The organism is Candidatus Soleaferrea massiliensis AP7 (assembly GCF_000820765.1).
Classification (GTDB): Bacteria; Bacillota; Clostridia; order Oscillospirales; family Ruminococcaceae; genus Soleaferrea; species Soleaferrea massiliensis.
In genome coordinates, this window is sequence record NZ_CCYH01000043.1 from 1 (window position 1) to 57671 (window position 57671).

The following is a 57671-nucleotide window of genomic DNA, read 5'->3' on the forward strand; positions in this document are numbered from 1 at the left end:
AGAGTAACCAGAAAAGGCCGTTCAAGGGGACTGCCGCCCCCTTGAAAATCCCCCAATCACGCAGCTTTTCCGGATAGGGCAATTCCTGCTTCCAGATGACGGCAGGACCCACGCAATGGAATCGTGCAGAGGCACCCCATAGCACAATGCCTTTTATAAATCCGGCGCTGTCGCTGTCTGTATACAGCCTTACCGGATGAACTGTTCTCGTCTAGCCTCATTGTTTCTGCCACGCCATGGTAGGATGTGTGCTTTCTCTTTAGAACAGCTTTGAACAAAGATCTCTTTTAAACTGCTTTGCTGTAATAAAATTGTATTTTTATGCCATCCAATCAGAGATTGGATTCAGGCTGTCAAAAAACGATGCATAACAATCGCCTACGGCGTTCTACGGCCGAGGAATGATTTATACAGCAACTATGGGAATTGGGGTACCTGTGAAGACAACCTTAGAGAGCGTAAGCGTCTGCTGCTAGCCATTCAACCACCCGGACCAAAGCCAAACGCCGTCCGCAGACGGCCGAAGCAGATAAAGAGATATCATAGGGGGATTTTCAAGGGGGGGGCCATCTGACTCGCGGTGGCACTGTGCATGGCCCCTCTTGAACGGCCTTTCTTGGTTACTTCTTTGGCCGGCAAAGAAGTAACTGCCACACAGCCAAGGCGTCTTGGCAAACCAAGTGAAACCGCTGCGCAACGGCGATACAAAAGCCACACAGCCAAGTGCCACTTGGCAAACATCGTGAAGCCGCTGAGAGACAGCTTTCACTTTTTTGACAGCCTACATCCAATCGGAGATTGGTTTATTACAGATATATGGAACAGGCTTATTTTCGCCGTTTTCTTCTGTTTTGCTGGCTGGCATTTTCGGTCTGTTCCGATGAAGCCGATCGATCCCGCTCAGAAGAATCCGCGATAGAGTCCGAAGGGGCGGCAGCGCGGTGGTGTCTGCCTTCCGGATGAAGCGTGTCCGTTTCCACAATGTACTTTGGACGCGCTTTGACCTCCTTATAAATCTTGCCGATGTATTCCCCGATAATGCCCAGGCACAGCAGGTTGATGCCGCCGATCAGCCAGATGGAGCCGATTGTGGCTGTCCAGCCGGGAACCGTAAAGCCGAAGATTTTGACAAACAGGGTATAGACCAGCACGATAATGCTGACGGCTGCAATCAGGATGCCTAAGCCCGTGATGAATTTGATCGGCCTTACGCTGAACGACGTGATGCCGTCGAACGCAAAGGACATCATCTTCTTAAACGGGTATTTGGATGTTCCCGCAAAGCGTTCCTGCCGCTCATAATAGACGATATCCGTCTTGAATCCAAGCAGCGGGATGATGCCGCGCAGGAATAGGTTGACCTCCTGAAAGTTTGCCAGCTCGTCCAGTGCGCGTTTGCTCATCAGGCGGTAATCCGCATGGTTGTCGATGATGTCGACACCCAGAAAACGCATAAACTTATAGAACATCGACGCCGAGGTGCGCTTGAAAAAGGTGTCGGTGTCACGGCGGTTGCGCACGCCGTAAACGATCTCACAGCCGTTGTAATACCGGTCGATAAACGCATCGATCGCGCCGATGTCGTCCTGCAGGTCGGCGTCCATGCTGATGACCATATCCGCATGCTCCTTGGCCAGCATCAGGCCCGCCAGCAGCGCGTTCTGATGCCCCTTGTTGCGCGAAAGCTTGAGTCCCTGGAACATCGGGTTTTCCCGATGCTGCCGCAGGATGATCTCCCAGGTTCCGTCGCGGCTTCCGTCGTCCACGTACAGGACCCTGCTTTGAGGGGATATCTTTTCGGCTGCAAGCAGTGCCTGAAACTTATCTGTCAGCCGCCGGGAGGTCTCGCCGAGGACCTCCTCTTCGTTGTAGCAGGGGATGACCATATATAAAATATCCATATTATTTACCTCATTCAGGATGGGTTTTCCGGCTGCTGCGGCTTCTCGCGGTCCGGCCGCGGGATTTCAGGTTCCTGTTCAGCCGGAACCTCGTCTCCGCTTTCCGGCTCCGCTTTGTTTTCAAGCTCCGCCGGCTGCGGCAGGCCGAACTGGTCGTTCTGGACCCTCAGCACATCGGTGTCTTCCAGGATATCGTCAAATTCCATCTGGCCGGACTGACCTGCACAGGCCGGTACAAGCTCCCGGTTCTTTTTGTTGATCCGGTGGAAAACGATCATGTATGCAAGCAGAATGACCAGCGACAGACCCGAAATGAGAAGTCCCGCGTCGAGGCCCGGCGTCTTGTAGTTGAACCGGATGGTGTTGTTCTCTCCGGCCGGAACCTTGACCGCCATGAAACCGATGTTGACCTTCTCGATATCCACCGGCTCGCCGTTGACGGTAGCGCTCCAGCCCTCCTCGTAAGGGACGCTGAAGAAGACAAGGTTGTCCTTGTCAAGGTCGATGGCTGCGGTAAAGCCGTTGTTGTCTGTTTCAAAGCTTGAGCAGGTGTATTTCTGCCGGTCTTTGACATCTTCGTAATAGTTATCCTCACTTAAAATGGGGAATTGGGAGGACTGCAGCTGTTTGATGGTGCCGCGGTATTTCTCAATCTGGTCGTCGTCCAGCACCATCGCGTGCAGCAGCATCTTGTGACGGTCGATTTCATTGACGTTCTCATAGTCCTGCCGACTGATGCACGCATCGTAGGTGAAGCCCATCGGCAGGAAATACTCGTTCTTATAGACCGTAAAGGCGCCCTGCTCGTCGTAGTATTCGAAGCCGGTGATGGAAGTGCCGGCCGGTTTGCTGTCCGGTACAAACAGGTATTTGACCGACAGGAGGGAACGGAGCCCGTAAAGCGACGGGCTAGGCTTTGAAGAAACGTCGCGGTCCACGCCGACTGTCGGGTAGAATTCCATGATGGACGCGGGAACCACGCTGTGGAAGGTCTGGATGGTCGGCATTCCCCAGAACATCGCCTGGTTCTCAATGCCGTCGTAGACATCGACGCGGTAGAACCCTTCATCCTGCGGCAGGCTGATCTTGTCCGCCCCTTCAATGCAGTTCTCAATAAACCACTGGTTGTCGTTGGAATGCTGTTTTCCGGTGCCGATATATACCCAGGAATAGATGATGCTGATGACGCATATCAGGATGATCGAACGCTGGATCAGCTTTGCGCGGTCCTGCCGGTATTTTTTGATCAGCAGGTACACAAGCGCCAGCGAAAGCACGACAATCGCCGCATAAATCCAGAAGCGCAGCGGATACTTTTCCAGGCCGATGCCGCTGCCGTCATCATTGCTGTATGGCATAAAGCCGATGACCAGGATGAAGATCGCCGAGATAATCGCGGTGATCTTGAACCCGGCCTTCAAATCCACGGTATGGTCTTCCAGGCTCTTGACGGTTGCCAGCGCCATGATCAGCACCGGCATATAGAACCAGCGCGCATAGTAACTGCCGTTCATCGCGATAAAGATGCTGTTGAGACCCGGGATCAACGCCATCACGAAACAGACGATCAGGATGCGCTTAATCCAGTGCCCCTTCTTCTGTTTGATAAAGGACAGCACGCCGACCATGCCGAACATCGGGAGCCAGGCGGCCATCGAGGACCACTTCGCGCCCATGTCCGGGAAGAAATTCGGTCTGGACGGCAGATCCGGCGGGAAGAACATGCTTTCCAAAATGGCCGGAATCCGCTGGTTGTTGTTGTAGAGCAGGAAATCCCAGCCGAGCAGCGAGCTGTCCAGCCTTGGATTCCCCAGCACCGTCAAGGCTGACGGTATCAGGACAAAGGCCGCCAGCGCGACGCCGATGACCGCCTCAAACACCAGCCAAAGGAATTTTTTGATGGTGATGACCCAATCATCCGACAGCAGCCGGATGAAATAGTAGATGACCAGGAACACACATTCCCCAACAAAGAAGAAGTAGTTGATCATGGCCGAAAGGCAGATCATCAGCGCGAACAGGCCGCGCCGGTTGTACTGGATGAACTCCTCCAGCGCCAGCAGCACCAGCGGGAAGAAGGCCAGCACATCGAGGAAATGGTTGAAGAAGACGTTGTAGACCGTATAGCTGGAGAAGGCATACAGCAGTCCGCCGATGACCGCATAGCCGGGATTTTTGACAAAGCGGCGTATGTAGGCGTAAGCGGTCAGCGATGCCGTCGCGAACTTCAGCATCAGCAGCGGCGCCATCAAAAACGGCACAATATCGCTGGGGAACGGCAGCGTCAGCCAGAAAAACGGGCTGAACAGCAGATAGAAGCTGTAGGAGCCGATGAAATTGGCGCCCAAATCGGTGTTCCAGCTCCAGAATACATTGCCGGAATGCACCGCTTCATTGGCCAGCTTGTTAAATGGGATCTGCTGGACATTGAAATCTCCAAAGAACATAAAATAGCCATGATCATAAATGATAAACGGCAGGAAGATGATAAATGCCACAGCCAGCGCCACAAAAAACGCGAACTTATAGCTGTAGAGCTTCTTGTCGTGGGGGAGAGATATTTTGTTCAACATGCGCCACCTCATCCGTTTTGTATTTCTTGATTTTATAACTTCCCAAGCAGGAAATTCTATATATTGGTATGAAAAACTATATTCTATAAAAGTATATCATAATATTTCCACCAAAAAGATAAAATTCTCTGTTGGTTCTATGGTCTTTTTGTTAAGAATCCTCAAAGCAAGACGGCACTTGCTCCCCTCCCTTGGAAACATGATCTCCGAATGTTTTCCGGACAAATTCCCCTTTCAGCTTCACACATGTTCATAAGTTCTCTAAATGTATCCTTTCGTCCGCCGATGTACCGATACGAAATCCCGCTTCATGCCCTGCCAGACAGGCCATGAAAACCGCAGCGGAAGCCCCGTGACACGGCGGAAAACAGCCTTTCCTATTGGAAACATCATCGTTTAAGCGGCAATTCATTCACAAAAAGGGCAATCTCTTCGTCCCGTTCGTTCAATGTCGGTTCGTACCGCCCATGTAAAACGTACCGCGCCCCCCCAAAAAGGGAATAACCGCTTGTATTAAGTATGGTTTGAGCAAGATGCTGTCCCTTCTGCCGGGCCTCGGCTTCCATATCACGAACCTGTATGAAAAGAATCTCTCCAAGAACCGAATCCCTATCCCCAAACTGTGCAATTAAAACCAGCAGTAAACCGGTGGTATGCACAGCCCCTCTAGGGGAATCGCTATCATTACAGCATCACACGCACGGCAACCCGTAAACGGGTTGAATTCATTTGCTATAAGGACGGATATATCATCAAATGCTGTTATTAAGCTTTTGCTTTAAAGAACTCACTTTCCTTCGGAATGCCTTCTCTAAAGCTTTTTCTATCTATGCCCCGGCAGAACCGGGGGTTTTACCAAACGAAAGCGTACAAAAAGGAACGGGCGGCCAACTGGCCGCCCGTTCCTTTTATAGCAACTGCATACTCATCTTCGCATATACAGTTTTTGTATTACATAAACCAATACCGCATACCGACTGCCGGCAGGCCGTTTGGCTGCTTCGGCTGTCCAAGAAGATCGACATCCTTCGAGAGGAGGTCGCGTTTTCTCGAGTAAGCGATCACGATGCCGTTCGTCAGGTTGTTCGGGGCCGAAGCTCCGGCGTTTGCACCGGTCTGCGGGTTGCCCTTCGAGGTGACGGTGACAACGCATTTGGCGGTGAAGTTTCCATCCGCGGTCTTGACTGTGATGGTCGCTGTACCCTTCGCAATACCGGTTACCTTTCCGTCCTTCGAGACGGTGGCAACCTTCGGATTGCTGCTGGTCCAGCTGACATTCTTGTTGCTCGCGTTTTCAGGCAGGATGGAAGCGCTCAGCTGCAGGGTTTCCTTGACGCCGATGGTTGCTCTCTCTTTGTTGAGCTTGACGCCGGTTACAGAAACGGTCTGCGGGGATTTCTTCTCAATATGGATGGTGCATTCCGCTGTGAAGCCGCCGTCCACGGTGGTTGCGGTGACAACGACATCGCCGGCTACCTTTGCGGTTACCATACCGTCTTCCGAAACCTCTGCCTTTTCCTCATCGTCGACAGACCAGGTGACCTTCTTCTCGGTTGCGTCCGCCGGCAGAACGCTTGCGTTCAGCTGCAGGGTATCGCCAATCTGGATGGTTTCCTCGGTCTTGTCCAGCTCAACGCCGGTCGCATCGACAATGACGGCGACCTTGCATCTTGCCTGGAAGTTTCCGTCCACGGTTGCGACGTTGACATAGGCTTCGCCGCCCTTGAGCGCGGTGACCAGTCCATCTTCAACCGACAGGATAGAGGAGTCGCTGACCGACCATCTGATTTCCTTATTGTCGGCGTCTGCTGGCAGGACATTGGCTGTCAGCTGTACGGTTTCACCGACACGCAGCTCCTCTTCGCTCTTATCCAGCTCCACACCGGAAACCGGAGTCGTCACGGTGACATTGCAGGTTGCGGTGAGCGCGCCTTCGCTGTCCTCAGCGGTTGCGGTGATGACCGCATTGCCCGCTTTGAGCGCGGTGATGGTGCCGTCCGCAGCCACAGATGCGACGGTGTCGTCGCTGCTGCTCCAGAGGACATTCTTGTTGGTGGTATTGTTCGGCAAGATGGTTGCATTCAGCTTGGCACTCTGGCCGATCGGGAGAGAAAGCTCTGCCTGATCAAGCGCAATGCTCTCTGCGCGGACATTTTCAATGGTAAGCGTACAGGAAGCTTCGAAGTTTCCGTCTTCGCTCTTCACGGTGACGATGACTTCGCCGGCTGCGAGCGCTTTGACAAGGCCGTTTTCCACAGTCGCCTTGCCCGGCTCATTGACCGACCAGGACACGTTCTGGTTGGTGGCGTCTTCCGGGATGACGCTGGCATTCAGCTGCAGGGAATCGCCGACATAGATGGTGACATCTGTGATATCCAATTCAATTCCGGTGACCGGAACGATGACGGTTACGGTGCAGGAGGCTTCAAAGTCTCCGTCGACGGTCGTCGCGGTGACAACGACTTCGCCGCCGCCGATCGCGGTGACAAGTCCGTTTTCCACAGTCGCCTTGCTGTCGTCGCTGACCGACCAGATAACTTCTTGATTATCAGCGTCCGCCGGCTGGACCTTTGCATTCAGCTTCAGGGTTTCGCCCAGATTGATGCTTGCGCTGGTCTTATCCAACTCCACGCCGGTGACCGGCACGGTGATGTTGATGACGCATTCCGCTTCAAACGAGCCGTCGGCAGTCGTCGCCGTGACGGTGACTTCGCCGCCGCCGATCGCGGTGACAAGTCCGTTTTCCACAGTCGCCTTGCTGTCGTCGCTGACCGACCATATAACTTCCTGGTTGGTCGCATCCGCCGGCAGGACGCTTGCGTTCAGCTGCAACTTTTCGCCGCGCTTCATGTCGGCGGTCGTTTTATCCAGCTCAACGCCGGTTACCGGAACCACAACAACAATTTTGCACTGCGCGGTGATGTTGCCGTCCACAGAGGTGGCGCTTATCGTGACCTCGCCGCCCTTCAGCGCGGTGACCAGTCCGTTCTCGACCGTCGCGACTGCGGAGTTGCTGGTGTTCCATCTGATTTCTTTGTTTGTCGCATCTTCCGGCAGAACCGTTGCAAGAAGCTGCAGGGTTTCGCCGACCTTCAGTTCGCCGCTCGTATGATCAAGTGTGACCTCGGTGACCGGAACCACGATGGTCAGCGTACAGGTATCCTCAAAGGATCCGTCGACCGTCCTGACGGTGACGACAACCTCGCCGCCCTTCAGCGCGGTGACCAGTCCGTTCTCAACCGTCGCCTTGCTCTCGTCGTTAACCGACCAGATCACTTCTTTGTTGCTGGCGTTGCTCGGGAGCACCGATGCATTCAGCTGCAGGGTTCCGCCAACCTTGACTTCCCCTGTCTGCTTGTCCAGCTCCACGCCGGTGACGGCAACAGGATCAATCTGGATGGTGCAGGTCTCTGTAAAGCCGCCCTCTTCGGTCGTTACGGTGACAACCACCTGTCCCGGCGCCTTCGCGGTGACAAGGCCGTTCTCCACGCTTGCCTTGGACTCATCATCGACCGACCAGGTGACATTCTGGTTATTTGCGTCTTCCGGCAGGACAGTCGCATTCAGCTTCAGAGTCTTGCCGTCCTCGATGGTCGCGGTATTTTTGTCCAGCCTGACGCCGGTGACCGGGACAGGCGCTTTTTCAATATTGACGGTACAGGTAGCCTTAAAGCCGCCCTCTTCGGTGGTCACGGTGACAACCACCTGTCCGACCGCCTTTGCGGTGACCAGTCCGTTTTCCACACTCGCCTTGGAAGGATCATCAACCGACCAGGTGACGTTTTTATTCGCGGCATCCTCCGGAAGAACCGTTGCGGTCAGCTGCAGGGTAGCGCCTGTATAGATCGTCTCTTCAGTCTTATCCAGTCTGACGCCGGAAACCGGCACATCGATATGAATGCTGCACTGCGCCTGGATGTTGCCGTCCACAGAGGTTGCGTTGATGGTGACGTCGCCGGCCTTCAGCGCGGTGACGCGTCCATTCTCAACCGACGCAATTTCAGAATTGCTGCTGGTCCAGCGGATCTCCTTGTTGGTCGCATCAGCCGGCAGAATCGTTGCTTCCAGCTCAAGCGAATCGCCCACAAACATGTCTGCCGTTTCCTTATTTAAGGTGACATCGGTAACCGGCACAACCACAGTGACCGCACAGGTCTTCTCAAAACTGCCGTCCTCGGAGGTGACGGTGATGTCCGCGGAACCGGCCACGACAGCCGTGATATTGCCCTGCTGGTCGACGGTGACCTTGCTGTCATCGCTCGATTTCCAGCTGATGTTCTGATTGTCCGCATCCGCCGGGATGACCGATGCGTTCAGCTTCATCGAATCGCCGCGATTGAGCGTCGCCGCGGTCTTGTCCAGCTGGATGCCGGTAACCCTGACAGGCGCTTTTTCAATCGTCAGCTTACAGGTATCGGTAAACGAGCCGTCCAGCGTGGTGACCGTGATGTCAACCTTGCCGGGAGCTACAGCCGTAACCAAGCCGTTTTTAACGGTTGCGATCGCGTTGTCGCTGGATTTCCAGCTGACGCCTTTGTTGGTCGCATCCGACGGAGAAACCGTCGCGGTCAGCTGCAGGGTCTCGCCTTCAGTCAGCGTGTCGCTGTTTTTGTTCAGCTTGACGCCGGTGACGTTGACCGGGGCCATCTCCAAATTGAAGATGGTGGTGGTTTGGTTGCCGGCCGCATCGGTCGCGACAACCGTATGTTTGCCGTCGGTGCCGATCGAGGTTCCGGAGGTGATGGTCTTGCCGTCCAGCGTGATGTTCCGGAGGTTCAGATCCTCCACATCGATCTTCACCGAACCGGTAAAGGCATTGGAAACCGTACCGGAATAGGATGTTCCGTTCAGCTTGACGGTCGGCGCCTTCTGGTCGACGCGGATGATGGTCTGATTCTCTTCTTTTGCGTTAAATGTGACATATTGTACTTCTGACGGATTTTTGTCATATATAAACGAACCGCTGTCCATGTTGATCGGAATGTTCGCTTCCTGGCCCGCCATGCTGTCCGCAATCTGGAATTTGATCTTTAAGAAAGGATCTCCTTTCAGACTATTGGTGGCAATCAAGCTGTCAGCTATAAACATCAAATAAGAAATGCCCTTGTTGGGGTCATTTTTATCGACCCTTGCTATCGTGGATAAATTATCTCTGCCGCTGCAGTTCAGCGATTCAGCTTCCTGTGTGCCGTTCAGCTTTGCAGGGATGATCTGATCCAGCTGATATTTCAGGTACATTTCATAGGAATCCATACCTATTCCGTTTGTCTTTTCCTTGATGGGGGCGGAGTATGTCAGCTCCACCGTATCGCCGGGGTTGTAGAACTTATCGTTGTAACTGCTTGAGATCATGAGATCCCCGCCCGACTCAAAATCCACTGCGGAAACAGTCGGTATCGTCAGGGAAGACAGCAGCACGCAGCCTGCCATGGTTGACGCCAGAATCTTTCTGGAATTCTTCATTTTTTTAGCCTCCTTGAACTTATTGAATAGCATTTCACTATCAAACCTTGTGTAACAGGGTCCCTTTTCTCTGTCCAGCCCGCCGTTTTCCGGCAGACCGATTCGACGAAACCGGAATTCTGTTTGTTTCATTCCTTTTCCGCCGACAGGTTGTCCGTCTTAATCGTCGCAAGCTAAAACGTCTATGGAGTCCTTTGCATGATTTTCTTGAGGGTGCCTTTCATTCCAAAAGTCTCCTGTTGAACTTCGATAAAAAGTCGTGCACAACTCCTATCAATAATATAATATATTCCCAAGCGAATGTAAATAGGATTTCTGTTTCTTTACAAAATAACCGACACAATTCACAACTTCGTCTCAAATGTTGGGATTTTACAGCTTCCCCTGGCGCTGTCATGGAAAAACGCGGCCTTCTTTGGACATAACTCATAAAAATATGAAGAATTCTGTCATTCAGAAGCCAAATATGCATAAAAACCGATGGAAATCAGCTCCAATTTATGTGGTTTCATCGAAGAATCCAGCATGTTGCATAAGATATCCATTTCTCCATTGATCAAACTGCCAGTGTCCCCATTTTTATCGTCATGAAATGGTTGTTTCCCGTTAAAGATTTTATAACCCGCTGTCCGATTATGCACAATTTTTCAGCTTGTTGGTGTCATGCGCCTCTTTCAGCTCAAACAGATTGTAGACGTCGCTGCGCAGCAGATTCCTGCAGTGATGGCTGCTGCGCCGTTCGTTGTCGGTGTAGACAATCACATCGCAGCGATTGTCCTGTTTCTGCAGAATGCTCTGGCGGATGGTCACCTGCGCGATCTTCTGCTTTGGAATCACAATGGTGTGCAGCGAAAATCCCTTCGAATAGCGCAGTGTAAAATTGTCCCCATCCCGTGCAATCCCCGATGTAAAGAAATCCACCAGCCGCACCGCCATCCACCAATAGGCCGGGATGCAGGCACAGATACCGGCAAACACCGTCAGGCTCCTCCAATTCGGCAGCACATAATATAAAACCCAGATGCCGGCCGGAAGCAGCAGACACGGCCAGAGCGGATCGATAATGAACTTGAAGATCGACCCGGCATTCGGTTTCAGCTGGCGCTTTACCGGCTGAAGATGCGGCACCAGCATGTGGATATAGGTCTTCATATTTCTTCTGCGGCAGATCGGTATCACGGCGGATACATCCCCGCGGCGCTTCCCAAGCCCCACGCAGTCCAGATAAACCGGATTCAGTTTGAACAGCCTGGTCACAATGCTCTGCCGGATATCCAGATAATTGACCGCGCCAATCGACACAGAGTAATATCTATTTGTAAAAATACCAGATGTTATTGTTAAGTAGTCTCCGCTCCGGCTTGCTGTGAAGTTTTTATACCGGATGATGTTGGATACAAAGGTGATCAGCCATCCGGCCAGCAGCACGCACGCAATCAGCAGCGCCGCCGGCGGGATGCCGAACGCAACCTTGCGCACAATGGCAGTCAGCGTGCCGTAGATATTCGCCGCCAGCTGTTCGCCCAATATTTTACCGGCATTGGTGATAAAGGTGGACAACAGGATGATGCCCGCAAACGAGTTGGACAGCAGCACCGCCAGCACCACCACATAGCTGCTTTTTGTGCGGTAGGTGTGGGTCTTGCGCGCGTCCACAGTCATATCCTCCGCTAAAATACAATCGGCATCTTTTTTATGAATCAGGATTGAGATGTCAAAGTCATTTGCCGTCAGGGTGTAAGTGTCCACATTCAGCAGCACCGCCCGGAAAGGCTTAAACCAGAAATAATCATCCACCGAAAGGGTTGTGATGTTGTTTTTGGGGATGCACCAGCGTTTCTTGACAAAGACCCCGCGCTTCAAAATAAAATGATCCGGCCTGACGGTGTACCGCACGAAGTACCAGTTGATGACGCCCAGAGAAACAATGGCGAACACCACCAGCAGGTCAATCCAGGAACCGGACAGCCATTCGTAAAATCCGCCGCGGAATACGGCAAATATGCCGCGGACCAATGGGATCAGCAGCAGGTACAGAAAATGAGACAGCAGGCTTACAATGCTGATCGGATGCAGCCTTTTTTCCGCTTGGACGGTCTGTACGTCTTTCACGCTTCCCGCCCCTTTCCATCAGCTTCATCCCCCTTGGGTTCAAGGATGTCGCCGGTCAGTCTCTCATACAGCGGCTTGGCGTCTTCCCGTGCCAGACATGGGATGTGGATTGAGATTCCCGCGCCGTTTACAATCAGTGTGCGCAGCCGCAGCAGTGCCAGCAGCGGGCTGCTGATTAACTGGACGGTCTGGATGTTGGCAAGCTCTATGCTTCGGATACGCCAATAGATCACGCCGCCGTATACCGACAGCCGGCCGCTGTTCAGCCGCAGGTACAGCCGATGCCGCTTGATCGGATAATAGCCGAGAAAAAACAGAAGATAGCACAGCAGCCACAAACCGGTCAGAATGATCCAGACCAGGCTGCGATAGAATCCGATAAACACGCCGGACAAAAACGCCGGTATCAAAAAATAGAGGGTCAGCCGCAGCCGCCAGTAAACCAGCGCGCTTTTTCCAGCCCACAGGATTTCTTCCATCTCTCCGGGACACTGTCCCGTCTGTGCTTGCTCCTCCATCAAAGCTCTCCCGCATCCTTCAGAAGACGCACCTTCATGATCGCAGCCTGCGTCTTCGCGTCCTTGATTTCTCCGTGCAGGACCATACCCAGCGCTTCATCGAACGGAACCTTCACAACTTCGAGGAATTCGTCTTCATCCAGATGCTGCTGCTTCTGTCTCAGCCCCTGGGCCAAGTACATATAGAGAATCTCTCCAACATAGCCGGGTGTGGGATACAGCTGGCCCAGGCTCACCAGTTCGTTTGCCGAAAGCCCGGTTTCCTCTTCCAGCTCGCGCTTTCCGCAGTCCGTGGGCTTCTCTCCGGGCGTCAGCTTCCCGGCCGGGATCTCCAGCAGCACTTCCTTATAGGGATAGCGGTACTGGCGCACCATATAGATGCGGTTCTCGTCGTCGATGGCCACAACGCAGACGCCGCCCGAGTGCTCGATCACCTCTCTGCTCGCCGTGCTGCCATTTTCGAGACGCACGGTATCGTTGCGCAGATTGATGATCCGTCCATGATAAATGTATGCTTCCTGCAGGGTCTCTTCATATAATGGTTTCATGACACGCTCCTGTCCGACGCAGCCTCTGGTATATAAAATGGGGCTGCTCAATCGAGTATCATTAGGATTTGTACAGATAGTTAGATTATACCATTATCCTTCCCACAACACAATACAATAGAAGGATAAAAAATATCGCCCCATATTCATTGTACAATATGCACAATAGTCAAGGTAAATACTTTATGCTATGCCTGATGCTTCCTTATTGACTTTGTATATTAAAAATATTATAATATAAATTATGAAAATATTGTCTTCCAGTTAAATTTCTCCTTGCCATTTACAGAGCTGGAGGATGCTGTTTTTATGTCAAGCCACGTTATATAGCGTGGACAAATTGATTTTAAAAGAGGTAAAAAGACATGAAGAAAAAGATTTTAGCTGTCCTGTGCGCTGTCGGACTGATGAGCTCTATGTGCTTCTCTCCTGTATCTGCGCAAACCATTGAAGACCCCACGGAGATTTTAAACGAAGCGATCTCTGATCTGCCAGAAGTTCCGGATATCCCGGAGTTGGATGAAGAATTTCAGGAAATATTGGACCAGATTATACAGTATGCTGAACAGATTGCCGATACTTTCAGCGGCTTCTATGTTGATGAAGCAAATGAAATGATTTATCTGTATATTACCAACGACAGCTTCCTTACGCAGTCGCCGGAACTTGCAACATTAAAACAGCAGCTGATCGACTCAGGTCACGTTCAGATTGAATACGGCAATTATTCCTATACGCAGCTCTTCAATGTTCTCGTTGCATTGGAAGATAAAATGGAAGACTACCAGATTACCGACATGACTTTAGCGGATTTGGCAGGTCTTTGGAATCCTGCTGAAGGAGATAATTATGCGGCTTTGCTTTTTGAATCCGAAGCGTCTGCAATAGAGAACGCTGAGGCCATTGCCGCTTACTTAGATGAAACCGTTGAGGGCTTCGAGCAGAACATGATCGGTCTTTATGTGTATGACAACGATGTGCTGACGCCCATTCCCTTCCCGGAACCAACCCCCGATCCAGAGCCAACACCGGATCCGAAACCGGAAGACCCGAAACCCACAACGCCGGTTGTCAAAGTTCCTGAAAAACAGAATCCAAGCACCGGTGCATAAAGTCTCATCGATCATTTGATTTAAGATACAGACTCCCAATTCATATTGGAAGTCTGTATCTTAAAGAAATTTAATCTAAATCACTTAAATAATGGTGTAATAGAAGACTTTACACAACTATACAACCATTTTCTAAATTAAAGAAGGAATATAACATGCTGAAAAAGAAGATTCTTGCCGTATTATGTGCAACATGTATCATTACAAATCTATGCGTCACTTCCATATCCGCCTATGATGGAGGCATTCCTGGCCCCAATATTCTACAGTCGACACACTATCATGAAGACAATTTGGAATATTTTCGCGCACTGAGTCTTGAAGTTATGAGAGCAACTAACTCACACCAGATTGACGGCTTTATCGAATATTCCTATGACGAATCCATTCCTGTTGGTTATATCTATATTACTCGTGAAGATTTTCTGACCGAAACACCTGAAAGAGCTGCTTTGAAACAGGAGCTCTTAGAATCCGGCTTTTTTCATTTTGAACTGATCGACTATCCCTATGAAGAATTTGCCGATATTGGCCGTACTATGATAGAGTATATGGATAAAACTGATTTTCGCAAGTTGTCAATGATTCCAAATGAGAACGGCAAATTGGAACTCCAATTTAAAAATTCAGGTAATTTGCAGGAATCCTACCAGGAAATCCTCGACTATCTTGCCGCTAATGTTTCTAATTTCTCTGATGACATGATATATTTTACATATTATGACGAAATAACGGAAAATATTAAATATTTTAATTGGAAGGTTTATCAAGTCTATAAAAGTTATCGAGATCGTCTTTATGAGTTTTTGAAAGAAACGTCCAGCGATTACCCCTATGAATTTAACACAGATTATTATTACAGAATGGGATCTGGCTCTGATGACTGGAGCACAATCATTTATATTTCAGATGATCGATTTATGACCGATACACCTGAACATAAAGCTCTTAAACAAGAACTCATCGATTCTGGTTTTTTTTCATTTGTTAAAGTAAAATATTCCTATAATGATTTGGTTCATGGCGTAGGAGATGTCTTAAAACAATATCCTAATGTTGAAAACATGATTTCATTGGTATGGCTATACATGAATGATGAAAACAAATTGGATATTCTCTTCTATTCTAAAGATCTTGCTGATCAAAACTGTCTTTCTGTTGTAAATTTCCTTCGTAAAAATGTTCCTCATTTCTCTGATGATATGATTCGTCTTTTATATATTGACGAAGAGGTAGGAGCTGTTGAATTTGAAATACCTGAATCTGAATCAAAATCAGATACAGAACAGAAAGCCGATAAGCCATCGTCTACAGAAAAAATCAAAAAGAATCCTAGTATGGGGACTTTATCTTAATATTTACCTTATATCGCCTTCCATGGCTCCACTTTTAAAATCTCAGACTAAATTGTCTTCTTCTCACACCCAAAAAAGCCTGCAATCCAAATGGATCGCAGGCTTTTTTTCTTTACATTATACCAACTCGATAATCGCCATCTCTGCAGCGTCGCCGCGGCGCGGGCCGATTTTAATGATGCGGGTGTATCCGCCGTTCCGATCGTTGTACTTCGGAGCGATATCATCAAACAGCTTCTTCGCAACCTCTTCCTTCGTGATGAAGGCAAATATCTGACGCTTGGAGTGCAGGTCATTGGTCTTAGCGGTCGTAATGGCTTTCTCTGCAACGGCACGGACTTCTTTGGCCCTGGTCACAGTGGTTTCGATCTTGCCGTTTTCCAACAAGTACGTTACCATCGCCCTGAGCATAGCTTTTCTATGGTCAGACGCTCTGCCGAGTTTTCTTGTACCTGGCATCGAAATTCACTCCTTTATCCGGTTTACGCGCACAAAATTCTTACTCTTCCTCTTTGCTCAGAGAATATCCCAGCGAATACAGCTTGTGGATAACCTCCTCCAGAGATTTCTTTCCGAGGTTTCTGACTTTCATCATATCATCCTCGGACTTGTTGATCAAATCCTGTACCGTATTGATACCGGCACGTTTTAAACAGTTAAATGAACGGACAGACAGGTCAAGCTCTTCAATGGTCATCTCAAGTACTTTTTCTTTGTTGTCCTCGTCTGTTTCCACCATAAAGTCCCCGTGCGCCAAGTCGCCGGAGAGATCCACAAACAGGTTGAGATGTTCGTTGAGGACCTTGGCAGCTAACGATACCGCTTCCTTCGCGGTGACTGTCCCATCCGTCCAGACTTCCAGTGTTAATTTATCGTAATCGACAATCTGTCCAACGCGGGTGTTTTCCACCGTATAATTTACCTTTAAAACAGGCGTATAAATACTGTCAACCGGAATCACCCCGATGGTGGACTGCAAATTCTGCTTATTGCGTTCCGCAGCAACATAGCCGCGGCCTTTGTCCAGCACAAGCTCCATGTTCAGGGTCGCGCCTTCCGCCAGATACGCAATATGCATGTTCGGATCGAGTATTTCAACTTCAGAATCAGCTTTAATTGAACCCGCAGTCACTTCACATTCGCCTTCGGCCTCAATGTAAACGATCTTCGGTTCCTCGCTGTAAAGCTTAGCTGTCAGGCCCTTGATGTTCAGGACAATTTCCGTCACATCCTCCTTGACACCCTCTATCGTCGAAAACTCATGTTGTATGCCATTGATCTTAATAGACGTAACGGCTACACCAGGAAGCGAGGAGAGTAAAACACGTCTGAGACTGTTGCCCAAAGTGGTACCGAAACCGCGTTCCAGAGGCTCTACGACAAATTTGCCATAGGTGCCGTCCAGCTTTGAGTCTGCCGTCTCAATTCTCGGCTTTTCAATTCCTATCATAAAAACCCTCCTTTGATTCTTTGATACGGATGAAGCTCCGCATCTTCATTTTTTCGCGTTCCCTTACTGATTTTATCATCGAATTTCTGTTAGAAAGGGGGCACACAGCCCTTCACATTTTAACACGCTGATTATTTGGAATACAGCTCGACGATCAGATGTTCCTCGACCTCAAGATCGATCTCTTCACGGTTCGGCATTCTTACGACCTTGCCCTGCATTGCATTGCTGTCATAATCCAGCCACTCGGGAATTGGACGGGAACCAAAAGCTTCGACAACAGCTTTGATTTTCTCGCTGTTTCTGCTCTTCTGCGCAACGGCGACAACATCGCCTTCTCTGAGCAGGATCGACGGAATGTTGACCTTCTTGCCATTGAGCGTAAAGTGCTCGTGACGGACAAGCTGTCTTGCTTCTTTTCTGGAGCTTGCGAGTCCCAGACGGTATACGACGTTGTCAAGACGGCTTTCCAGGATTCTCAGCAGGTTTTCACCAGCCATGCCCTGTTTACGTTCCGCCATATCAAAATATTTGCTGAACTGGCTTTCAAGGACGCCGTAATAACGTCTCGCCATCTGTTTTGCACGTAACTGAATACCATATTCGGATACTTTTTTGCGGCCCTGACCGTGCTGGCCCGGTGCATATTCTCTGCGGGTGATTGCACACTTATCGGTGTGGCATCTGGTTCCCTTCAAGAACAATTTCTGGCCTTCACGACGGCATAATCTACAAACCGCTCCGGTATATCTTGCCATCCGGTTACACCTCCTGTAAGATTCTTGTACAAGGATGGTTCCTTTATACAATCTGTAAACCAAGAAATGAAATATATGGTAAATTTCATCCCGGTATCGTATCAATATTGCGCGTACTGTTTCTTTGCAACCGTCTTTATCTGGGCAACAGAGCATGCGCCACATCTCTGTGTTCAGCATGCGGATGAATGGCACATCATCGCCATTCGCTTGTTTGCCGCAAATACCCTGCCAACCATAGTTTCATGTTTCGCCAATCGTAAGCACGCCGTAGGCGAATACTCCACCGTAGGTGGCCGTAGGCGATTGCCCCACCGCAGGTGGTTAGACGCGTCTTCTTTTCGGCGGGCGGCATCCGTTGTGCGGGATTGGGGTCACATCTTTGATCATGCTGACCTCCAAACCTGCCGCCTGCAGTGCGCGGATCGCAGCCTCACGGCCGGAACCCGGTCCTTTGACGAAGACCTCAACGGATTTGAGTCCATGCTCCATTGCCGCCTTTGCAGCGGTTTCAGCAGCGGTCTGCGCTGCGAACGGCGTGGACTTTCTGGAACCTCTGAATCCGAGGCCGCCTGCGCTTGCCCAGGACAGAGCGTTGCCCTGTACATCCGTGATGGTCACGATGGTGTTGTTAAAGGTAGATTGGATATGAGCGGCGCCGCGTTCAATATGTTTGCGTTCACGACGTTTTCTACCAGTTCTCTTCGCAGTAGTTTTAGCCATTTCTCGTATCCCTCCCTATTACTTCTTCTTATTCGCGATGGTTTTCTTCGGACCCTTTCTGGTACGCGCATTGGTTTTGGAACGCTGTCCTCTGACCGGCAGTCCCTTTCTGTGGCGTACGCCGCGGTAGCATCCGATTTCGATCAGGCGTTTGATGTTCAGCGCCGTTGCACGGCGCAGATCGCCTTCCACCTCGACATTTTTATCGATATATTCACGCAGCTTGGAGACATCATCCTCGGTCAGGTCCTTGACACGCGTGTCAGGATTGACGCCTGTACTTTTCAGAATGTCCGAAGCTGTTTTACGGCCGATACCAAAAATATAGGTAAGTCCGATTTCCACCCTTTTATCCCTGGGCAGGTCAACACCAGCTATACGAGCCATATGTTAGTGCACCTCCATTATCTAGGTTTTGCCACTTAGCCCTGACGTTGTTTGTGTTTCGGGTTCTGGCATATTACCATAATGCGACCCTTACGTTTAATAATTTTGCATTTCTCGCAAATGGGCTTAACGGAAGGTCTTACTTTCATTTGAAATTACCTCCTTGGGCTATTTGGAACGCCATGTGATCCGGCCCTTGGTCAGATCGTACGGCGACATCTCTATCGTAACTTTATCGCCCGGCAGGATGCGGATGAAGTTCATCCTGAGCTTGCCGGAGATATGTGCGAGCAGCTTGTGCCCGTTGGGCAGCTCCACTCTGAACTGTGCGTTCGGCAAAGCTTCTACAACGGTGCCTTCAATCTCAATAACGTCTTCTTTCGCCATAAAAAAACCTCCTACCTTATCGTTTCGGACTCATTGAATCCGCGCAGCGCCTGTCTGACGCGTTTGTTTGTAGTGATCTGTTCAGGATCGACGACGGTATTCGTTCTTCTGAGGTGTTTGAACTTCTTACGTTTCGGTTTTTCCACTTTCCTGAGCCTGCCGTCCGCAATCAGTGCGAATTCCCCATCCGTGTCAAGCACGACAAAGAACCGTTCACTGTCCCTTCCGGCAGCAGATTTCACTACGCAGCCAATCGGATACTCCATCTTCGGCACATCCTCCTTACAGAGCTGTCAGGATCACAGGGCCCTGCTCCGTGATCGCGATCGTGTGCTCAAAGTGGGCCGACAAGCTGCCGCTTGCGGTCACCACCGTCCAGCCGTCTGAAAGCTGCCGGACACCTGCACCTTTTATATTGATCATCGGCTCAATCGCGATGACCATGCCGGGCAACAGCCGCGTCCCGTGACCGGGAAGCCCGAAATTCGGAACGTTGGGTTCCTCGTGCAGATTTCTTCCGACTCCATGGCCGACATAATCCCGTACAACGCCATAGCCTTTTTTCTCGACTGTGCTCTGTACGGCATATCCGACATCCCCGAGCCGGTTGCCCTTGACCGCCGCTTTGATCGCTGCATATAGGCTTTCTTCTGTCGTCTCCAGCAGGCTTTTCGCTTCGTCGGAGATCGCTCCGGCTGCGAAGGTCCATGCATTGTCCCCATGATAGCCGTCCTTGCAGGCGCCGACGTCAATGCTGACGATGTCGCCTTCCCTGATGATCCGCTTCTGAGAAGGGATCCCGTGGATGACCTCATTGTTGACCGAAATGCATGCGCTCGCTGGAAATCCGCCGTAATTGAGAAAGGAAGGGGTCGCGCCCTCGGAAACGATATAATCGTGGATGACCTGATCGATCTTCCATGTCGAAACACCGGGCTTTACCGCTTCGCCGCCAAGTTTTAACGCCTGTGCGGAAATTCTTCCTGCTTCTTTCAGCTTCAGCAGTTCGTTTTTACTCTTCAGCACAACCATGTTATGCCTCCAAAGCCTTTAAGGTCAGAGTGGTCGTATCCTTGACCTCTTCCTGTCCTTCTACGATGTAAAGCTTACCTTTTTTCTCATAGTAGTCCTTCAAAGGCTCGGTCTGTTCATGATAAACCTCAAGCCGCTGCAACACGGTCGCCGGTTCATCATCCTTCCTGATAACGGTATTGCCGTCACACTTGTCGCATTTGCCTTCGGCCTTGCTCGGCTTGTATTCAATGTGGTAAGATGCACCGCACTTCTCACAAACCCGGCGGCCCGACATGCGCTTCGCGATTCTTTCGTCCGCGACCTCGATGTCGATGACGCGGTCGATCTCAATACCCATTCTGTCCAGCGCTTCGGCCTGCGGTACCGTCCGCGGGAAACCGTCCAGGATGAATCCATCCTTGCAGTCGTCCTGGCTCAGACGTTCCTTGATGATTTCGATGACCACCTCATCCGGAACCAGCTTGCCCTCATCCATATAGGATTTGGCCTTCAGTCCCAGTTCGGTGCCGTTTTTGAGCGCTTCACGGATGATGTTTCCCGTACTGATGGCGGGAATCTTCAGCGTGTCGCAGATCACTTCGGCCTGTGTGCCTTTGCCGGCACCCGGCGCGCCTAACAATATCAGTTTCATAGCATTCACCTCGCAGTCTAAATTCCGCATCGTTGTTGTGAAAGGGCGGGCAAAGCTTTCAGCGAAAGTTTTGCCCCCCTGTAAACGCTTTATTCAAGGAAGCCCTTGTAATGACGCATCATCATCTGGGATTCCATGCTGCGCATGGTGTCGAGCGCAACGCCGACGACGATGATGATGGACGTACCACCCAGCGCGATGCCGATGCCGGATACGGCACCCAGCACGATCGGCAGGACTGCAATAACGCCTAAGCACAGCGCGCCGACCAGGGTGATTCTGTTGATGATCTTCGAAATGAAGTCGGTGGTCGGCTTGCCCGGACGGATGCCCGGCACCGCACCGTTATTCTTACGCAGGTTGTTTGCAATCTCCATTGGATTGTACTGGATCGCCACGTAGAAGTAGTTGAACGCGATGATCAGCAGGAAGTAGAGAATTGCATAGAACATGGAATTGTAATTGAAGATACTCAGGATCTTGTCGGCCATACCGCCCTGTGCGATCGGCAGGAACGCTTTGATGGTTCCCGGCAGCGCCAGAATGGAGCTTGCGAAGATGACCGGCATAACGCCCGACATGTTGACCTTGATTGGAATGTGGCTGCTCTGTCCGCCGTACATCTTGCGGCCGACCTGGCGTTTCGCATACTGAACCGGGATCCTGCGCTCTGCGTTGGTCATGATGATGATGCCGACGATCAGCGCCAGGAAGACCAGAACGACCATCGGGACGAGGAAGAAGTACTTCGAATCGCCCTGCAGCGCGAGCTGGATGTACTGCCACAGTGTCATGAATGCGCTCGGGCCTCTCGAAAGAATACCTGCGAACAGGATGATCGAGATGCCGTTGCCGAGTCCCTTTTCAGAGATCCGGTCGCCGAGCCATACGATAAACGCGGTACCTGCGGTGAAGCAGGCGATGATGATCACGGCGACGAACAAACCTTCGAGGCCGTCGGTATAGAGCACCGCATCCACGCCGGCGCTTCCGGTCGATGCGCCCAGGTTCCGAAGCAGGAAGTAGAACGCGGTCGCCTGAATCAGCGCCAGGATGATGGTCGTATACCTTGTGATCTTCTGTAACCGTTTACGTCCCTCTTCGCCTTCCTTCTGCATGCGTTCCAGGGCCGGGATGGCCACGGTCAGCAGCTGGATGACGATGGACGATGTGATGTACGGGGAAATGGACATTGCGAAGATGGTTGCATGCGAGAACGCACCGCCTGAGAACAGGTCGATGAATCCGAGCAGGCTGCCGGACTGCGTCTGCGTGAACTCCTGCAGCACGGTCGCATCCAGGAACGGCACCGGAATCGCGGCGCCGATGCGGAAGATGATGATAATCATCAGGGTGTATAAGAGTTTCTTTCTTAAGTCCGCTATTTTCCAAGCATTCCTGATTGTTTCAAACATCTTAAATCACCTGCGTCTTTCCGCCAGCTTTTTCAATCTTTTCCTTCGCCGAAGCTGAGAAAGCCGCAACCGTGACGGTAAGTTTCTTCTCCAATTCCCCATTGCCGAGAATTTTAATACCGTCCAGCGGTTTCTTGATCAAACCGGAAGCGATGATGGCATCGGTATCCACAACCGCTCCGTCTTCGAATCGATTTAAATCTGACACGTTGATGGTTGCATATCTGGTAGCAAAGATGTTGTTGAATCCTCTCTTCGGGACGCGTCTTGCCAGAGGCATCTGGCCGCCTTCGAATCCCGGCCTTACGCCGCCGCCCGAACGGGCGTTCTGGCCTTTGTGTCCCTTACCGGCAGTTTTACCATTGCCTGAACCCGGGCCTCTGCCTTTGCGGTATGCTTTTTTTGCAGAACCGGGAGCCGGAGAAAGTTCGTGCAACTTCATTTTACTCGCACCTCCTTGGCAGACTCTGTCTGCGCCATAATAAAACACTTAGTCTTGCGTTTTTTCTCAAAACTGCGGGCATTCGCTCCGCTTTGTTACGCTTCAGTGACCTGGACAAGATGGACAATCTTCTTGATCTTGCCTTTGGTCGCTTCGTTATCAGGCTGTACTGTCTCCTGGCCGATTCTGCGAAGTCCCAGGGAAGCAGCCGTCGCAATCTGGTCGTCCTTGCAGCCGACCAGGCTTTTAACCAGTTTAATCTTAAAAGCCATGTGAGCTTCCTCCTTAACCTAAAACTTCTTCTACAGATTTGCCGCGCAGCGCCGCAACCTGATTGACATCTCTCAGCGAGCTCAGACCATTGACGGTCGCGGTGACCACGTTGGTCGGATTGTTCGATCTGAGGGATTTCGTACGGATATCACGGATGCCTGCAACCTCGAGTACAGCACGGACAGGTCCGCCGGCGATAACGCCGGTACCGGGAGCTGCCGGTTTCATGAGCACTCTGCCTGCACCGAATACACCGATCACCTCATGCGGAATCGTGGTTCCCTTGAGGGAGATCGTTCTTAAATTCTTCTTTGCATCCTCAATGCCCTTGCGGATTGCATCCGGCACCTCGGAGGCTTTGCCGATTCCGAAGCCCACGGTTCCCTTGCCGTCTCCGACAACAACCAGAGCTGCGAATTTGAAGATACGTCCGCCTTTTACCGTTTTGGATACACGGTTGATGGAGACGACCTTCTCCTGTAAATCAAATGTAGAAGCGTCCAATAACTTAGCCACAGTATCCCTCCCCATTAGATTTTCAGGCCGGCTTCACGAGCGCCATCGGCTAACTCTTTCACACGGCCGTGATAGACATAACCGCCGCGGTCAAATACAGCTTCGGAGATGCCCTTGGCAATTGCCCGTTTTGCAATCTCCGTGCCGACTTTTTTCGCTGCTTCCTTGTTGCCGCCGTACATGCCGAAATCCTTTTCGACCGTGGACGCGGAACAAAGGGTTACGCCGTTTACATCATCTATCAGTTGTGCATAAATATGCTTTGTTGAGCGGAACACATTAAGGCGAGGACGCTGTGCCGTACCATTGATCTTGGCACGAACTCTGAGGTGTCTTTTCAGCCTAGCTTTGTTGCTATCCTGCTTGCTCACCATAAGTTTGTCACTCCTTTAAAATACTTTGCAGGGGGCGAAAACGCCCCTTTGGCACGGGAGGACCCACACCAACGGCATCACGACGGACGCCCCACAATCATTATTTTTATTTCTTGGCTTTACCTGCTTTACCTTCTTTGCGGATGATGTGCTCATCGACATATTTGATACCCTTGCCTTTATAGGGCTCCGGCGGACGTTTTTCACGGACTTCGGCGGCGAACTGGCCGACCTTCTGTTTATCCGGACCGTGAATGACGATCTTGTTCGGGGCAGGTACATCAATGGTGATACCATCGATTTCAGGTACAATTACCTGATGAGAGTAGCCCAGGTTCATAACCAGGTCCTTACCCTGTTTTGCAGCACGGTAACCTACACCATTGACTTCCAGTTCCTTTTTGAACTCGTTCACAACGCCCTCGACCATGTTGGCGATCAGCGTTCTGGTAAGACCATGTAAGCTTTTGTGCATTTTATCCTCGGACGGGCGGGCAACGGTGAGTTCCCCATTCTCGATACCGATGATCATATCCGGATGGAATGTATTGCTTAAGGTACCCTTCGGGCCTTTGACCGTAATGGTACTTCCGTCAATTTTTACATCAACGCCGGTTGGTATAACAATTGGTTTTCTTCCTATACGTGACATCTATTGCACCTCCTTACCAAACGAATGCAAGAACTTCGCCGCCGACATTTTCCTTGCGCGCCGTTTTATCGGTCATAACGCCTTTGGATGTCGAGATGATCGCGATGCCCAGTCCCTTCATGACTTTGGGCATATTCTCACAGTCGGTATAAATACGCAGGCCCGGTTTGGACACTCTGCGAAGGCCGGTGATGACCGGCGCCTTGTTCTCCACATATTTTAAAGACATGTGGATGACGCCCTGTTTACCATCTTCGGTCACCTGGAAGCCTTTGATATATCCTTCATCCAGCAGAATCTGCGCGATGGCTTTTTTCATGTTGGATGCCGGGATATCCACCGTGTCATGTTTCGCTGCGTTTGCGTTTCTGATACGGGTTAGCATATCAGCAATTGTATCGGTGATTTGCATGCCGTCTACCTCCTTTGCTTATGCTTACCAGCTGGCTTTCTTCACCCCAGGAATCTGTCCCTTGTAAGCCAGTTCCCTGAAGCATATACGGCAGATGCCGAATTTACGAAGATAAGCGTGCGGCCTTCCACAAATTTTGCACCTGTTGTACGAACGGGTAGAGAATTTCGGTGTTCTCTGCTGTTTGTTGATCATCGACTTTTTAGCCACCTAATACTTACCTCCTTACTTCGCAAACGGGGCGCCCATGAGCGTCAGCAGCTCACGTGCTTCCTCATCTGTTTTCGCGGTTGTGACAAAGCAGATGTCCATACCGCGGATTTTATCTATTTTATCGTAATCGATTTCCGGGAAAATGAGCTGTTCTTTCAGGCCCATATTGTAGTTGCCGCGTCCGTCAAAGGAATTCGCGTTGATTCCTCTGAAGTCACGAACCCTTGGAAGCGCTATATTGAAAAGTCTGTCGAGGAACTCATACATCTTTTCACTTCTCAGAGTGACCTTTGCACCGATGCTCATTCCCTGACGAAGCTTAAAGTTCGCGACCGATTTCTTCGCCTTGCAGACGACCGGGCGCTGACCTGTAATCTTCATCATATCAGACACGATTGCATCAATCATCTTCTGGTTGTCGCGGGCTTCGCCGCAGCCAACGTTTATAACGATCTTCTCAAGCTTCGGAATCTGCATGACGCTTTTGTAGCCGAACTTCTTCATCAGAGCCGGTGCTACATCATTCACATAGTACTCTTTAAGTCTTGCCATGTTTCTATCTCCTTACTTAAAAAGTTTCGCCGCATTTTTTACACAAACGCAACTTTTCACCGTTCGCATATACTTCGTGTCCGACTCTGGCCGGTTTGTGGCACTTCGGGCAGACAAGCTGTACCTTGCAGGCGTATAAAGGCGCTTCGGCCGACACAAGTCCTCCCGGGGCTCCCATCTTTCTCGGTTTCACGTGCTTGGTCACTTTATTGCAGCCTTCCACGATAACCTTCTTCTCAGTGGGACTCACCTGGAGAACCTTGCCCTTGGCGCCTTTGTCCTTGCCTGATAAAATGACGACAGTATCGCCTTTTTTAACGTGAAGTGTATTCACTTTCAGTGCACCTCCATTAAAGCGCCTCGGGAGCGAGGCTTAAAATTTTCAGATAGTCTTTGTCGCGCAGCTCTCTGGCGACAGGGCCAAAGATACGCGTACCTCTCGGGTTCTTATCATCTCTTATGATAACTGCCGCGTTCTCGTCGAAGCGGATGTATGTGCCGTCGTTACGGCGCAGACCCTTCGCTGAACGGACGATAACGGCCTTTACGACATCACCTTTTTTGACAACGCCACCGGGTGCTGCTTTTTTGACCGAAGCTACCACGACGTCGCCAATGTTTGCATACCTTCTACGGGAGCCGCCTAACACGCGGATACACATTAATTCCTTTGCACCGGTATTGTCGGCTACCTTCAGGCGGGTTTGCATCTGTATCACAGTGCGTTCCTCCTTTCGAGTCCGGCTGCCTCACGGCAGCCCCTAACGACTATACAATAACCGTTATTTTGCTTTTTCTATGATTTCGGCCACACGCCATCTCTTGTCCTTCGAGATCGGACGGGTTTCCATGACAAGAACCTTGTCACCGACACCACATTCGTTTTTCTCGTCATGAGCTTTGAGTTTGACAGTGCGCTTAATGATCTTTTTGTAAAGAGGATGCTTTACATTGTCCTTGATCGCAATGACGACGGTTTTATCCATCTTGTCGCTGACGACCACGCCGATCCTCGTTTTTCTGAGGTTTCTTTCGCTCACAGCTTAATCCTCCCTTCCGCTCTACTGCATATCTTCCAGTTCCAGCTGGCGCATGACCGTTTTGACACGAGCAATATCCTTCTTGACATCCTTGATCTTCAAAGGATTCTCCAGCTGGTTGATAGCGTGTTGGAAGCGCAGGTTGAAAAGCTCGGCTTTGAGGTCTGCTAATTTATCATTCAGTTCCGCCATGGACATTTCACGAAGCTCAATAGCCTTCATTATTGCTCACCACCCATTTCTTCCTTTTTTACAAACTTGGTCTTGATAGGCAGCTTATGCATTGCGAGACGCATTGCTTCACGCGCCAGTTCTTCCGATACGCCGCCGATTTCGAACAGCACTCTGCCCGGCTTGACGACTGCGACCCAGTATTCCGGGCTACCTTTACCGGAACCCATGCGGGTTTCAGCAGGTTTTTCGGTAACCGGTTTATCCGGGAAAATTTTAATCCATACCTGACCGCCACGTTTGATGTAACGGGTCATGGCAATACGGGCGGCCTCGATCTGGTTGGACTTGATCCAGCCCGGCTCGAGCGCCTGGAGACCGAAATCACCGTAGGTAACGGTGTTGCCTCTGGTCGCCTTACCCTTCATGCGTCCTCTGTGGACTCTGCGGTATTTCACTCTTTTTGGCAACAGCATTATCTTCTGCCTCCTTCCCTCTGAGGCTTCCTGTTAACATCCGCCAGGACCTCTCCGGCATAGATCCACACTTTGACGCCGATGCGTCCGTAGGTGGTCTTCGCCTCTGCGAATCCGTAGTCGATATCGGCACGGATGGTCTGCAGGGGAATGGTGCCTTCATGGTAACGCTCGGTGCGCGCGATTTCCGCGCCGCCCAAACGACCGGAGACCTGGGTCTTGATGCCCCTTGCGCCCAGCTTCATGGCGCGGCCGATCGCCTGCTTCATCGCTCTTCTGAAGGAAACCCTTCTCTCGAGCTGTGCGGCGATGCTTTCCGCTACGAGCTGTGCGTTTTTATCCGGCTGTCTGACCTCAACGATGTTGATGGCAACCGGTTTCTTCAGCATACCCTCACAGGTTTTGCGAAGCTTTTCAATTTCTGTGCCGCCCTTGCCGATAACCATGCCCGGCTTTGCACAGTGGATGTGAATTCTGACGCGGGCTGCGTCGCGTTCGATTTCGATGCGCGGCACGCCTGCGGCATATAAGGTTTCCTTCAGGAATTTGCGCAGCTTATAATCCTCGACGAGGATATCGCCGAAAGCATCGTCCCTAGCAAACCAGCGGGAATCCCAATTTTTGATGACGCCCACACGGAGTCCGTGCGGATTAACTTTTTGGCCCATAGTTTACCTCCTCTTTCAGCTTATTCCTTCTCGGTGGCGACGACCTCTTCTTTTTTAGCAGAGGTCTTCTTTGCGCTCTTCTTGGTTTCTTCTTTGACGGCCGGCTTTGCAGCGCCGTCTTTTTCACGGACAACCATCGTGATGTGGCTGGTTCTCTTCAGCACCCTGAAGGCGCGTCCCTGCGCGCGCGGTCTGATCCTCTTGAGGGTCGGACCCGGGCAGACAAAACACTCTGCAACATAGAGGTTATCCTTATCCATCTCATGGTTGTTTTCTGCATTGGCGACGGCCGACTTCAGGAGCTTCATCAGCGGCTCGCAAGCAGCTTTTGGTGTATGTCTCAATATCGCCATAGCCTGTGCGGTATCCTTGTTTCTGATCAAATCAAGGACGATCTGCACTTTTCTGGGCGCTATACGGACATGTCTCAGATAAGCCCTAGCTTCCATAAATGTTATCCTCCTTCCGGCAACCTATCTAGCGCCGGTCTTTTTTGCTCCGGCGTGGCCCCTGTACGTTCTGGTCGGGGCAAACTCACCTAATTTATGGCCTACCATATCTTCAGTGATGTAGACTGGGACATGTTTTCTGCCGTCATGAACAGCAAAGGTGTGTCCAACAAAATCCGGGAATATTGTAGAAGCGCGGCTCCAGGTCTTGAGGACCTTCTTTTCGCCGGCCTCGTTCATTGCGATAACCCTTTTCAGCAGAACTTCCTGCACGTAAGGGCCTTTCTTAACACTTCTGCCCATCAATCTGCCTCCTTTCTAGGACCATTATTTCTGGTTCCGACGTTTTACAATGAACTTGTCGGAACGGTTGTGTGTCGCTCTGGTCTTGTAGCCCAGAGTCGGTTTACCCCAAGGAGTAACAGGACCCGGACGTCCGATCGGGCTTTTGCCTTCACCACCGCCGTGCGGGTGATCGCATGGGTTCATGACGGAACCGCGGACAGTCGGGCGGAAGCCCATATGACGTTTGCGGCCGGCTTTACCGATGTTGACGTTCTCATGCGTGATGTTTCCAACCTGGCCGATGGTGGCCATGCAGGAATCCGGAACCTTGCGGAGCTCGGAAGACGGCAGACGAAGCAGCGCATGTTTGCCTTCCTTCGCCATCAGCTGCGCCATGTTGCCGGCGGAGCGGGCGAGCTGAGCGCCCTTGCCCGGGTACAGCTCAATGTTGTGGATGAACGTACCGACCGGGATATTGACAAGCGGCAGCGCATTGCCCGGCTTGATGTCGGCATCCGGTCCGGAGACAATCTTCTGTCCGATCTTCAGGCCGACCGGGGCGATGATGTAGCGCTTCTCGCCATCCTCGTACTGCACCAGCGCGATGTGCGCGGAGCGGTTCGGATCGTACTCTAAGGTTAAAACTTCGGCCGGAATGCCGAATTTATCTCTTTTGAAATCGATGACGCGGTATTTTCTGCGGTTTCCGCCACCACGGTGACGGACCGTGATTCTGCCGTAGCTGTTGCGTCCGGAATTCTTCTTGATCGGAGCCAAGAGACTTCTTTCCGGCGCTACCTTCGACAACTCGCTGTAGTCGGTGACGGTCATCTGACGTCTCGACGGGGTTGTCGGTTTGTAGGTCTTAATAGCCATGTCGTTTCACACTCCTCATAAGATTTAGCGGGATTATGAGCATCCCATACACGGCGGGCTGATGCCCGCAAAGCCATGACAGAAATCTTACATCATGGTCTCGAAGAACTCAATGCCCTTGGATTCTTCGGTCAGCGTAACAATCGCTTTTTTCCAGTCCGGACGGTAACCCTGGTTGCGGCCCATGCGCTTGAGAGCGCCGCGGCAGCTGATGGTGTTGACCTTCTGGACCTGTACGCCGAAAAGTTCTTCTACTGCTTTGCCAATCTCGATCTTATTGGCGTCTTTTGCGACCTTGAACGTGTATTTCTTCTCCTGCATGTTCTGCATGCTGGCTTCGGTAATGATCGGGCGAATGATGATATCCTGCGCCTTTTTCATTATGCATACACCTCCTCGATTTTCGCAACGGCATCCTTCACGACGATAAATTTATCATAATTCAGAACATCGTAGACGTTCAGCGTGTTGATCAGCGCCGTCTTGACACCCGGGATGTTGTTTGCGCTGCGGATGATTTTGTCATCCTTGTCAGCCATGACGATCAGCGCTTTCTTTTCCACACCCAGCGCGCCCAGCATCTTCACGATGCTCTTGGTTTTGATCTCTTCGAGTTCCAGCTTGTCGAGGACAATGATCTGCTCGTCAAGCACCTTGGAAGAGAACGCGGATTTAATAGCCAGTCTCTTCACCTTTTTGTTCAGGGAGTAGCTGTAATCCCGCGGCTTTGGTCCCAGCGCTACGCCGCCGTGTGTCCATTGCGGAGCTCTGGTGGAACCCTGTCTTGCATGGCCGGTGCCCTTCTGGCGCCATGGCTTTTTGCCGCCGCCGCGCACTTCAGTCCTTGTCAGTGTGGACTGCGTGCCCTGACGCTGGTTTGCGAGATAATTCACAACAGCCGCGTGCATAACGGACTTGTTCGGCTCAATACCGAAGACAGTTTCGGAAAGCTCCATCTCTCCGACCTGCTGTCCTGCCATATCAAATACAGTAACTTTTGGCATTGTGCTTCCTCCTTCCCTTACGCCCTCTTAACGCTGTCGGTGATATATACGATTCCGTTTTTCGGGCCCGGAATAGCACCTTTAATCGCGATAAGATTATTCTCTGCATCTACTTTGACAACGTCAAGGTTCTGCACGGTAATTTTCTGAACGCCCATATGACCCGGCAGTCCCTTGCCCTTCATAACCCTGGACGGATCGGAGCACGCGCCGTTGGAGCCTGCGTGTCTGCCGACAGGACCGGAACCGTGGGTGGCCTTCAGGCTGTGATATCCGAAGCGCTTGATGGCGCCCTGATAGCCTTTACCTTTGCTGATACCCTGTACGTCTACGCGGTCGCCGGCTTCAAAGGCATCCGCTTTGATGATGTCGCCCACGTTGATCGCGGAGCAGTCATCCAGACGGAATTCCTTGAGCCGCTTCTTCGCAGCGACATCCGCTTTGTCGAAGTGACCTTTCATCGGTTTGTTGACGTTCTTGGTCTTGACGTCGCCGTAACCGACCTGGACAGCCTCATAGCCGTCGTTTTCCTTGGTCTTTTTCTGAACCACAACACACGGTCCTGCTTCCACTACGGTGACAGGGATGATGTTGCCTAGCTCATCAAAGATCTGCGTCATGCCAATTTTCTTGGCGATCATGCACTTTTGCATTCAGTTTACCTCCTTAGGTTATTGGTTGATCTCTATAGAAGACCAACATGACCTGTCCGGTGTTCGTTTTGGAAACCAAGCTTAGAGTTTAATCTCGATTTCTACGCCGGCAGGGAGTTCTAATCCCATCAGAGCTTCCACAGTTTTCTGGGACGGTCTGATGACATCGATCAGTCTCTTGTGGGTGCGCATTTCGAACTGCTCACGGCTGTCCTTATACTTGTGAACCGCACGGAGAATCGTGACGATTTCCTTCTCAGTTGGGAGCGGAATCGGTCCTGACACAGACGAACCGGTGCGCTTTGCGGTCTCCACAATCTTCACTGCGGACGCATCCACCAACTGATGGTCGTAACCCTTGAGCCTGATTCTGATTTTTTCATTGACTGCCACTTTCCATCGCCTCCTTAAGGTTTTGCATAAAATCTTTGGGGGCGCAGTAAAAACTGAACACTGTTCCGTGTGTTTGTAGTTTGAAGCTTAAAAAATCCGGATAAACTTTCGTTTTCAGACGCAAGTTCTCCGGAAGTCAAACATCCTTACAACAATTTGAATGGAATTTCTTTACAGAAAAACATCCATAAAGGGCATAGCATCCCCTTATGCTTCAAATTGTTCAGTATTTCTGTCGCCCGGTTTTAAATCGGACATACTCAGCGGAAATTACCTGCAAAGCAGCAACCTCCCGCGTCATCGCATATCTAGTGCAGTCTCACTCAGTAATAATACCACACCGCATCTTGAAAAGCAAGCGTTTCGGCCGAAAACTTGTAAACTTTCCGTGAATCCGTGCGTTTTCGGCCGAAATCTGCCTTCCTCTTTTCTCTGTGGTGTTTTCTGACGAATTGATGTCCCGATTTTCTGTCCGCTCTCTCGTACAGCCCCTCTGCATCCGCACCGCGTTTTCTCACTTATATAACGACCTTATTGACGGCGATGCGGCACCGCTTTCTGTTCCTATTTGGCACCGGCCGCGTGCTGCGTCTCGATCGGCGCTTCCCGCTTCTTGGAAAGCACGCCTTTCAGACAGCTCATCAGATGCAGCAGCTGCGTTCTTCGCTGCATCAGGCAGACGACCGCCGCGAAGAAGAACAGCAGCGTGATTGTCAGCGTGAGCGCGTGAAACGAGCCGAGCGTCACGCCGACCATCGCCGCCGACAGGATAAAGCCCGCGCAGGATGTCATCGGCCGCTTCTTGGACAGCAGAGCGAACAGGATGCCCATCAGCGACCCGGCCAGCATCAGAAATGAATAGACTCCAGCCAGCCTCGCCGAACCCGTCCCGATGTTGGAGATGCCCGCAAGCAGTCCGGAAAACCGGGTTGCAAACGGTACGCCGACAATGCCGCCGGCCAGTCCCAGAACCATCGGCACAGCGGACGTGTTCCATGTCCTTTTCATTTTTTATGTCCTCCAATGATGTCTCGTCCTGCTCAAGGCCCTGAACAGGGCACGGCCGCAACGCCCAAGGCACCGGCGCATCCCATCCGGAAGCAGGACATATTCTTATTTGTTCAACTTGTATTATAAACCAATTCACATTTTCCGTCAACCGTAAACAGGCATGATTTTCCATTGTTTTGGCGTTTTTTTGTCGCTCTTCCAAATTTCCTGTCAAAGCCTGTTTCCCCAGAGCGCGTTTCACTGCTTTCAGCAATCGAAATCCTTTCGCCATTGCGCTACATCTCCCGGCTGAACCGGTTGCCTGCGTCTTCCGGACGCCTTAGAGCAAGCCGCTCCTCCTCAGATCCTGACTATTTTATAGATGGAAGCTCTGCTCACGCATCGTCTTCCCATTCCAAAAGGCTTCCTGCTTCAATTACCGCCGCGCGCAAAAAAGCTCCCGAATTTCTTCGGGAGCTTTTATAACAATCAATGAATTATTCGTTGATCTTGGTGACGACGCCGGAGCCAACGGTACGACCGCCTTCACGGATAGCGAAACGCAGACCGGTTTCGATCGCGATCGGGGTGATCAGTTCAACGTCCATGTCGACGTTGTCGCCAGGCATGCACATCTCAATGCCTTCCGGCAGGGAGACGACACCGGTAACGTCGGTGGTTCTGAAATAGAACTGCGGACGGTAGTTGTTGAAGAACGGCGTATGACGGCCGCCTTCTTCCTTCTTCAGGATGTAGACCTGGCCGGAGAATTTGGTGTGCGGATTGATGGAGCCCGGTTTACAAAGGACCTGGCCTCTTTCAATCTCTGTACGCTGAACGCCGCGGAGCAGAGCGCCGATGTTATCGCCGGCTTCTGCATAGTCCAGAATCTTTCTGAACATTTCGATACCGGTAACAACGGTTTTCTTTCTCTCGTCGGTCAGACCGATGATTTCGATTTCATCGCCGGTCTTCAGCTGGCCTCTCTCAACTCTGCCGGTAGCAACAGTACCACGGCCGGTGATGGTGAAGACGTCCTCTACAGGCATCAGGAACGGCAGGTCTGCTTTTCTTTCCGGGGTCGGGATATATTCGTCAACAGCTTTCATCAGGTCCAGGATGGACTTGTAAGCCGGATCGGACAGATCGTTTGGAGCTTCCAGGGCTTTCAGCGCAGAACCGCAGACGATTGGAATATCGTCGCCCGGGAATTCGTAGTCGCTGAGCAGCTCACGGATTTCCATTTCGACGAGCTCGAGCAGTTCCGGATCGTCAACCTGGTCCGCTTTGTTCATATAGACGACGATATAAGGAACGCCGACCTGACGGGAGAGCAGGATGTGCTCACGGGTCTGCGGCATCGGGCCGTCTGCAGCGGAGACAACGAGGATAGCGCCGTCCATCTGAGCGGCACCGGTGATCATGTTCTTGACATAGTCAGCATGTCCCGGGCAGTCAACGTGCGCATAGTGACGGTTCTCGGTTTCATACTCAACGTGCGCGGTGTTGATGGTGATTCCGCGTTCTCTTTCTTCCGGAGCCTTATCGATCATGTCGTAAGCGACATAGTCAGCCTGGCCCTGCATACCCAGGGTTTTGGTGATGGCTGCGGTCAGCGTGGTTTTACCATGGTCAACGTGTCCAATTGTACCAATATTAATATGCGGCTTTGTTCTTTCAAATTTAGCTTTTGCCATTGGAATTGGCCTCCTTTAATAATACTTTCAAATTATAAACAGAAGTAAGTTCCGTTTGTATGGGAAGAGGACACCGGAAAATCCTTTCCGACGCCCTTTTCCCTATTAGAGTCTATTTTATCAAGGATTGATAAAAAAAACAAGGGAAATACCGAACTTTTTCCGGATTATTTTCCGCGTGCGGACATAATCTTCTCGGCAATGGATTTCGGCACTTCAATATAGTGGCTCGGCTGCATGACATACTGTCCGCGGCCTTGGGTTTTGGAACGCATGTCGGTCGCATAGCCGAACATCTCGGACAGCGGCACAAACGCGGTGATCTGCTGCGCGCCGTTGATGGCTTCCATACCCTGGATCTGTCCGCGGCGGGAGTTGAGGTCTCCCATGACGTCGCCCATGTACTCTTCCGGCACGGTGACGTCCACGCGCATGATCGGCTCGAGGATGACGGAATCCGCTTTGCGGAGCGCTTCCTTGAACGCCATGGAGCCAGCGATCTTAAACGCCATTTCCGAGGAGTCGACCTCATGGTAGGAACCGTCGTACAGCTCAACCTTGACGTCTACGACCGGATAGCCCGCAAGGATACCGGACTGCATCGCGCCTTGGATACCCTGATCGACCGCCGGGATGTATTCCTTCGGAATCGCGCCGCCGACGACTGCGTTCTTGAACTCGTAGCCCTTGCCGCTTTCGTTCGGCTCTACGCGGATTTTGACGTGGCCGTACTGGCCCTTACCGCCGGACTGTCTTGCATACTTGTGGTCGATGTCCGCGTTCTTGCGGATGGTTTCCTTGTATGCAACCTGCGGGTTACCGATGTTCGCCTCGACCTTGAACTCTCTGAGCAGGCGGTCGACGATGATCTCCAGATGGAGCTCGCCCATACCGGCGATGATGGTCTGGCCCGTCTCTTCATCCGTATAGGTTTTGAAGGTCGGGTCCTCCTCCGCCAGCTTCGAAAGGCCGATGCCCATCTTTTCCTGACCGGCTTTGGTCTTCGGCTCGATGGCGACGCGGATAACCGGTTCCGGGAATTCCATCGACTCCAGGATGATCGGATGCTTCTCGTCGCACAGCGTGTCGCCGGTCGTGGTGTTCTTGAGGCCTACCGCCGCCGCGATATCGCCCGCATAGCAGACATCGATATCCTGGCGGTGGTTCGCGTGCATCTGCAGAATGCGTCCGATTCTCTCATTGCAGTCCTTCACGGAGTTGTACACCGTGCTTCCCGCCTTGACAGTACCGGAATACACGCGGAAGAAGCCGAGCTTTCCGACAAACGGGTCGACAGCAATCTTGAACGCAAGCGCCGCGAACGGTCCGTTGTCAGAGGAAACACGCTCCTCTTCCTCTTCGGTCTCCGGATTGACACCCTTGATGTGCGGGACGTCAACCGGGGCCGGCATATAGTCGACAATGGCATCCAGCAGCTTCTGAACACCCTTGTTTTTATAAGAAGTACCGCAGACAACCGGGATCATATCGTTTGCAATGGTCGCTTTGCGGATGGCCAGCTTGACATCGTCGATCGGCAGCTCTTCTCCTTCGAGATACAGCTCCATCAGCTTGTCGTCCTGTTCCGCAACCGCTTCCAGCAGCTTGACATGATATTCCTCGGCCTTGTCGGCCAGCTCTTCCGGGATATCCTCTACACGGATATCGGTTCCAAGGTCATCATAGTAGACGTACGCCTTCATCTCGACCAGGTCGATGATGCCCTTAAAGTCGCTTTCAGCGCCGATTGGCAGCTGGATGGGCACCGCGTTGCATTTCAGGCGGTCCAACATCATCTGGACAACATTGTAGAAGTTCGCGCCCATGATGTCCATCTTGTTGACGTATGCCATTCTCGGTACGCGGTACTTGTCCGCCTGACGCCAAACGGTTTCTGACTGTGGTTCGACGCCGCCCTTTGCACAGAAAACTGTGACCGAGCCATCGAGAACACGCAAGGAACGTTCAACCTCTGCCGTAAAGTCAACGTGACCAGGGGTGTCAATGATGTTGATTCTGTGGTTTTTCCAGAATGCGGTTGTCGCAGCCGAGGTGATGGTAATACCCCTCTCCTGCTCCTGCTGCATCCAGTCCATCGTGGCGGAACCCTCATGGGTTTCACCAATTTTGTGGGTCTTACCGGTATAGAACAGAATACGTTCGGTAGTCGTGGTCTTACCGGCGTCGATATGGGCCATGATGCCTATATTACGGGTCATTTCCAATGAAACGTCTCTTGGCATAGTGTCCTCCTTCAAAAATTTAAAACGAAAATAGATGGCTGACAAAACGCTCGAAAGCCATTTTGTATATAGCCTGCCCAGATGTCAGAAAAAAAATCCAGAACTTTTCCCTGACCGGGCCAAAGAAAACATTCCGCCGCACTTAAGCGGCATAAACGGATACTACCATCTGTAATGTGCAAAAGCCTTGTTGGCTTCTGCCATCTTGTGGGTGTCTTCACGTTTCTTGACAGCACCACCGGCACCGTTTATCGCGTCGAGAATTTCATTGGCAAGTCTTTCTTTCATCGTTCTTTCGGAACGAGCTCTGGAATATGCGGTGATCCATCTGAGTCCCAGCGTCTGTCTGCGGTCCGGACGAACCTCCATCGGCACCTGGTAGTTTGCGCCGCCGACACGGCGGGCCTTGACTTCCAGCTCCGGCATGATGTTGTCCATCGCAGCCTGGAACACTTCCAGCGGATCTTTCCCTGTCTTTTCTTTTACGATATCGAATGCACCATATACAATCTTCTGAGCGACACCCTTCTTACCGTCATACATAATGTTGTTGACAAGTCTGGTGACCAGCTTGGAATTGTATAAAGGATCCGGCAAAACATCGCGCTTTGCAATACGACCTCTTCTTGGCACTTCGCTTCCCTCCTTCATAGAATGATATCATCGGTACTCGAAAGCATCAAAAACTCCCGTTCGCGCCCTGACAGTACGTATCGTTCGATATCGCCTCAGGGAACAAACTGATTTTATATCAACAGGAGCGCTTGATTATTTCGATGCACCAGCCTTCGGACGTTTCGCGCCGTATTTCGAACGGGCCTGTTTCCTGTTGGCAACGCCCTGGGTATCGAGCGTACCGCGGATGATGTGGTAACGCACACCAGGCAGGTCCTTAACACGTCCGCCACGGATCAGAACAACACTATGTTCCTGCAGGTTGTGACCGATACCCGGAATGTAAGAGGAAACCTCCATTCCATTGGACAGTCTAACCCTGGCAACCTTACGAAGTGCAGAGTTCGGTTTTTTCGGGGTCTGGGTTCTGATAGCAGTGCAGACACCGCGTTTCTGCGGAGAACTCTTATCCGTCATGGCTTTTCTTTTGGAGTTGTAACCCTTCTGAAGAGCCGGAGCGGTGGATTTTTTCTCCATGACCTCTCTGCCTTTGCGTACTAACTGGTTAAAGGTTGGCATATCGCACCTCCTCACTGAAATTGAATAAATTTATGTTTAAGGGATTTTCCCTGAAACAGCATCGTGATTGGCGGGACACTTTCCCGCGGGATTCGCCGCTTTGTCAAACGGCTGTAAACCTTATCTCCAAACAACCTTTAAAATAAAAGCCGTTTGGCTTCAAAAAGCGCATGGAGATTCATTCGCCAAGCGGCACTTGGCCTGTATGGCCTGCCTTTTCATAAGGATGGTCAATGACGGCGGCAGGTAAGGCCTCCAAAGGGTTTCGCCGAAGCGGGGCAAGCCGGCTATGCGGATTATTCCCCATAAAAGCAGGCGGCGCATTTACTGTGCTAAGGCCGAAACGCGCAGCGCATGCCCCAGCGAATGCGAGCCTCTTTGGAATCCCCCTCCGTCCTTCCTGAAACTTCACGGTTTCCGGAAGACAGAGGGGGAGCCTATCATTTCTATCAGACATCCGTTTGTTCGCAGACACTCTGCTATCGATTTTTTCTGCAAACCTTTGCGATTATGCGGATCGAAAATCTCTCATCGATTCCACCCTGCTTCGTCAAAGAACGGCGCAGCCGATTGCCCCACCGCAGGCGGGACTTTTTTTATTATAGCATTACGCTTCGAGATTTGTCAATATTTCTTCCTGTCTCGAGTCAAAATCATTATTATAAACAGATAAATTGGCATTTGATGCCGCATTCCCGGCAACCTGAACATCTACATCCTTGGCCATACCGGTTCCGGCAGGCACCAGCTTGCCGATGATGACATTTTCCTTGAGTCCCAGCAGCGGGTCAACCTTGCCCTTGATGGCGGCTTCGGTCAGCACGCGGGTCGTCTCCTGGAAGGATGCGGCGGACAGGAAGCTGTCGGTCGCAAGCGACGCCTTGGTGATACCCAGCAGGATCGGGATGTAGGTCGCGGTCCTCAGCGTGAGTTCACCCTCGTCGATGCGCTTCTGAAGCTGGGCGTTCTTCGCGAGCAGCTCGCTCTTCTCGGCGACGGCGCCCGGCAGGAATCCGGTGTCGCCCGGCTCGTCGATGCGGACCTTCTTCATCATCTGGCGCACGATGACCTCGATGTGCTTGTCGTTGATGTCAACACCCTGCATCCGGTAAACGCGCTGTACCTCCTGAATCAGGTAATCCTGAACGGCAAGCGCGCCCTTGACGGCCAGCACGTCGTGCGGATTGACCGAACCCTCGGTCAGGATGTCGCCGGCCTCGACACGGTCGCCGTCCTGTACCCGCAGGCGGGAGCCGAACGGGATCAGGTAGCTCTTCTCATCGCCGGTTTCCCTGTTGGTGATGACCGCATGGCGGTTCTTCTTGATCTCCTGCATGCTGACCTCACCGGAAATTTCACTGATGATCGCCAGATGCTTCGGCTTGCGGGCCTCGAACAGCTCCTCGACACGCGGAAGACCCTGTGTGATGTCCTCCGCCGATGCGATACCGCCGGTATGGAAGGTACGCATGGTCAGCTGGGTGCCCGGCTCGCCGATCGACTGCGCCGCGATGATGCCGACCGCCTCGCCCGAGGAGATCTCCTTGCCGTTTGCAAGGTTGGAGCCGTAGCACTTCGCGCAGACGCCGTGCTTCGCATGGCAGTTGAGGATCGAGCGGATTTTGATCTTCTGGACGCCCGCCTCGATGAGCTTCTTCGCGTCGGCGTCGTCCATCATCTTGTCCTTCGATACGAGCACTTCACCGGTCTTCTCGTCGACATAGTCCTCGACAAGATAGCGGCCCTGCAGGCGTTCGGTCAGCGGCTCGATCATCTCGTTGCCGTCCTTGATGTCGCAGACAATCAGTCCCTCGGTGGTTCCGCAGTCGCGCTCGCGGATGATGACCTCCTGTGAAACGTCGACAAGACGCCTGGTCAGGTAGCCGGAGTCCGCCGTTCTCAGCGCCGTATCGGCAAGGCCTTTGCGCGCGCCGCGGGACGAGATGAAGTACTCCAGGATGTTGAGGCCCTCACGGTAGTTCGCGCGGATCGGGATCTCAATCGTCGTACCGGAGGTGTTCGCGATCAGTCCGCGCATGCCGGCGAGCTGCCTGATCTGGTTGATGGAACCACGCGCGCCGGAATCCGCCATCATGAAGATCGGATTGTACCGGTCCAGATTGGCCTGCAGCGCCTTGGTGACCTGCTCGGTCGTATCGGCCCAGGTGGACAGCACGCGGCTGTAGCGCTCGTCGTTCGAGATGAGACCGCGTTTATATAATTTTGTAACTTTATCGATGTTGTTCTCCGCCTGCTGCAGAAGTTCCTTCTTCTGCGGCGGGATCACCGCGTCGCAGACCGCGACGGTGATGGCGCCCCTGGTGGAGTATTTGAAGCCCTGTGCCTTGACCTTGTCAAGCACTTCGGCGGTGGTCGCCGTGCCGTGAATCTTGATGCAGCGGTCGATGATCTGGCCGAGCTGCTTTTTGCCGACCAGGAACGAGATTTCGAGGTCGAATAGGTTATCCGAGTTGGAACGGTCGACATAGCCGAGGTCCTGCGGGATCGGGTCGTTGAAGATCAGTCTGCCGACCGTCGCGTCGATGACCTTGGTGATCTCCTTGTCGCCGATCTTCTTGGACAGGCGCACCTTGATCGGGGCATGCAGGCCGACCGCGCCTTCCTGATAGGCCATCAGCGCCTCGTCGATGTCGCGGAACACCTTGCCTTCGCCCGGCTCGCCCTCCTTGACCAGCGTCAGGTAGTAGGAGCCCAGCACCATATCCTGTGTCGGGACCGCAACCGGACGGCCGTCGGACGGCTTCAGCAGGTTGTTCGCCGCGAGCATCAGGAACCTCGCTTCGGCCTGCGCTTCGGCGGAGAGCGGCACGTGGACCGCCATCTGGTCGCCGTCAAAGTCGGCGTTGTACGCGGTACAGACCAGCGGATGCAGCTTCAGCGCGCGGCCTTCGACCAGCACCGGCTCAAACGCCTGGATGCCGAGCCTGTGCAGCGTCGGCGCACGGTTCAGAAGCACCGGATGGTCCTTGATGACCGTTTCAAGCGCGTCCCAGACCTCGTTCTTCGCGCGCTCGACCATCTTGCGCGCGCTCTTGATGTTGTTTGCGATGCCCTTCTCGACCAGCCGCTTCATGACGAACGGCTTGAACAGCTCGAGCGCCATCTCCTTCGGCAGGCCGCACTGGTACATCTTAAGCTCCGGGCCGACGACGATAACGCTACGGCCGGAGTAGTCGACACGTTTTCCGAGCAGGTTCTGACGGAAACGTCCCTGTTTGCCCTTGAGCATATCCGAAAGGGATTTGAGCGGGCGGTTGTTGGGGCCTGTGACCGGACGGCCGCGGCGGCCGTTGTCGATCAGCGCGTCGACCGCTTCCTGCAGCATCCGCTTCTCGTTGCGCACGATGATATCCGGCGCGCCGAGCTCCAGAAGGCGTTTCAGGCGGTTGTTGCGGTTGATGACCCTTCTATATAAATCGTTGAGATCGCTGGTTGCGAACCTGCCGCCGTCGAGCTGGACCATCGGGCGGATATCCGGCGGGATGACCGGCACCACGTCCAAAATCATCCATTCCGGCTTGTTGCCGGAGGAACGGAACGCTTCGACGACCTCGAGCCGTTTCAGGATGCGCACGCGCTTCTGGCCGCCGGAATCCTCCAGCTCGGCCTTCAGCTGCACGCTGAGTTCCTCGAGATCGAGGTCCTGCAGCAGCTCCTTGACCGCCTGCGCGCCCATGTCGGCGCGGAATTCGTTCTCATATTTGTCCCGCATGTCGCGGTATTCCTTCTCGGTCAGCAGCTGCTTCTTTTCAAGCGGCGTGTTGCCCGGATCGATGACCACATAGGATGCGAAGTACAGGATCTTCTCCAGAAGTCTCGGGGACATATCCAGAATCAGGCCCATCCGCGAAGGGATGCCCTTGAAGTACCAGATATGCGAAACCGGCGCGGCCAGCTCGATATGGCCCATCCGCTCGCGGCGGACCTTCGCGCGGGTGACCTCTACGCCGCATCGGTCGCAGATTTTACCTTTATAACGCAAACGCTTGTACTTTCCGCAGTGACATTCCCAGTCCTTCTGCGGACCAAAGATACGCTCACAGAAAAGGCCGTCGCGTTCGGGCTTCAGGGTGCGGTAGTTGATGGTTTCCGGTTTTTTTACCTCTCCATAGGACCATCCCCGAATCTGCTCGGGGGAGGCCAGCCCTATTTTAATCGACTCAAAAACATTAAATTCCATAATGCGACCCCTTTCTCACTTATGTTCGCCCTTGCGGGCTTCTATCGGATCCGCCGAAGGCCGGCGGTATGTTTCTTCTCCGGCTGCCGCCGGGCGGCAGGGTTCACCGCTCATGCGGCTGTATCCGCCGTTTCAAGGCGGTATATGCCCGGACTGTGCGGCGCGCTCCCATTCTGAAAGCCCCGCACGGCCCGGACTGTCATTCTTTTGGATTGATGTCCCGATGCTGCCGGCTTATTCGTCCTTCAGGTTCTCGAACAGAGCGTCCGGGATGTCAAGGATCTCCTCGGCATCCTCCACAAGGGCGATGTCCTCCGGCTCTGCGATATGGTCAAGCACATCGAGGTCCTCTTCGCTCGGCTCGTCGATGCCGAAGCCGTCGAAGTCGTCCTCCTCCTCGACATGCGGTTCCTCCAGCAGGTCGTCGAGGTCGTCGCTCGGCACGATCGCCAGATCGTCGTCGTCGTCGAAGGTCTGCTTGAGGTCGATCTCCTCGTCGTCCTTGTCAAGCACCTTGACGTCGAGTCCCAACGACTGCAGCTCCTTGATCAGGACCTTGAAGGATTCCGGCACGCCCGGTTTCGGGACGTTCTGGCCCTTGACAATCGCCTCGTAGGTCTTGACGCGTCCGACGATGTCGTCGGACTTGACGGTCAGGATCTCCTGCAGCGTGTAGGCCGCGCCGTACGCTTCGAGCGCCCACACCTCCATCTCACCGAAACGCTGTCCGCCGAACTGCGCTTTACCGCCGAGCGGCTGCTGCGTGACCAGCGAATACGGGCCGGTGGAACGGGCATGGATTTTATCGTCAACCAGATGGTGAAGCTTTAAGAAGTACATGTAGCCGACTGTGACCGGGTTGTCAAACGCCTCTCCGGTGCGTCCGTCGTAGAGCACGGTCTTGCCGTCCTCGCGCAGTCCGGCTTCCTTCAGGCACTCGCGGATGTCGCCCTCGTGCGCGCCGTCGAAGACCGGGGTCATAACCTTCCAGCCGAGTTCAGCCGCTGCGCGGCCCAGATGGACCTCCAGCACCTGGCCGATGTTCATACGGGACGGTACGCCCAGCGGGTTCAGCACGATGTCCAGCGGACGGCCGTCCGGCAGGAACGGCATATCCTCCTGCGGCAGGATTCTCGAAACGACGCCCTTGTTGCCGTGGCGTCCGGCCATCTTGTCGCCGACCGAGATCTTTCTCTTCTGTGCGATGTAGCAACGCACAACCATGTTGACGCCCGGGCTCAGCTCGTCGCAGTTGTCACGGGTGAACACGTTGACGTCCACAATGATGCCGTATTCGCCGTGCGGCACCTTCAAAGAGGTGTCGCGGACCTCGCGGGCCTTCTCGCCGAAGATCGCCCGGAGCAGGCGTTCCTCCGCGGTCAGCTCGGTTTCGCCCTTCGGCGTGACCTTGCCGACCAGGATATCCCCGGCGCGCACCTCCGCGCCGACCCGGATGATGCCGCGCTCGTCGAGATCCTTGAGCGCGTCCTCGCCGACGTTCGGAATATCGCGGGTGATCTCCTCGGGGCCGAGCTTGGTGTCGCGGGCTTCGATTTCGTATTCCTCAATGTGGATCGAGGTGAACACGTCGTCCCGGACAAGCTTTTCATTTAACAGAACCGCGTCCTCATAGTTGTAACCCTCCCAGGTCATGAAACCGATCAGCGCGTTTTTGCCCAGGCTGATTTCGCCGTTGCTGGTCGCCGGGCCGTCCGCGATGACCTGACCGACCTCGACGCGCTCGCCCTTGTCGACGACCGGCCGCTGGTTGATACAGGTTCCCTGGTTGGAACGCAGGAATTTGATGATGTTGTAGCGTTTGATCTCGCCGTTATCCTTGCGGATATCGATGTGGTCCGCCGAAACCTTCTCGACGACGCCGGCATCCTTCGAGACGACCGCGACGCCCGAGTCGACGGCGGCCTTGTATTCCATGCCGGTTCCGACAATCGGGGATTCGGTTTTGAGCAGCGGCACCGCCTGTCTCTGCATGTTTGAGCCCATCAGCGCGCGGTTCGCGTCGTCGTTCTCGAGGAACGGGATCATCGCTGTCGCGACCGACACGACCATCTTCGGCGAGACGTCCATGAAGTCGACCTTCTCGCGCTCCACCTCGAGGATTTCGTCGCGGAAGCGGCCGGTGACCCTGGCGTTTGCGAAGCATCCGTTCTCGTCGATCGGCTCGTTCGCCTGCGCGACGACATAATTGTCCTCGACGTCGGCGGTCATGTAGACGACCTCGTCGGTGATGACGCCGCTGAGTTTGTCCACCCGGCGGTACGGCGCCTCGATGAAGCCGTACTGGTTGATTCTCGCGAAGCTCGCAAGGTACGAGATGAGTCCGATGTTCGGTCCTTCCGGGGTCTCAATCGGGCACATGCGGCCGTAATGGCTGTAGTGCACGTCGCGGACCTCGAATCCCGCGCGGTCCCTGGAAAGTCCGCCCGGGCCCAGCGCCGAGAGACGGCGCTTATGCGTCAGCTCCGCGAGCGGATTGGTCTGGTCCATGAACTGGGAGAGCGGCGAGGAGCCGAAGAACTCCTTGATCGACGCGACAACCGGCCGGATGTTGATCAGGCTCTGCGGCGTGATGACGTCCATATCCTGCGCCTGCAGGTTCATGCGCTCGCGGATCACGCGGTCCATCCTCGAAAAGCCGATGCGGAACTGGTTCTGCAGCAGCTCTCCGACACTGCGGATGCGGCGGTTGCCCAAATGGTCGATGTCGTCGGTGGTGCCGACGTCGTGTCCCAGGTTGGTGACATAGTTGATCGTGGCAAAGATGTCATCTATGATGATGTGGCGCGGAATCAGCTCGTCGATCTGCGCTTTGATCGCCTCTTTGAGCTGCTCCTCGCTTTCATTGTTCTCCATGATTTCCCGCAGAACCGCAAAGCGGACCTTCTCGTTGACGCCGAGCTCCTCACAGTCGAAGCCCACAAAGTCGCTGATGTCGACCATGCCGTTCGAGATGACCTTGACAAGATGCTCCTCGACGTTCAGGAATACGGTGTCCACGCCGGCGCGCTCGATCTCCACGGCCTTTTCACGGGTCAGGATTTCGCCCTTCTCGGCCATCAGCTCGCCGGTCAGCGGGTTGATGACGGCTTCGGCCAGCTCTCTTCCCGCGATGCGCAGGCCGATTGCCAGCTTCTTGTTGTATTTGTAACGTCCGACGCGCGACATGTCGTAGCGCCTGGCGTCAAAGAACAGGTTGTCGATGTGCGTCTGCGCGCTCTCCACCGTCGGCGGCTCGCCCGGGCGCAGCTTGCGGTACACCTCCAGAAGCGCCTCCTCGGTGTTCTTGGTGGAGTCCTTCTGGATGGTCGCGAGCATCCGCTCATCCTCGCCGAAGAAGTCGGTGATCTGCGCGTCGGAAGAAAGGCCCAGCGCACGGATAAAGGTGGTCACCGGGATCTTGCGGTTCTTGTCGATACGGACATAGAACACGTCGTTCGAATCGGTCTCATACTCGAGCCACGCGCCGCGGTTCGGGATGACCGTGGTCGTAAACAGCTTTTTGCCGGCCTTGTCGTAGTTCATGCCGTAATAGACGCCCGGCGAACGGACCAGCTGCGAGACGATGACGCGTTCCGCGCCGTTGATGATAAAGGTTCCGGACTCGGTCATCAGCGGGAAATCCCCCATGAAGATCTCCTGTTCCTTGACCTCTCCGGTCTCCTTGTTCAGCAGGCGCGCCTTGACGCGAAGCGGAGCTGCATAGGTGACATCGCGTTCCTTACATTCCTCTACACTGTATTTTGGCGTATCATCCAGGCGGTAGTCGACAAAATCCAGCACCAGGTTGCCGGTATGGTCCGTGATGGATGAGACGTCATGGAAAACTTCCTTGAGTCCCTGGGTTAAGAACCAGTTGTATGAGTTTTTCTGTACCTCAATCAGATTTGGCATGTCCAAAACCTCATTGATCCTGGAAAAGCTCATCCGGACGTTCTTGCCAAGCTGTACCGGTTTCACATTCACCATCTTTTCTTCACTCCATTCATCTATTTGCATCAATGGCTGTCGTTGGATTCCCCGCAGGGGTCGGCACGCGGCGCCAGAGGAAGGAAACAGCACCTGTTTTTTTCTTCGGCGCGCGGCTTTTAAAAACGCATCTTCCTTTATAGAAAGGGAAAAATTCCTGCATCCTTCCCGCTTGCGGGCAATATACATAGAACCTGGATGCGCTTTTTATATTTTTTTGTATTTTGCTATTGATATTGTCGGATTCGTGTGCTATAATAATATAAACAAAGGTCACAAAGACCCATTTTGATACATTGTACTATTATACAATGTTTTTGTTTTATTGTCAAGATAATTTTCTTATTTTATCGAATATTTTCATATTTTTGCGGAACATCAAAATCCTGTTCAATCTCATGATTGACAGGATTTTCTTATTTTATATCCATTTTATCCTCTTATTCCCAATATTATTTCGGATGTTAAATTATCCGCCTGTAAAAATTAATAAATAATCCTAGTTTCGCCGCAGACAATGATCTATAATATAGCTTGGTGTAGTATCAAGATGCGGAATCCGCCCTCTACAGGCGGGATACCCCGGGCTGTCCGCTGCGCATGGGTGGTTCCTAGGTGCGCACAGCGGTGGTCCCGATTTCCGCATCCGGATACCGATGCTTCCGAAACAGACGGCGAACCCGAACAAAATATTGAAAGTTGATGGAGGCGTAATACATGCGTGTCAGTATCAATATGCTCTCCAAGGCGGATATGACAAAAGGCCACGGCGTGCTGTCCGCTTACGAGGAGCAGGTAGGACTGGTTAAAAACAAGCTTCAGGATAAATACTCGATCTATGAAGACAAAATGATGTTTGCAAACATCACCCATTACCATACATTGAATCTGGAATACTTCCTGTCCATCCCGTTTGTGAGCTTTTCGGGCGCGACGGTCGGCTATGTCCACTTCACGCCGGAAACGGTCGAGCGCAGCCTCAAGCTGCCCAAACTCTTCCGCAAGGCCTTCTACGGCTACATGATTGAATTCTACAAGCAGATGGATTTCCTCGTCACGGTGAATCCCTATTTCATCGGCATCCTGGAAAAGTACGGTATTCCGCGCGAGAAGGTCACCTACATTCCGAATTTTGTGTCGGATGAGGCGTTCTTCCCGCTCGAACACGAACAGAAAAGGCTGATCCGGATGCAGTACGGTATCCCGGAGGACAAATTCGTCGTCATGTGCGCCGGACAGCTGCAGACCCGCAAGGGCGTCTTCGATTTTGTCGAGATTGCAAAGCGTATGCCGGATGTGCAGTTCATCTGGGCCGGCGGTTTTTCGTTCGGCAAGATGAGCGAGGGCTATAAGGAAATCCAGGCCATCTATGACAACCCGCCCGCGAACCTCAAGTTTCTGGGCATTGTGGACCGCGACTACATGAACGACCTGTACAACATGTCCGATGTGATGTTCCTGCCGTCGTTTGAGGAGCTGTTCCCGATGACGGTGCTCGAGGCGATGAACTGCCGCACACCGATCCTGCTGCGGGATCTGGACATCTACCCGGATATCCTGTTCGACTTCTATCTGAAGGGAGAGGACAACGACGCGTTCGCCGCGCTGCTCTCCAGGCTGCGGGATGATCCGGAATTCTACGAAAAGGCCTGCCAGATGGCCTACAACGGTCATCTCTTCTATTCAGAGGAAAACGTATCCAAGATGTGGGACGACTTTTACGCCAAGGTTTACGACTATGTGGAAAAGTGCGACATGCTGCCCAAGCATCCGAAGGAAAAGAAGTGCCGCAGCCACTCAATGAAGAAACACGGCAAGAAGGTCACGCCGAAGATTAAATTGAAATCGAAGAAAGGATACGCCCGCTTTGAAGAAAAAAAGTAATATTCTCAATTTTGTCGTCTGCGGGCTGGCGCTCATCGCGCTGCTGGTCTATATGATCTGCGTGGACGGACTCGACAACCTGCTCAAGGTCGCGGGGATGATTCAGCCGCTCTGGATCCTTCTGGGACTGCTGTGCATGGTGATCTACTGGGCACTGGAAGCCGGCATCCTGCACATGTTTATCGGCAAGCTGGACCGCAAGGTCAAATTCGGGGAGACGCTGCGCGTCTCGATGATCGGCCAGCTGTTCAACTGCGTCACGCCGTTTGCAAGCGGCGGCCAGCCAATCCAGGCATACTACCTGACCAAGTACGGTATGAACCTCGGCGGCGCCATCACAGCGCTGCTGTCCAAATTTATCGTCTATCAGTCGGTGCTGACGCTGTTTTCGGCGGTGGTGCTGATCTTTAAATTCAATTCGTTTAACAGCGAAATTTCAGGCTTCAAGTTTTTGACGCTGATCGGCTTTATCGTCAATCTTGCCGTCATCCTGTTTCTGATCTCCATCGCGTTCTTTGAAAAGACGCTCAAAAAGGCGTCGCGCGGGATTGTGCGGTTCCTTGGCAAAATCCACATCCTCAAGAACCCCGATAAAACGATCAAGCACATCTTCAAGGACATCGAGGAATTCCACGACGGTATGAAGTTTATGGGCAGGAACGTCAAGACGCTGGTCTTTTCGGCGCTGCTGTCTCTGGTCCAGCTGACCGTGTTCTTCTCGGTCGCCTATGTGGTGTACCGCAGCTTCGGCCTGCATGATCCGAGCGCCGATATGTTCAGCCTGATCAGCGCGCAGGCCTTTGTGCTGATGATCTCCTCGTTTATGCCGCTGCCCGGCGCGGTCGGCGCGGCGGAGGGAAGCTTCTTCCTGTTCTTCAGCATCTTCTTCCCGTCCAACGTGATCAACTTCGGCATCCTGGTCTGGCGGCTTCTGACCTTCTACCTGCCGATCGTGGTCGGCATGCTGTTCATGAGCTCCAACCGGCGCGACCTGATCGCACCGCCGGAGGTCGATCTTCTGGAAGATGCCGGCGGCCCCCCGGCGGCCTGATGCCAGGTTCTGTTTTATAAATCAGCGGAACATCCGTTTTACTGCGGACGGAAAAACATCACACGGCGGAGGACAGCCCCCGCCTCTATGTAAAAGGAGTCGATAGCACTGCCATGGTAATCGATTTTCACACACACATCTTTGCCGACAACATTGCAAAACGCGCGATCCCGACCATCGAAGAGAAGGGCAGCATCAAAGCGGTGCTCGACGGCACCAAGCCCCGGCTGTTAGCATCTATGGAGGAGGCCGGCATCGACAAAAGCGTCGTGCTGCCGATCGCCACCAAGCCGGGACAAACCCGAACGATCAACGAGTGGGCCGCAAGGGAGCAGGACGACAAAACGATCTTCTTCGGCACGCTGCATCCGGACAATGAGGATTATAAGGAGCACATCCGGTTCATCGCCGAGCAGGGCTTCAAAGGCGTCAAGCTGCATCCGGATTATCAGGATTTCTTTGTCGACGACGAGCGCATGTATCCGATCTACTATGAAATCCTGTCGGCCGGTCTGATGCTCATGTTCCACGCCGGCCTGGACGTCGGATACAACCCGCCGTACCACTGTGTGCCGAAACGGCTGCGCACCGTGCTGGACACCATGCAGGGCGGCGTGATCATCGCGGCACATCTGGGCGGCCAGTCGATGTGGCATGAGGTCGAAAAATATCTGGTCGGCCGAAATGTCTACTTTGACACCTCGATGGGCCTGTGCTTCTACCCTGTCGAACAGTTTGAACGGATTGTCAACAATCACAACGCCAAGATGATCCTGTTCGGCACCGACAGCCCCTGGGACAATCAGGCCGAGGAACTCCAGCGCATGCGGGAAACCGGACTCACCCCCGAACAGTTGGACTGCATCCTTTATAAAAATGCCGAACGGCTCCTGAGCCTTTAGCTGTTCACAGTATAAAAGACAAGCGAACTGCCGTCTCTTTAAGGAGAAACGGTGGTTCGCTTGTCTTTGTATCTAGGGGGTTTTGACTCTGCGTCTGCACAAGGCAGTTCAGAGGATTGGCGGGCTTATGGTGTGTTGTCCGCAGGGACAGCGACCGCAAAGATTATGGAAACTCAACAGTGGTTCCAAACACATTTACTGAGACTACATCTTGGGGATTGATGGTCTCCAACCCCTGGATGTCGATGCTTCGGCTGTCCTCATACGTGTACAATCCTACATAGCCTGCTCCGCTGTCCAGTTTACACGGGATGGAACGGCCGTCTGACAGCTGTACGGTGATTTCCCCTTGCACAGGGATGTTTCCCTCCTTCACTCTGACTATGACGAATGCGGGCATGACCGCGACGCGTGTCACCACACCACACTTTGTCGTCAAATCAAGCTCTTTCTCCAGCACTTCTGATTTTGGGTCATACTGGAAGGAAACCTCGCAGAACGGCTCCGGCTGTATAGGCTCTGTTTGATCCGTCTGAGCTTGGTCCGGTGTGCTTGTCTGGGATTCCCTGCTGGCCTTCAGGGTAAAGCTTGAGCCGATCGGAGATGCAGGCAGGTCATCCGGGTGCGCCATGTCGAGCGCATAGCACAGGAACACCGCCGTTCCCGCCTCCCAGTCCATCGTCATCAGCTCTATGGCTGTGCCTCTTCCACTTACATTGCGTCCCGATTGATCCGAATATAAGTTGAAAGAAATCCCACCCAAGTAACTGCGCATCTCTTCTTCAGATCGGAACCCTCCGTCCTTCTGGATACTGTAGGTTACAAATGCCGCATCGCTTGAGAAACAGGAATCCAGCACCGTCATGGTAAAGTCCCCCACCTTCGACTGCTGGCGGACCGGCATCAGGAAATGGGCAAACTTCTCACTGAAGACCGCGATGATATCATTGACCGCGGGTATCGTTGCGCCCAGCGCGGTAATCGGAACCGCGATGCTCAGCAGCACCGCCGCCGCGATCAGAATTGGCCGGTACGCCCTGCGCCTGCGTTCCCTGATGGGTACGCAGGGCTTTTCATCCTGCTCACAGGCCTTTAGAATCTGTCTTTTCAGATCGTCATGAACGGCAACCGTTTTGAGTGCATGGTCAAGCTGCCGCTTCATCTCATTATTCTCCATAGTACCAACCTCCCAGTCTTTCTCTCAGCGCTTTTCGCGCGCGTTTCATGCGGACAGAGATGGTGGACACCGGGGCATCCAGGATATCTGCAATCTCCCTGACGCAGAAGCCCTGATAGTAGTACAGCAGGACGACCTCCCGATGTTTCGGAGACAGTGACATGATGGCCCGCAGCAGGGTGTCGTCGCCGGACGGCTCCTCCTGCCCAGGAAGAACGGCTTCCTCCAAGGGAAGCTCCTCCCGCTGCTTCTTCATGGAGCCGCGCAGCATATTCTTGCACACATTGCAGGCGATGCTGGTCAGCCAGGTCTTTTCGCTGCTTTCCCTTTTAAAATGACCGTATCCGCGGTAAGCGCGCAGAAAGGTTTCCTGCAGCGCATCCTCGGCCAGCTGCAAATCCTTCAGGTACAGATAGCAGACCCTCAGCAGGATATCCCCATAGGCGTCCATCAGCCTTTCCATCTCTGCCGCGCCAATTTGAAGTTCTTGTTCGATGATCATCGCCTCCCTTCATCTTATTGGACACATCACAACCCCATAATGTTTCATCTTCTCTGATTTTTCTTCAAACTATCCGATGTTTTTTCCTGTACCCGAATCCGGACGCGGGTGTGCAGCGATCAGTACGCATGAAATCTGACAGAACGCGGCGGCATTGGCTCCGGAATGGCACAAAAAGCGCCCTCTTGGTAAGGATGTTGAGGAGCAGAAGGCAAACCTGGCATAAGGTGAAAGAAAAACAGACGGAAAATTCCGTCTGTTTTTCTTTCTGTTTTTAATATCATACAGTAATTGACATTACGCTGACAAGAAATTTTTTTCGTGGAGCGAACAAAGGCAGCTACGATTACACGCTCGACTTTGTAAAAAATCGACGGGTAAACGGATATGCCAGAGACACCCGGAGTTGAAAATTTGCCTTTGAAACCGGTAAAACGCCCTGAGAAACGTCTGAATCCAAAAGATCGTTATTTGTCATAATCGTTTTTATTTTTTTATGCTTATAAATTAAATAGGGCAGAATAAGAATTCTGCATAATACAAATAGAATTGCATAAAGAATTTTAAAGGGAAATACAATAAATCTAAATTTATGCAGATAAGCATATTTTCATTCCATCAAAATAACATGAGTCCATTTACCGCACCCTTCACATAAATCCAAATCCTTAGAAATAATGAATTTTTGTGGTGGATCGTTTGTTCCGTTCAATTCGTTCCAGCATTTTAAGCAAAATTCTGCCACATTCTTCACCTCTCAATATTACACACCAACAATTGTTGGTATATTCTTTATTCTAACTCCCTATACTTGTTATGTCAAGAACAATTGTAGGTGATAGAATATGAGAGATGTTTTGGCAAAACGTCTAAAACAATGCAGAAAAGAAAAAGGATACACGCAGCGTGAAGTTGCGATATATTGCGATATTACCGAAAAGACATATCAAAATTATGAGTTAATGACACGAGAACCCAAATTGGATGTTCTGCTAAAAATTGCAGACGTCTTTCATGTTTCGTTAGATTATCTTGTGGGAAGAACAGATAAAAGACAAGTTAACAAATAGAAAGCTTCTTCTATAATTTGAAAATGATAAGCATTTGGCGAAGCAAGGCGTCATCGTTTGAATAAACGATGACGCCTTAAACATCCTTATGGAACCGGAGCCTTATGATGTTCGTTTTATTATTGTGCGCCGCCGAGCAGCTTGACCAGTACAGCCTTCTGCGCATGCAGGCGGTTTTCGGCCTCATCGAAGATCTCATCCGCGTGCGCTTCGAACACTTCGGCGGTGATTTCCTCTTCACGATGCGCCGGCAGGCAGTGCAGCACCATGCACTCCTTGTTTGCGACGCTCAGCAGCTGTTTATTGACCTGGAAGCCCTGGAACGCCTTCGCGCGCTTCTCGCGCTCGCCCTCCTGGCCCATCGACGCCCAGACGTCGGTGATGATGACGTCCGCGTCCTTCGCCGCCTCCATGCAGTCGTCGGTCAGGCGGAACAGGCCGCCGCACTTCTCCGCAAAATCCAGCACCTGCGCATCCGGCTGATAGTCCTTCGGCGTCGCCGCACAAACGGTCATATCCACCTTGAGGCCGCCGACAATCAGGGAATTGGCCATGTTGTTGCCGTCGCCGATGTAGCACATCTTGAGCCCGCTCAGGTTTCCCTTGTGCTCGCGGATGGTCATCAGATCGGCCAGCACCTGGCAGGGATGCGCGAAGTCGGTCAGCCCATTGATGATCGGGATACTGCCGTATTCGGCCAGATCCTCGACCTCCTTCTGGGCAAAGGTGCGGATCATGATGCCGTCGCAGTACCTCGACAGCACGCGGGCGGTATCCTGCACCGGCTCGCCGCGTCCGATCTGCAATTCGGATGCGCTCAGGAACAGCGCATGGCCGCCGAGCTGGTACATGCCGGTCTCAAACGAGACGCGGGTGCGGGTGGACGCCTTCTGAAAGATCATGGCAAGCGTCTTGCCGTACAGGTGCCGGTGGCGGATGCCGTGTTTCTGTTCATATTTGAGCTGGTCGCCGAGGTTCAGGATCTCCATAATGTCCTGCTTGGACAGATCCAGCATCTTTAAAAGATGTTTCATCGCTACTTCCCTCCATTAGTCAGCATTGTTCCAATACCTGTTGTAATATGGTAAGACCGTTCTCGATTTCTTCATCCGTGATGGTCAGCGGCGGTAAAAACCGCAGCTTGGTCTTTGCCGTCAGCACAATCAGTCCGTTTTCCAGGCACTTCTTCGCGATCTCTCCGGCTTTCACACTGTCGTCCAGCCGGATGCCCATCATCATGCCCTTGCCGTCCACGCCTTCCACATGCTTCATCCGCATGACCAGCGACCGGATCTTCTCGCCCTTGCGCAGAACCTCCTTCAGGAACGCTTCGTCGATCCTTTCCAGCACCGCCAGCGCGCCGCTGCAGACGACCGGGTTCCCGCCGAAGGTGGTCGCGTGATCCGTGAAGGTGAAGACGTCGCTCTTTTCCCCCGTCAGCACCGCACCGATCGGCAGTCCGCCGCCCAGTCCCTTTGCCAGCGTCACGATGTCTGGTTTCAGGCCGTAATGCTCACAGCAAAGCAGCTTGCCGGTGCGGCCGATGCCGGTCTGTACCTCGTCGATGATCAAAAGCAGGTCGTTTTCCTGGCAGAACGCCGCGGCCTGGTCGACAAATTCCTTCTCCAGCGGAATCACGCCGCCCTCGCCCTGGATCAGCTCCATCATGACCGCGCAGGTTGTCTCATCCACAGCCGCCTTAAGTCCCGCAAAATCATTTGCCGGCGCATAGCGGAACCCTTCGGTAAACGGATAGAAGTACTGATGAAAGAAATCCTGTCCGGTGGCGGCCAGCGTCGTCACGGTGCGTCCGTGAAAGGACTGCTTGAGCGTCACGATGCCGGTGCGCTGCCTTCCATACTTCTGCTCGCTGTACTTGCGCGCGAGCTTGATGGCGCCTTCGTTTGCCTCCGCGCCCGAATTCGCATAGAAGACCCGCTTCATGCCGGTGCGGCCGCAGAGCTGTTCAGCCAGCTTTGCCTGCGGCTCGGTCATATACAGATTGGATGTGTGCGCAAGCTTTCCAAGCTGGGCAGTCACCGCGGCGGTCCACTCTTTGTCGCAGAAGCCGAGCGAATTGACGCCGATGCCGCTGCCAAAATCGATATATGCTTTGCCGTCCAGATCCCAGCAGATCGCGTTCCGGCCGCAGTCGATGCTGACATCACTGCGCGCATAGGTATTCATGACATAGGTCTGGTCCAGCTTTTTAAGTTCTTCATGTTTCATAGATCTGTCCACCTCCTCTTCCTTTTTCTTTGGAAAAAGAAAAAGGAAGTAAAAAGAAACCGCGTTTTGAAACGGGCAGTATTCCCCGTTTCCTGTTTTTTATCTGTACGCCACAGGCTCCGATTAACGGGCATATGACATCATCTTGCACAATGAATTTTGGCTGTGCCTGCTAAAAACGACTCAGCCTGCACCACAGATGTGAATATCCTATACAAACATCGTACCGATGCCCTCGTTCGAGAAGATTTCGATCAGGATGGAATGCGGTGTGCGTCCGTCGATCATGACCGCGCGGTTGACGCCGCGGCGGATGGCTTCGACGCAGCATTCCACCTTTGGGATCATGCCGTCCGAGATGATGCCCTGCTTGATCAAATAAGGCACCTCGCTGATGTTCACGGTCGGCACAAAGGTCTGCGGGTCGTTCTTGTCCAGCAGCACGCCCTTGATATCGGTCATCAGGATGATGTTTTCCGCGCCCAGCTCCGATGCGATGCGCGAAGCCGCCGTATCGGCGTTGATGTTGTAGACGTCGCCGTTCTCGTCGCATCCGACCGTCGCGATGACCGGGATGTATCCTTTATCGATGCAGTCGTGGATGATCGTCACATCGATCTTCTCAATCTCGCCGACATAGCCGAGATCGATGCTGGACTGCATCTTTTGGACCTTGATCATATTGCCGTCCAGTCCGCACAGCCCGATGGCGCTGCCTTTGTTCCGGTTGAGCAGCGTCACCAGCTCTTTGTTGACCTTGCCTGCCAGCACCATCTGCACGATTTCGGCCGTCTCCTTGTCGGTGTAACGGAGTCCGCCCACGAATTTCGTCTCCTTGCCGACCCGGTTCAGCATATCGGTGATTTCCGGCCCGCCGCCGTGCACCAGCACCACCTTGATGCCGATGAGGGACAGCAGCACGATGTCGCTCATAACCGCCTGCTTGAGTTCGTCGTTGATCATGGCATTGCCGCCATATTTGACCACAACGATTTTGTCATAGTATTTCTGCATGTATGGCAGCGCCTGTATCAGCACCTTTGCCTGTTCCTGCTCGGTATTGGAGATATCCATAACTTAAGCCCCCGTCTCTATCTTCTATTGTATCTCTATCTGTTGTTACGTCCTGTAGTCGCCGTTGATGGTCACATATTCGTGGGTCAAATCGCAGCCGTATGCCGTTGCCGTACCTTCGCCGTCATGCATATCGATCCGGATGATGATTTCATCCTCCAGCAGGATTTCCTTGGCCTTCTCTTCGCTGAACGCCACGCCCGCACCGTTCTCGCAGACCAGGATGCTGCCCTTTGCCGACTCGAGTGAAACCTCAGTTTTCGAGATGTCGAAGTCCTCGTCGCAGTAGCCGATTGCACACAGGATACGGCCCCAGTTCGCATCCGCTCCGTAGAATGCGCACTTGGTCAGGCTCGAGGTGATGACCGACTTCGCGATCTTCCTCGCCACCGTCGTATCGATGCCGGTCACGACGCATTCCAGAAGCTTGGATGCGCCCTCGCCGTCCTTGGCGATCATGCGGGAAAGCTTCATGCAGACCAGCATCAACGCTTCCCGGAACGCCGCATAACCGGCGTCTTCGGTCACGATGCGTTCGTTTCCGGCCATGCCGTTGGCAAGCACCGTCACCATGTCGTTGGTGGAGGTGTCGCCGTCCACACTGACCATGTTGAAGGTGTCCGTGATGCAGTCGGACAGCGCCTTCTGCAGCAGCGTATAATCGATGTTCACATCCGAGGTGATGAAGCCGAGCATCGTCGCCATATTCGGATGGATCATACCCGATCCCTTTGCGATGCCGCCGATATGGCAGGTTCTGCCGTCCAGCAGAAATTCCGCGGCGGCTTCCTTGAGCTTCGTATCGGTCGTCAGGATCGCTTCGTTCGCTTCGGCTGAACCGGTTTCGGACAGCGCCGCGGCCAGCTCTTCGGCATGCGCTTCAATCGGTTCAATCGGGAGCGGCTGTCCGATGACGCCGGTGGATGCGACGAGCACATCGGTCTCATCGATTCCCAGCACCGGCGCGATGGCCCTGCACATCCGGTTGGCCTTCTCCACGCCGTCGGCGTTGCAGGTGTTGGCGTTGCCGGAATTCACAATTATCGCCTGCGCTTTGCCGTTTTGGGAATGCTCCTTCGTCACCAGAATTGGCGAACCCTTGACCTTGTTCTGCGTATAGACGCTCGCCGTATCGCAAAGCGTTTCGCTGACGATCAGCGCCAGGTCCTTCTTCATTTTGTTTTTGCGGATGCCGCAGTGGATGCCGGAAGCTTTGAAGCCCACGGCTGCGGTCACGCCGCCCTCTATCAATGTGGCTGCCATGCAGGCACCTCCAGTTCTTTCGTTCGATTGTCCATCTATGGGAACTCCTAAAATGATTTCAGGAGTTCCCATAGATGGACTTTTGCATGGATTCTAAATCCATTAGATTTCTTGATTGGTTTGTAAGTTTTAACGCTTCGAGTCGTATAAGAAAGCAACCGCCGTGCAGCCGGATGCTGCTTGACAAACAAATATACTGGACGCTGCGGCGCAGCGTTCTACATTTGTTTTCAAGCAAAACCTTGCTTGGTGGCAGTACCTCTTTTGCGTGGCCAAAAGAGGTACCAGAAAAGGCCATTTAAGGGGCCAGCTGCGCTGGTGCACGCGCTACGCGGCACTGAGATAAAAAAGAAGCCTATGACCAATTCACCGCAACAACGCAGCCCAAAA

At 52.7% G+C, this 57671-nt stretch carries 56 protein-coding genes and 1 pseudogene; 6 read left to right on the top strand and 51 right to left on the bottom strand.

The features are described 5' to 3' along the window. Positions 1–827: 827 nt before the first annotated feature. From BN348_RS10825 to BN348_RS10865, 6 genes are all read right to left on the bottom strand, one after another. A complete protein-coding gene (locus BN348_RS10825; protein WP_082020941.1) occupies positions 828–1901 on the bottom strand; it encodes a glycosyltransferase family 2 protein in 1074 nt (357 codons plus the stop codon). 14 nt (positions 1902–1915) lie between these two features. Further along, positions 1916–4471 (bottom strand): YfhO family protein, encoded by a 2556-nt coding sequence (locus BN348_RS10830; RefSeq protein ID WP_197068341.1) that lies wholly within the window; start codon positions 4469–4471, stop codon positions 1916–1918. A gap of 954 nt (positions 4472–5425) precedes the next feature. Then, positions 5426–9937 (bottom strand): Ig-like domain-containing protein, encoded by a 4512-nt coding sequence (locus tag BN348_RS13330; protein WP_052446896.1) that lies wholly within the window; start codon positions 9935–9937, stop codon positions 5426–5428. Positions 9938–10570: 633 nt separating this feature from the next. Beyond that, positions 10571–12049 (bottom strand): PH domain-containing protein, encoded by a 1479-nt coding sequence (locus BN348_RS10855; protein ID WP_040198010.1) that lies wholly within the window; start codon positions 12047–12049, stop codon positions 10571–10573. After that, complete coding sequence (locus BN348_RS10860) at positions 12046–12567, bottom strand: PH domain-containing protein (RefSeq protein WP_040198011.1); 522 nt, start codon at positions 12565–12567, stop codon at positions 12046–12048. The genes BN348_RS10855 and BN348_RS10860 overlap by 4 nt, the downstream gene beginning before the upstream one ends. Continuing rightward, entirely contained in the window at positions 12567–13115 is a 549-nt protein-coding gene (locus tag BN348_RS10865; RefSeq protein ID WP_040198012.1) for an NUDIX domain-containing protein, read from the bottom strand. The genes BN348_RS10860 and BN348_RS10865 overlap by 1 nt, the downstream gene beginning before the upstream one ends. 365 nt (positions 13116–13480) lie before the next feature. Between BN348_RS10865 and BN348_RS10870 the strand changes: the two genes are divergently transcribed. Continuing rightward, positions 13481–14227, top strand: a complete 747-nt coding sequence (locus BN348_RS10870) for a hypothetical protein (RefSeq protein WP_040198014.1) — start codon at positions 13481–13483, stop codon at positions 14225–14227. Positions 14228–14382: 155 nt separating this feature from the next. Then, positions 14383–15582: a hypothetical protein gene (locus BN348_RS10875; protein ID WP_040198016.1), complete on the top strand. Its 1200-nt coding sequence runs from the start codon at positions 14383–14385 to the stop codon at positions 15580–15582. Between the two features lie 117 nt (positions 15583–15699). On the opposite strand, the gene rplQ is transcribed toward BN348_RS10875, so the two are convergent. The 39 genes and pseudogenes from rplQ to rpoB form a co-directional block, all read right to left on the bottom strand. After that, complete coding sequence (gene rplQ, locus BN348_RS10880; RefSeq protein WP_040198018.1) at positions 15700–16041, bottom strand: 50S ribosomal protein L17; 342 nt, start codon at positions 16039–16041, stop codon at positions 15700–15702. A 40-nt stretch (positions 16042–16081) separates the two neighbouring features. Further along, the gene (locus tag BN348_RS10885; RefSeq protein ID WP_040198019.1) at positions 16082–17032 is read right to left on the bottom strand and encodes a DNA-directed RNA polymerase subunit alpha; all 951 of its coding nucleotides are present in this window, start codon (positions 17030–17032) and stop codon (positions 16082–16084) included. A gap of 131 nt (positions 17033–17163) precedes the next feature. After that, positions 17164–17790: a 30S ribosomal protein S4 gene (rpsD, locus tag BN348_RS10890; RefSeq protein ID WP_040198020.1), complete on the bottom strand. Its 627-nt coding sequence runs from the start codon at positions 17788–17790 to the stop codon at positions 17164–17166. 324 nt (positions 17791–18114) lie between these two features. Then, a complete protein-coding gene (gene rpsK, locus BN348_RS10895; RefSeq protein ID WP_040198021.1) occupies positions 18115–18513 on the bottom strand; it encodes a 30S ribosomal protein S11 in 399 nt (132 codons plus the stop codon). Positions 18514–18531: 18 nt separating this feature from the next. Next, positions 18532–18900 carry a 30S ribosomal protein S13 gene (rpsM, locus tag BN348_RS10900; protein ID WP_040198022.1) on the bottom strand — a complete coding sequence of 123 codons (369 nt, stop codon included), beginning with the start codon at positions 18898–18900 and terminating at the stop codon, positions 18532–18534. A gap of 35 nt (positions 18901–18935) precedes the next feature. Then, on the bottom strand, positions 18936–19049 hold the full coding sequence (gene rpmJ / locus BN348_RS13660; protein ID WP_066455330.1) for a 50S ribosomal protein L36: 114 nt from the start codon (positions 19047–19049) through the stop codon (positions 18936–18938). Between the two features lie 19 nt (positions 19050–19068). Next, entirely contained in the window at positions 19069–19287 is a 219-nt protein-coding gene (infA, locus tag BN348_RS10905; protein ID WP_040198023.1) for a translation initiation factor IF-1, read from the bottom strand. An 11-nt stretch (positions 19288–19298) separates the two neighbouring features. Next, positions 19299–19553 (bottom strand): KOW domain-containing RNA-binding protein, encoded by a 255-nt coding sequence (locus BN348_RS10910; RefSeq protein ID WP_040198026.1) that lies wholly within the window; start codon positions 19551–19553, stop codon positions 19299–19301. Positions 19554–19569: 16 nt separating this feature from the next. Continuing rightward, the gene (map, locus tag BN348_RS10915) at positions 19570–20319 is read right to left on the bottom strand and encodes a type I methionyl aminopeptidase (protein ID WP_040198027.1); all 750 of its coding nucleotides are present in this window, start codon (positions 20317–20319) and stop codon (positions 19570–19572) included. A 1-nt stretch (position 20320) separates the two neighbouring features. Further along, positions 20321–20953 carry an adenylate kinase gene (locus tag BN348_RS10920; RefSeq protein ID WP_040198028.1) on the bottom strand — a complete coding sequence of 211 codons (633 nt, stop codon included), beginning with the start codon at positions 20951–20953 and terminating at the stop codon, positions 20321–20323. Positions 20954–21042: 89 nt separating this feature from the next. After that, on the bottom strand, positions 21043–22368 hold the full coding sequence (gene secY, locus BN348_RS10925) for a preprotein translocase subunit SecY (RefSeq protein WP_040198030.1): 1326 nt from the start codon (positions 22366–22368) through the stop codon (positions 21043–21045). A 1-nt stretch (position 22369) separates the two neighbouring features. Beyond that, on the bottom strand, positions 22370–22810 hold the full coding sequence (rplO, locus tag BN348_RS10930; protein ID WP_040198031.1) for a 50S ribosomal protein L15: 441 nt from the start codon (positions 22808–22810) through the stop codon (positions 22370–22372). A gap of 95 nt (positions 22811–22905) precedes the next feature. Further along, positions 22906–23082, bottom strand: coding sequence for a 50S ribosomal protein L30 (rpmD, locus tag BN348_RS10935; protein WP_040198032.1), 177 nt, complete (start codon positions 23080–23082; stop codon positions 22906–22908). Between the two features lie 13 nt (positions 23083–23095). Beyond that, positions 23096–23599 carry a 30S ribosomal protein S5 gene (gene rpsE / locus BN348_RS10940; protein WP_197068342.1) on the bottom strand — a complete coding sequence of 168 codons (504 nt, stop codon included), beginning with the start codon at positions 23597–23599 and terminating at the stop codon, positions 23096–23098. Between the two features lie 14 nt (positions 23600–23613). After that, positions 23614–23973, bottom strand: coding sequence for a 50S ribosomal protein L18 (gene rplR, locus BN348_RS10945; RefSeq protein ID WP_040198035.1), 360 nt, complete (start codon positions 23971–23973; stop codon positions 23614–23616). 106 nt (positions 23974–24079) lie between these two features. Continuing rightward, positions 24080–24625 (bottom strand): 50S ribosomal protein L6, encoded by a 546-nt coding sequence (gene rplF, locus BN348_RS10950; RefSeq protein ID WP_040198036.1) that lies wholly within the window; start codon positions 24623–24625, stop codon positions 24080–24082. 13 nt (positions 24626–24638) lie between these two features. Then, positions 24639–25037, bottom strand: a complete 399-nt coding sequence (rpsH, locus tag BN348_RS10955; protein WP_040198037.1) for a 30S ribosomal protein S8 — start codon at positions 25035–25037, stop codon at positions 24639–24641. Positions 25038–25061: 24 nt separating this feature from the next. Continuing rightward, positions 25062–25247 (bottom strand): type Z 30S ribosomal protein S14, encoded by a 186-nt coding sequence (locus BN348_RS13665; RefSeq protein WP_082020944.1) that lies wholly within the window; start codon positions 25245–25247, stop codon positions 25062–25064. Between the two features lie 15 nt (positions 25248–25262). Then, entirely contained in the window at positions 25263–25802 is a 540-nt protein-coding gene (gene rplE / locus BN348_RS10960; protein ID WP_040198039.1) for a 50S ribosomal protein L5, read from the bottom strand. 16 nt (positions 25803–25818) lie between these two features. Beyond that, positions 25819–26136 carry a 50S ribosomal protein L24 gene (gene rplX, locus BN348_RS10965; protein ID WP_040198040.1) on the bottom strand — a complete coding sequence of 106 codons (318 nt, stop codon included), beginning with the start codon at positions 26134–26136 and terminating at the stop codon, positions 25819–25821. 16 nt (positions 26137–26152) lie between these two features. Further along, entirely contained in the window at positions 26153–26521 is a 369-nt protein-coding gene (gene rplN, locus BN348_RS10970) for a 50S ribosomal protein L14 (protein WP_040198041.1), read from the bottom strand. Between the two features lie 63 nt (positions 26522–26584). Continuing rightward, positions 26585–26842: a 30S ribosomal protein S17 gene (gene rpsQ, locus BN348_RS10975; RefSeq protein ID WP_040198043.1), complete on the bottom strand. Its 258-nt coding sequence runs from the start codon at positions 26840–26842 to the stop codon at positions 26585–26587. 21 nt (positions 26843–26863) lie between these two features. Then, positions 26864–27064, bottom strand: coding sequence for a 50S ribosomal protein L29 (gene rpmC / locus BN348_RS10980; protein WP_040198046.1), 201 nt, complete (start codon positions 27062–27064; stop codon positions 26864–26866). Then, positions 27064–27489 carry a 50S ribosomal protein L16 gene (rplP, locus tag BN348_RS10985; RefSeq protein WP_040198048.1) on the bottom strand — a complete coding sequence of 142 codons (426 nt, stop codon included), beginning with the start codon at positions 27487–27489 and terminating at the stop codon, positions 27064–27066. Before rplP ends, rpmC begins: the two co-directional genes overlap by 1 nt. Further along, positions 27489–28157 (bottom strand): 30S ribosomal protein S3, encoded by a 669-nt coding sequence (gene rpsC, locus BN348_RS10990; RefSeq protein WP_040198050.1) that lies wholly within the window; start codon positions 28155–28157, stop codon positions 27489–27491. The genes rplP and rpsC overlap by 1 nt, the downstream gene beginning before the upstream one ends. Before the next feature lie 116 nt (positions 28158–28273). After that, positions 28274–28606, bottom strand: a pseudogene (rplV, locus tag BN348_RS10995) (50S ribosomal protein L22); the annotation flags it as partial. Positions 28607–28630: 24 nt separating this feature from the next. Then, entirely contained in the window at positions 28631–28909 is a 279-nt protein-coding gene (gene rpsS / locus BN348_RS11000) for a 30S ribosomal protein S19 (RefSeq protein ID WP_040198053.1), read from the bottom strand. Between the two features lie 24 nt (positions 28910–28933). Next, the gene (rplB, locus tag BN348_RS11005) at positions 28934–29767 is read right to left on the bottom strand and encodes a 50S ribosomal protein L2 (RefSeq protein WP_040198054.1); all 834 of its coding nucleotides are present in this window, start codon (positions 29765–29767) and stop codon (positions 28934–28936) included. An 87-nt stretch (positions 29768–29854) separates the two neighbouring features. Further along, positions 29855–30148, bottom strand: coding sequence for a 50S ribosomal protein L23 (gene rplW / locus BN348_RS11010; RefSeq protein WP_040198055.1), 294 nt, complete (start codon positions 30146–30148; stop codon positions 29855–29857). Then, positions 30148–30771 carry a 50S ribosomal protein L4 gene (gene rplD, locus BN348_RS11015; protein ID WP_040198056.1) on the bottom strand — a complete coding sequence of 208 codons (624 nt, stop codon included), beginning with the start codon at positions 30769–30771 and terminating at the stop codon, positions 30148–30150. Before rplD ends, rplW begins: the two co-directional genes overlap by 1 nt. Before the next feature lie 17 nt (positions 30772–30788). Next, complete coding sequence (gene rplC / locus BN348_RS11020) at positions 30789–31424, bottom strand: 50S ribosomal protein L3 (protein ID WP_040198059.1); 636 nt, start codon at positions 31422–31424, stop codon at positions 30789–30791. A gap of 81 nt (positions 31425–31505) precedes the next feature. After that, the gene (rpsJ, locus tag BN348_RS11025) at positions 31506–31817 is read right to left on the bottom strand and encodes a 30S ribosomal protein S10 (RefSeq protein ID WP_040198060.1); all 312 of its coding nucleotides are present in this window, start codon (positions 31815–31817) and stop codon (positions 31506–31508) included. Between the two features lie 564 nt (positions 31818–32381). Then, positions 32382–32825: a hypothetical protein gene (locus BN348_RS11035; RefSeq protein ID WP_040198063.1), complete on the bottom strand. Its 444-nt coding sequence runs from the start codon at positions 32823–32825 to the stop codon at positions 32382–32384. Between the two features lie 479 nt (positions 32826–33304). Beyond that, on the bottom strand, positions 33305–34504 hold the full coding sequence (gene tuf, locus BN348_RS11040; RefSeq protein WP_040198064.1) for an elongation factor Tu: 1200 nt from the start codon (positions 34502–34504) through the stop codon (positions 33305–33307). 167 nt (positions 34505–34671) lie between these two features. After that, a complete protein-coding gene (fusA, locus tag BN348_RS11045) occupies positions 34672–36747 on the bottom strand; it encodes an elongation factor G (RefSeq protein WP_040198065.1) in 2076 nt (691 codons plus the stop codon). Positions 36748–36909: 162 nt separating this feature from the next. Continuing rightward, positions 36910–37380 carry a 30S ribosomal protein S7 gene (gene rpsG, locus BN348_RS11050; RefSeq protein ID WP_040198066.1) on the bottom strand — a complete coding sequence of 157 codons (471 nt, stop codon included), beginning with the start codon at positions 37378–37380 and terminating at the stop codon, positions 36910–36912. Positions 37381–37515: 135 nt separating this feature from the next. Next, positions 37516–37941, bottom strand: coding sequence for a 30S ribosomal protein S12 (gene rpsL / locus BN348_RS11055; RefSeq protein ID WP_040198067.1), 426 nt, complete (start codon positions 37939–37941; stop codon positions 37516–37518). 607 nt (positions 37942–38548) lie between these two features. After that, positions 38549–42145 carry a DNA-directed RNA polymerase subunit beta' gene (gene rpoC / locus BN348_RS11060; RefSeq protein ID WP_052446897.1) on the bottom strand — a complete coding sequence of 1199 codons (3597 nt, stop codon included), beginning with the start codon at positions 42143–42145 and terminating at the stop codon, positions 38549–38551. Positions 42146–42376: 231 nt separating this feature from the next. Next, on the bottom strand, positions 42377–46129 hold the full coding sequence (gene rpoB / locus BN348_RS11065) for a DNA-directed RNA polymerase subunit beta (RefSeq protein ID WP_040198069.1): 3753 nt from the start codon (positions 46127–46129) through the stop codon (positions 42377–42379). A 717-nt stretch (positions 46130–46846) separates the two neighbouring features. On the opposite strand from rpoB, the gene BN348_RS11070 reads away from it, so the two are divergent. The 3 genes from BN348_RS11070 to BN348_RS11080 all read left to right on the top strand — a co-directional run bounded on the left by BN348_RS11070 (position 46847) and on the right by BN348_RS11080 (position 49966). Continuing rightward, complete coding sequence (locus BN348_RS11070) at positions 46847–48013, top strand: glycosyltransferase family 4 protein (RefSeq protein ID WP_082020946.1); 1167 nt, start codon at positions 46847–46849, stop codon at positions 48011–48013. Further along, complete coding sequence (locus BN348_RS11075) at positions 47997–49064, top strand: lysylphosphatidylglycerol synthase transmembrane domain-containing protein (RefSeq protein ID WP_052446898.1); 1068 nt, start codon at positions 47997–47999, stop codon at positions 49062–49064. Before BN348_RS11070 ends, BN348_RS11075 begins: the two co-directional genes overlap by 17 nt. 113 nt (positions 49065–49177) lie before the next feature. After that, positions 49178–49966: an amidohydrolase family protein gene (locus tag BN348_RS11080; RefSeq protein ID WP_040198070.1), complete on the top strand. Its 789-nt coding sequence runs from the start codon at positions 49178–49180 to the stop codon at positions 49964–49966. Between the two features lie 163 nt (positions 49967–50129). Here BN348_RS11080 and BN348_RS11085 read toward each other — a convergent pair whose 3' ends face one another. Both BN348_RS11085 and BN348_RS11090 read right to left on the bottom strand, forming a co-directional pair. Continuing rightward, complete coding sequence (locus BN348_RS11085; RefSeq protein WP_040198071.1) at positions 50130–51143, bottom strand: hypothetical protein; 1014 nt, start codon at positions 51141–51143, stop codon at positions 50130–50132. Continuing rightward, entirely contained in the window at positions 51133–51645 is a 513-nt protein-coding gene (locus BN348_RS11090; protein ID WP_040198072.1) for an RNA polymerase sigma factor, read from the bottom strand. The genes BN348_RS11085 and BN348_RS11090 overlap by 11 nt, the downstream gene beginning before the upstream one ends. Positions 51646–52490: 845 nt before the next feature. Here BN348_RS11090 and BN348_RS13670 point away from each other — a divergent pair. Continuing rightward, the gene (locus BN348_RS13670) at positions 52491–52715 is read left to right on the top strand and encodes a helix-turn-helix domain-containing protein (RefSeq protein WP_040198073.1); all 225 of its coding nucleotides are present in this window, start codon (positions 52491–52493) and stop codon (positions 52713–52715) included. Positions 52716–52834: 119 nt separating this feature from the next. Here the strand turns inward: BN348_RS13670 and argF are convergent, their stop codons facing one another. The 4 genes from argF to argJ all read right to left on the bottom strand — a co-directional run bounded on the left by argF (position 52835) and on the right by argJ (position 57281). Further along, complete coding sequence (gene argF, locus BN348_RS11100; RefSeq protein ID WP_040198074.1) at positions 52835–53749, bottom strand: ornithine carbamoyltransferase; 915 nt, start codon at positions 53747–53749, stop codon at positions 52835–52837. A 19-nt stretch (positions 53750–53768) separates the two neighbouring features. Next, positions 53769–54944, bottom strand: coding sequence for an aspartate aminotransferase family protein (locus tag BN348_RS11105; RefSeq protein WP_040198075.1), 1176 nt, complete (start codon positions 54942–54944; stop codon positions 53769–53771). 210 nt (positions 54945–55154) lie between these two features. Then, positions 55155–56018, bottom strand: a complete 864-nt coding sequence (gene argB / locus BN348_RS11110) for an acetylglutamate kinase (RefSeq protein ID WP_040198076.1) — start codon at positions 56016–56018, stop codon at positions 55155–55157. Positions 56019–56063: 45 nt separating this feature from the next. Beyond that, the gene (argJ, locus tag BN348_RS11115; protein ID WP_040198077.1) at positions 56064–57281 is read right to left on the bottom strand and encodes a bifunctional glutamate N-acetyltransferase/amino-acid acetyltransferase ArgJ; all 1218 of its coding nucleotides are present in this window, start codon (positions 57279–57281) and stop codon (positions 56064–56066) included. Positions 57282–57671 lie beyond the last annotated feature (390 nt).

Coding starts and splice junctions, on each gene's coding strand:
- argJ (WP_040198077.1), bottom strand. CDS start 57,281: ATGGCAGCCACATTGATAGAGGGCGGCGTGACCGCAGCCGTGGGCTTC.
- rpsS (WP_040198053.1), bottom strand. CDS start 28,909: ATGGGCAGAAGTGTTAAGAAAGGCCCTTACGTGCAGGAAGTTCTGCTG.
- BN348_RS13670 (WP_040198073.1), top strand. CDS start 52,491: ATGAGAGATGTTTTGGCAAAACGTCTAAAACAATGCAGAAAAGAAAAA.
- BN348_RS11105 (WP_040198075.1), bottom strand. CDS start 54,944: ATGAAACATGAAGAACTTAAAAAGCTGGACCAGACCTATGTCATGAAT.
- rpmC (WP_040198046.1), bottom strand. CDS start 27,064: ATGAAGGCTATTGAGCTTCGTGAAATGTCCATGGCGGAACTGAATGAT.
- BN348_RS10875 (WP_040198016.1), top strand. CDS start 14,383: ATGCTGAAAAAGAAGATTCTTGCCGTATTATGTGCAACATGTATCATT.
- rpsK (WP_040198021.1), bottom strand. CDS start 18,513: ATGGCTAAAACTACTGCGAAGAGAACTGGTAGAAAACGTCGTGAACGC.
- BN348_RS10910 (WP_040198026.1), bottom strand. CDS start 19,553: ATGGAGTATCCGATTGGCTGCGTAGTGAAATCTGCTGCCGGAAGGGAC.
- BN348_RS10865 (WP_040198012.1), bottom strand. CDS start 13,115: ATGAAACCATTATATGAAGAGACCCTGCAGGAAGCATACATTTATCAT.
- rpsC (WP_040198050.1), bottom strand. CDS start 28,157: ATGGGCCAAAAAGTTAATCCGCACGGACTCCGTGTGGGCGTCATCAAA.
- BN348_RS11085 (WP_040198071.1), bottom strand. CDS start 51,143: ATGGAGAATAATGAGATGAAGCGGCAGCTTGACCATGCACTCAAAACG.
- argB (WP_040198076.1), bottom strand. CDS start 56,018: ATGGATATCTCCAATACCGAGCAGGAACAGGCAAAGGTGCTGATACAG.
- tuf (WP_040198064.1), bottom strand. CDS start 34,504: ATGGCAAAAGCTAAATTTGAAAGAACAAAGCCGCATATTAATATTGGT.
- rpsL (WP_040198067.1), bottom strand. CDS start 37,941: ATGCCAACCTTTAACCAGTTAGTACGCAAAGGCAGAGAGGTCATGGAG.
- rplO (WP_040198031.1), bottom strand. CDS start 22,810: ATGAAGTTGCACGAACTTTCTCCGGCTCCCGGTTCTGCAAAAAAAGCA.
- argF (WP_040198074.1), bottom strand. CDS start 53,749: ATGAAACATCTTTTAAAGATGCTGGATCTGTCCAAGCAGGACATTATG.
- BN348_RS10825 (WP_082020941.1), bottom strand. CDS start 1,901: ATGGATATTTTATATATGGTCATCCCCTGCTACAACGAAGAGGAGGTC.
- BN348_RS11090 (WP_040198072.1), bottom strand. CDS start 51,645: ATGATCATCGAACAAGAACTTCAAATTGGCGCGGCAGAGATGGAAAGG.
- rplQ (WP_040198018.1), bottom strand. CDS start 16,041: ATGCCAGGTACAAGAAAACTCGGCAGAGCGTCTGACCATAGAAAAGCT.
- rpmJ (WP_066455330.1), bottom strand. CDS start 19,049: ATGAAAGTAAGACCTTCCGTTAAGCCCATTTGCGAGAAATGCAAAATT.
- rplD (WP_040198056.1), bottom strand. CDS start 30,771: ATGCCAAAAGTTACTGTATTTGATATGGCAGGACAGCAGGTCGGAGAG.
- rpmD (WP_040198032.1), bottom strand. CDS start 23,082: ATGGCTTTTAAGATTAAACTGGTTAAAAGCCTGGTCGGCTGCAAGGAC.
- infA (WP_040198023.1), bottom strand. CDS start 19,287: ATGGCGAAAGAAGACGTTATTGAGATTGAAGGCACCGTTGTAGAAGCT.
- BN348_RS11070 (WP_082020946.1), top strand. CDS start 46,847: ATGCGTGTCAGTATCAATATGCTCTCCAAGGCGGATATGACAAAAGGC.
- rplW (WP_040198055.1), bottom strand. CDS start 30,148: ATGAAAAAGGCGCAGGATATCATCATTCGCCCGATCATTACCGAAGCC.
- map (WP_040198027.1), bottom strand. CDS start 20,319: ATGGTTGTGCTGAAGAGTAAAAACGAACTGCTGAAGCTGAAAGAAGCA.
- rplP (WP_040198048.1), bottom strand. CDS start 27,489: ATGCTGTTGCCAAAAAGAGTGAAATACCGCAGAGTCCACAGAGGACGC.
- BN348_RS13330 (WP_052446896.1), bottom strand. CDS start 9,937: ATGAAGAATTCCAGAAAGATTCTGGCGTCAACCATGGCAGGCTGCGTG.
- rpoB (WP_040198069.1), bottom strand. CDS start 46,129: ATGGTGAATGTGAAACCGGTACAGCTTGGCAAGAACGTCCGGATGAGC.
- BN348_RS10860 (WP_040198011.1), bottom strand. CDS start 12,567: ATGGAGGAGCAAGCACAGACGGGACAGTGTCCCGGAGAGATGGAAGAA.
- BN348_RS10885 (WP_040198019.1), bottom strand. CDS start 17,032: ATGATAGGAATTGAAAAGCCGAGAATTGAGACGGCAGACTCAAAGCTG.
- BN348_RS10870 (WP_040198014.1), top strand. CDS start 13,481: ATGAAGAAAAAGATTTTAGCTGTCCTGTGCGCTGTCGGACTGATGAGC.
- rplR (WP_040198035.1), bottom strand. CDS start 23,973: ATGGTGAGCAAGCAGGATAGCAACAAAGCTAGGCTGAAAAGACACCTC.
- BN348_RS11080 (WP_040198070.1), top strand. CDS start 49,178: ATGGTAATCGATTTTCACACACACATCTTTGCCGACAACATTGCAAAA.
- rplE (WP_040198039.1), bottom strand. CDS start 25,802: ATGGCAAGACTTAAAGAGTACTATGTGAATGATGTAGCACCGGCTCTG.
- BN348_RS10920 (WP_040198028.1), bottom strand. CDS start 20,953: ATGAAACTGATATTGTTAGGCGCGCCGGGTGCCGGCAAAGGCACACAG.
- rpsH (WP_040198037.1), bottom strand. CDS start 25,037: ATGCAAATCACCGATACAATTGCTGATATGCTAACCCGTATCAGAAAC.
- rplB (WP_040198054.1), bottom strand. CDS start 29,767: ATGGCTATTAAGACCTACAAACCGACAACCCCGTCGAGACGTCAGATG.
- BN348_RS11035 (WP_040198063.1), bottom strand. CDS start 32,825: ATGAAAAGGACATGGAACACGTCCGCTGTGCCGATGGTTCTGGGACTG.
- secY (WP_040198030.1), bottom strand. CDS start 22,368: ATGTTTGAAACAATCAGGAATGCTTGGAAAATAGCGGACTTAAGAAAG.
- rplC (WP_040198059.1), bottom strand. CDS start 31,424: ATGCAAAAGTGCATGATCGCCAAGAAAATTGGCATGACGCAGATCTTT.
- rpsD (WP_040198020.1), bottom strand. CDS start 17,790: ATGGCAAGATATACCGGAGCGGTTTGTAGATTATGCCGTCGTGAAGGC.
- rpsM (WP_040198022.1), bottom strand. CDS start 18,900: ATGGCTCGTATAGCTGGTGTTGACCTGCCCAGGGATAAAAGGGTGGAA.
- rplF (WP_040198036.1), bottom strand. CDS start 24,625: ATGTCACGTATAGGAAGAAAACCAATTGTTATACCAACCGGCGTTGAT.
- fusA (WP_040198065.1), bottom strand. CDS start 36,747: ATGCCAAGAGACGTTTCATTGGAAATGACCCGTAATATAGGCATCATG.